This is a genomic window from Mesorhizobium sp. M7A.F.Ce.TU.012.03.2.1, assembly GCF_004006095.1.
Lineage (GTDB): Bacteria > Pseudomonadota > Alphaproteobacteria > Rhizobiales > Rhizobiaceae > Mesorhizobium.
The window spans coordinates 3988547-4041329 of sequence record NZ_CP034779.1; the positions used below are offsets into that span (position 1 = coordinate 3988547).

65 protein-coding genes and 1 tRNA gene (1 of these 66 only partly in view) are annotated in these 52783 nt (G+C 63.3%); 34 read left to right on the forward strand and 32 right to left on the reverse strand.

The window, feature by feature from the left end; all coding sequences use genetic code 11:
• Positions 1–94: 94 nt before the first annotated feature.
• The 3 genes from EJ079_RS19455 to EJ079_RS19465 all read right to left on the reverse strand — a co-directional run bounded on the left by EJ079_RS19455 (position 95) and on the right by EJ079_RS19465 (position 2200).
• On the reverse strand, positions 95–307 hold the full coding sequence (locus tag EJ079_RS19455) for a hypothetical protein (RefSeq protein ID WP_245481702.1): 213 nt from the start codon (positions 305–307) through the stop codon (positions 95–97).
• A gap of 18 nt (positions 308–325) precedes the next feature.
• Positions 326–1441, reverse strand: coding sequence for a bifunctional DNA-binding transcriptional regulator/O6-methylguanine-DNA methyltransferase Ada (gene ada / locus EJ079_RS19460; protein ID WP_127811368.1), 1116 nt, complete (start codon positions 1439–1441; stop codon positions 326–328).
• 66 nt (positions 1442–1507) lie between these two features.
• Positions 1508–2200, reverse strand: a complete 693-nt coding sequence (locus tag EJ079_RS19465) for a helix-turn-helix domain-containing protein (RefSeq protein ID WP_127396730.1) — start codon at positions 2198–2200, stop codon at positions 1508–1510.
• A gap of 176 nt (positions 2201–2376) precedes the next feature.
• Here EJ079_RS19465 and EJ079_RS19470 point away from each other — a divergent pair, with 176 nt between their 5' ends.
• The gene (locus EJ079_RS19470; protein WP_127809835.1) at positions 2377–2703 is read left to right on the forward strand and encodes a DUF1330 domain-containing protein; all 327 of its coding nucleotides are present in this window, start codon (positions 2377–2379) and stop codon (positions 2701–2703) included.
• A 118-nt stretch (positions 2704–2821) separates the two neighbouring features.
• Complete coding sequence (locus tag EJ079_RS19475) at positions 2822–3358, forward strand: hypothetical protein (protein ID WP_174800315.1); 537 nt, start codon at positions 2822–2824, stop codon at positions 3356–3358.
• 60 nt (positions 3359–3418) lie between these two features.
• Here EJ079_RS19475 and EJ079_RS19480 read toward each other — a convergent pair whose 3' ends face one another.
• Positions 3419–3868: an ester cyclase gene (locus EJ079_RS19480; protein WP_127396995.1), complete on the reverse strand. Its 450-nt coding sequence runs from the start codon at positions 3866–3868 to the stop codon at positions 3419–3421.
• A gap of 248 nt (positions 3869–4116) precedes the next feature.
• Here EJ079_RS19480 and EJ079_RS19485 point away from each other — a divergent pair, with 248 nt between their 5' ends.
• Positions 4117–6234: an EAL domain-containing protein gene (locus tag EJ079_RS19485; RefSeq protein WP_127809836.1), complete on the forward strand. Its 2118-nt coding sequence runs from the start codon at positions 4117–4119 to the stop codon at positions 6232–6234.
• A gap of 54 nt (positions 6235–6288) precedes the next feature.
• On the opposite strand, the gene EJ079_RS19490 is transcribed toward EJ079_RS19485, so the two are convergent.
• The gene (locus EJ079_RS19490) at positions 6289–6483 is read right to left on the reverse strand and encodes a hypothetical protein (RefSeq protein ID WP_164748793.1); all 195 of its coding nucleotides are present in this window, start codon (positions 6481–6483) and stop codon (positions 6289–6291) included.
• 368 nt (positions 6484–6851) lie between these two features.
• Between EJ079_RS19490 and EJ079_RS19495 the strand changes: the two genes are divergently transcribed.
• Both EJ079_RS19495 and EJ079_RS19505 read left to right on the forward strand, forming a co-directional pair.
• Positions 6852–7577, forward strand: a complete 726-nt coding sequence (locus EJ079_RS19495; RefSeq protein ID WP_127809837.1) for a 3-keto-5-aminohexanoate cleavage protein — start codon at positions 6852–6854, stop codon at positions 7575–7577.
• Between the two features lie 132 nt (positions 7578–7709).
• On the forward strand, positions 7710–9794 hold the full coding sequence (locus tag EJ079_RS19505; RefSeq protein WP_164873817.1) for a tetratricopeptide repeat protein: 2085 nt from the start codon (positions 7710–7712) through the stop codon (positions 9792–9794).
• Between the two features lie 34 nt (positions 9795–9828).
• Here the strand turns inward: EJ079_RS19505 and EJ079_RS19510 are convergent, their stop codons facing one another.
• From EJ079_RS19510 to EJ079_RS19520, 3 genes are all read right to left on the reverse strand, one after another.
• Positions 9829–10926, reverse strand: a complete 1098-nt coding sequence (locus EJ079_RS19510; RefSeq protein WP_127809839.1) for a serine hydrolase domain-containing protein — start codon at positions 10924–10926, stop codon at positions 9829–9831.
• A gap of 84 nt (positions 10927–11010) precedes the next feature.
• Entirely contained in the window at positions 11011–12612 is a 1602-nt protein-coding gene (locus EJ079_RS19515; protein WP_127809840.1) for an ABC transporter substrate-binding protein, read from the reverse strand.
• Positions 12613–12667: 55 nt separating this feature from the next.
• A complete protein-coding gene (locus tag EJ079_RS19520; RefSeq protein ID WP_127809841.1) occupies positions 12668–13801 on the reverse strand; it encodes an FAD-binding oxidoreductase in 1134 nt (377 codons plus the stop codon).
• 135 nt (positions 13802–13936) lie between these two features.
• Between EJ079_RS19520 and EJ079_RS19525 the strand changes: the two genes are divergently transcribed.
• The gene (locus EJ079_RS19525) at positions 13937–14554 is read left to right on the forward strand and encodes an XRE family transcriptional regulator (protein ID WP_127809842.1); all 618 of its coding nucleotides are present in this window, start codon (positions 13937–13939) and stop codon (positions 14552–14554) included.
• A gap of 125 nt (positions 14555–14679) precedes the next feature.
• On the opposite strand, the gene EJ079_RS19530 is transcribed toward EJ079_RS19525, so the two are convergent.
• Positions 14680–15675 carry an ornithine cyclodeaminase family protein gene (locus tag EJ079_RS19530; RefSeq protein WP_127809843.1) on the reverse strand — a complete coding sequence of 332 codons (996 nt, stop codon included), beginning with the start codon at positions 15673–15675 and terminating at the stop codon, positions 14680–14682.
• 126 nt (positions 15676–15801) lie between these two features.
• Between EJ079_RS19530 and EJ079_RS19535 the strand changes: the two genes are divergently transcribed.
• Positions 15802–16263, forward strand: a complete 462-nt coding sequence (locus tag EJ079_RS19535) for an Lrp/AsnC ligand binding domain-containing protein (RefSeq protein WP_023813853.1) — start codon at positions 15802–15804, stop codon at positions 16261–16263.
• On the opposite strand, the gene EJ079_RS19540 is transcribed toward EJ079_RS19535, so the two are convergent.
• Positions 16260–17159, reverse strand: a complete 900-nt coding sequence (locus tag EJ079_RS19540; RefSeq protein WP_127809844.1) for a LysR substrate-binding domain-containing protein — start codon at positions 17157–17159, stop codon at positions 16260–16262. The two genes, EJ079_RS19535 and EJ079_RS19540, sit on opposite strands and share 4 nt — an antisense overlap.
• A gap of 127 nt (positions 17160–17286) precedes the next feature.
• Between EJ079_RS19540 and EJ079_RS19545 the strand changes: the two genes are divergently transcribed.
• Together EJ079_RS19545 and EJ079_RS19550 are read left to right on the forward strand one after the other, a co-directional pair.
• A complete protein-coding gene (locus EJ079_RS19545) occupies positions 17287–17991 on the forward strand; it encodes an SDR family oxidoreductase (protein ID WP_127809845.1) in 705 nt (234 codons plus the stop codon).
• A gap of 49 nt (positions 17992–18040) precedes the next feature.
• The gene (locus tag EJ079_RS19550) at positions 18041–19099 is read left to right on the forward strand and encodes a Gfo/Idh/MocA family oxidoreductase (protein WP_127809846.1); all 1059 of its coding nucleotides are present in this window, start codon (positions 18041–18043) and stop codon (positions 19097–19099) included.
• Positions 19100–19171: 72 nt separating this feature from the next.
• On the opposite strand, the gene EJ079_RS19555 is transcribed toward EJ079_RS19550, so the two are convergent.
• On the reverse strand, positions 19172–19771 hold the full coding sequence (locus tag EJ079_RS19555; RefSeq protein WP_127809847.1) for a DUF922 domain-containing Zn-dependent protease: 600 nt from the start codon (positions 19769–19771) through the stop codon (positions 19172–19174).
• A gap of 121 nt (positions 19772–19892) precedes the next feature.
• On the opposite strand from EJ079_RS19555, the gene EJ079_RS19560 reads away from it, so the two are divergent.
• Positions 19893–20387, forward strand: coding sequence for a hypothetical protein (locus tag EJ079_RS19560; protein ID WP_245481703.1), 495 nt, complete (start codon positions 19893–19895; stop codon positions 20385–20387).
• 51 nt (positions 20388–20438) lie between these two features.
• On the opposite strand, the gene EJ079_RS19565 is transcribed toward EJ079_RS19560, so the two are convergent.
• Positions 20439–21863, reverse strand: coding sequence for a PLP-dependent aminotransferase family protein (locus EJ079_RS19565; protein ID WP_127809848.1), 1425 nt, complete (start codon positions 21861–21863; stop codon positions 20439–20441).
• Between the two features lie 35 nt (positions 21864–21898).
• Here EJ079_RS19565 and EJ079_RS19570 point away from each other — a divergent pair, with 35 nt between their 5' ends.
• The 3 genes from EJ079_RS19570 (at position 21899) to EJ079_RS19580 (ending at position 24689) form a co-directional block, all read left to right on the forward strand.
• Positions 21899–22651: a pyridoxamine 5'-phosphate oxidase family protein gene (locus tag EJ079_RS19570; protein ID WP_164873819.1), complete on the forward strand. Its 753-nt coding sequence runs from the start codon at positions 21899–21901 to the stop codon at positions 22649–22651.
• 243 nt (positions 22652–22894) lie between these two features.
• Positions 22895–23347 carry a GNAT family N-acetyltransferase gene (locus EJ079_RS19575; protein ID WP_127809850.1) on the forward strand — a complete coding sequence of 151 codons (453 nt, stop codon included), beginning with the start codon at positions 22895–22897 and terminating at the stop codon, positions 23345–23347.
• 142 nt (positions 23348–23489) lie between these two features.
• Positions 23490–24689 carry a PLP-dependent aminotransferase family protein gene (locus EJ079_RS19580; RefSeq protein ID WP_174800357.1) on the forward strand — a complete coding sequence of 400 codons (1200 nt, stop codon included), beginning with the start codon at positions 23490–23492 and terminating at the stop codon, positions 24687–24689.
• Here EJ079_RS19580 and EJ079_RS19585 read toward each other — a convergent pair.
• On the reverse strand, positions 24678–24968 hold the full coding sequence (locus tag EJ079_RS19585) for a hypothetical protein (protein ID WP_245481704.1): 291 nt from the start codon (positions 24966–24968) through the stop codon (positions 24678–24680). The two genes, EJ079_RS19580 and EJ079_RS19585, sit on opposite strands and share 12 nt — an antisense overlap.
• 322 nt (positions 24969–25290) lie before the next feature.
• Here EJ079_RS19585 and EJ079_RS19590 point away from each other — a divergent pair, with 322 nt between their 5' ends.
• From EJ079_RS19590 to EJ079_RS19615, 6 genes are all read left to right on the forward strand, one after another.
• Positions 25291–25719: a VOC family protein gene (locus EJ079_RS19590; protein WP_127809852.1), complete on the forward strand. Its 429-nt coding sequence runs from the start codon at positions 25291–25293 to the stop codon at positions 25717–25719.
• A 183-nt stretch (positions 25720–25902) separates the two neighbouring features.
• A complete protein-coding gene (locus EJ079_RS19595) occupies positions 25903–26418 on the forward strand; it encodes a hypothetical protein (RefSeq protein WP_127319408.1) in 516 nt (171 codons plus the stop codon).
• Positions 26419–26520: 102 nt separating this feature from the next.
• The gene (locus tag EJ079_RS19600) at positions 26521–27138 is read left to right on the forward strand and encodes a C39 family peptidase (protein WP_127809853.1); all 618 of its coding nucleotides are present in this window, start codon (positions 26521–26523) and stop codon (positions 27136–27138) included.
• A gap of 26 nt (positions 27139–27164) precedes the next feature.
• Positions 27165–28232 (forward strand): D-alanine--D-alanine ligase family protein, encoded by a 1068-nt coding sequence (locus tag EJ079_RS19605; protein WP_127809854.1) that lies wholly within the window; start codon positions 27165–27167, stop codon positions 28230–28232.
• Between the two features lie 225 nt (positions 28233–28457).
• Positions 28458–30344, forward strand: coding sequence for an AI-2E family transporter (locus tag EJ079_RS19610; RefSeq protein WP_245481705.1), 1887 nt, complete (start codon positions 28458–28460; stop codon positions 30342–30344).
• Positions 30345–30491: 147 nt separating this feature from the next.
• The gene (locus tag EJ079_RS19615; protein WP_127271145.1) at positions 30492–31139 is read left to right on the forward strand and encodes a glutathione S-transferase family protein; all 648 of its coding nucleotides are present in this window, start codon (positions 30492–30494) and stop codon (positions 31137–31139) included.
• 101 nt (positions 31140–31240) lie between these two features.
• Here EJ079_RS19615 and EJ079_RS19620 read toward each other — a convergent pair whose 3' ends face one another.
• The 3 genes from EJ079_RS19620 to EJ079_RS19635 form a co-directional block, all read right to left on the reverse strand.
• On the reverse strand, positions 31241–32242 hold the full coding sequence (locus EJ079_RS19620; protein WP_127809856.1) for an aldo/keto reductase: 1002 nt from the start codon (positions 32240–32242) through the stop codon (positions 31241–31243).
• A 124-nt stretch (positions 32243–32366) separates the two neighbouring features.
• Positions 32367–32561, reverse strand: coding sequence for a hypothetical protein (locus EJ079_RS19625; RefSeq protein ID WP_127382563.1), 195 nt, complete (start codon positions 32559–32561; stop codon positions 32367–32369).
• Between the two features lie 418 nt (positions 32562–32979).
• Positions 32980–33864, reverse strand: coding sequence for a LysR family transcriptional regulator (locus tag EJ079_RS19635; protein WP_127809857.1), 885 nt, complete (start codon positions 33862–33864; stop codon positions 32980–32982).
• A 103-nt stretch (positions 33865–33967) separates the two neighbouring features.
• Here EJ079_RS19635 and EJ079_RS19640 point away from each other — a divergent pair, with 103 nt between their 5' ends.
• Positions 33968–34837: an NmrA/HSCARG family protein gene (locus EJ079_RS19640; protein WP_127809858.1), complete on the forward strand. Its 870-nt coding sequence runs from the start codon at positions 33968–33970 to the stop codon at positions 34835–34837.
• Between the two features lie 103 nt (positions 34838–34940).
• On the opposite strand, the gene EJ079_RS19645 is transcribed toward EJ079_RS19640, so the two are convergent.
• Positions 34941–35258 carry a hypothetical protein gene (locus tag EJ079_RS19645; protein ID WP_127269194.1) on the reverse strand — a complete coding sequence of 106 codons (318 nt, stop codon included), beginning with the start codon at positions 35256–35258 and terminating at the stop codon, positions 34941–34943.
• A 281-nt stretch (positions 35259–35539) separates the two neighbouring features.
• Between EJ079_RS19645 and EJ079_RS19650 the strand changes: the two genes are divergently transcribed.
• A complete protein-coding gene (locus EJ079_RS19650; RefSeq protein WP_127269195.1) occupies positions 35540–35782 on the forward strand; it encodes a hypothetical protein in 243 nt (80 codons plus the stop codon).
• Between the two features lie 96 nt (positions 35783–35878).
• On the opposite strand, the gene EJ079_RS19655 is transcribed toward EJ079_RS19650, so the two are convergent.
• The 5 genes from EJ079_RS19655 to EJ079_RS19675 form a co-directional block, all read right to left on the reverse strand.
• Positions 35879–36085 carry a hypothetical protein gene (locus EJ079_RS19655; protein ID WP_127809859.1) on the reverse strand — a complete coding sequence of 69 codons (207 nt, stop codon included), beginning with the start codon at positions 36083–36085 and terminating at the stop codon, positions 35879–35881.
• Positions 36086–36282: 197 nt separating this feature from the next.
• Positions 36283–36468 (reverse strand): hypothetical protein, encoded by a 186-nt coding sequence (locus tag EJ079_RS19660; RefSeq protein ID WP_127331685.1) that lies wholly within the window; start codon positions 36466–36468, stop codon positions 36283–36285.
• Between the two features lie 318 nt (positions 36469–36786).
• Positions 36787–36860: transfer RNA gene (locus EJ079_RS19665), tRNA-Gln, on the reverse strand.
• A gap of 84 nt (positions 36861–36944) precedes the next feature.
• Positions 36945–37238, reverse strand: a complete 294-nt coding sequence (locus tag EJ079_RS19670; RefSeq protein ID WP_127809860.1) for a hypothetical protein — start codon at positions 37236–37238, stop codon at positions 36945–36947.
• A gap of 381 nt (positions 37239–37619) precedes the next feature.
• On the reverse strand, positions 37620–38102 hold the full coding sequence (locus EJ079_RS19675; RefSeq protein WP_127269199.1) for a pyridoxamine 5'-phosphate oxidase family protein: 483 nt from the start codon (positions 38100–38102) through the stop codon (positions 37620–37622).
• 186 nt (positions 38103–38288) lie between these two features.
• On the opposite strand from EJ079_RS19675, the gene EJ079_RS19680 reads away from it, so the two are divergent.
• Positions 38289–39344 carry a PAS domain S-box protein gene (locus tag EJ079_RS19680; protein ID WP_127809861.1) on the forward strand — a complete coding sequence of 352 codons (1056 nt, stop codon included), beginning with the start codon at positions 38289–38291 and terminating at the stop codon, positions 39342–39344.
• 141 nt (positions 39345–39485) lie between these two features.
• Positions 39486–40034, forward strand: a complete 549-nt coding sequence (locus EJ079_RS19685; RefSeq protein WP_127809862.1) for an MgtC/SapB family protein — start codon at positions 39486–39488, stop codon at positions 40032–40034.
• On the opposite strand, the gene EJ079_RS19690 is transcribed toward EJ079_RS19685, so the two are convergent.
• Positions 40014–40952 (reverse strand): alpha/beta hydrolase, encoded by a 939-nt coding sequence (locus tag EJ079_RS19690; RefSeq protein ID WP_174800316.1) that lies wholly within the window; start codon positions 40950–40952, stop codon positions 40014–40016. The two genes, EJ079_RS19685 and EJ079_RS19690, sit on opposite strands and share 21 nt — an antisense overlap.
• Positions 40953–41097: 145 nt before the next feature.
• Here EJ079_RS19690 and EJ079_RS19695 point away from each other — a divergent pair, with 145 nt between their 5' ends.
• Complete coding sequence (locus tag EJ079_RS19695; RefSeq protein WP_127809863.1) at positions 41098–41406, forward strand: hypothetical protein; 309 nt, start codon at positions 41098–41100, stop codon at positions 41404–41406.
• 90 nt (positions 41407–41496) lie between these two features.
• Entirely contained in the window at positions 41497–41631 is a 135-nt protein-coding gene (locus EJ079_RS34225) for a hypothetical protein (RefSeq protein WP_281035303.1), read from the forward strand.
• A gap of 86 nt (positions 41632–41717) precedes the next feature.
• Here the strand turns inward: EJ079_RS34225 and EJ079_RS19700 are convergent, their stop codons facing one another.
• The 5 genes from EJ079_RS19700 to EJ079_RS19720 all read right to left on the reverse strand — a co-directional run bounded on the left by EJ079_RS19700 (position 41718) and on the right by EJ079_RS19720 (position 43775).
• On the reverse strand, positions 41718–41963 hold the full coding sequence (locus EJ079_RS19700) for a DUF982 domain-containing protein (protein WP_127331690.1): 246 nt from the start codon (positions 41961–41963) through the stop codon (positions 41718–41720).
• Positions 41964–41977: 14 nt separating this feature from the next.
• Positions 41978–42214, reverse strand: a complete 237-nt coding sequence (locus EJ079_RS19705) for a DUF982 domain-containing protein (protein WP_127809864.1) — start codon at positions 42212–42214, stop codon at positions 41978–41980.
• Between the two features lie 94 nt (positions 42215–42308).
• Complete coding sequence (locus EJ079_RS19710; protein WP_127809865.1) at positions 42309–42752, reverse strand: GFA family protein; 444 nt, start codon at positions 42750–42752, stop codon at positions 42309–42311.
• A gap of 171 nt (positions 42753–42923) precedes the next feature.
• On the reverse strand, positions 42924–43103 hold the full coding sequence (locus EJ079_RS19715; protein ID WP_023813816.1) for a DUF3606 domain-containing protein: 180 nt from the start codon (positions 43101–43103) through the stop codon (positions 42924–42926).
• 480 nt (positions 43104–43583) lie between these two features.
• Positions 43584–43775, reverse strand: a complete 192-nt coding sequence (locus EJ079_RS19720) for a hypothetical protein (protein ID WP_127809866.1) — start codon at positions 43773–43775, stop codon at positions 43584–43586.
• Positions 43776–43962: 187 nt separating this feature from the next.
• Between EJ079_RS19720 and EJ079_RS19725 the strand changes: the two genes are divergently transcribed.
• On the forward strand, positions 43963–44391 hold the full coding sequence (locus tag EJ079_RS19725) for a DoxX family protein (protein ID WP_127809867.1): 429 nt from the start codon (positions 43963–43965) through the stop codon (positions 44389–44391).
• Positions 44392–44432: 41 nt separating this feature from the next.
• Here EJ079_RS19725 and EJ079_RS19730 read toward each other — a convergent pair whose 3' ends face one another.
• On the reverse strand, positions 44433–44738 hold the full coding sequence (locus tag EJ079_RS19730; RefSeq protein WP_023813813.1) for a hypothetical protein: 306 nt from the start codon (positions 44736–44738) through the stop codon (positions 44433–44435).
• 73 nt (positions 44739–44811) lie between these two features.
• Positions 44812–45081, reverse strand: a complete 270-nt coding sequence (locus tag EJ079_RS19735; RefSeq protein ID WP_127809868.1) for a hypothetical protein — start codon at positions 45079–45081, stop codon at positions 44812–44814.
• A 495-nt stretch (positions 45082–45576) separates the two neighbouring features.
• Between EJ079_RS19735 and EJ079_RS19745 the strand changes: the two genes are divergently transcribed.
• On the forward strand, positions 45577–45774 hold the full coding sequence (locus EJ079_RS19745) for a hypothetical protein (protein ID WP_127398146.1): 198 nt from the start codon (positions 45577–45579) through the stop codon (positions 45772–45774).
• A 111-nt stretch (positions 45775–45885) separates the two neighbouring features.
• Here EJ079_RS19745 and EJ079_RS19750 read toward each other — a convergent pair whose 3' ends face one another.
• Complete coding sequence (locus EJ079_RS19750; protein WP_127809869.1) at positions 45886–46701, reverse strand: methyltransferase domain-containing protein; 816 nt, start codon at positions 46699–46701, stop codon at positions 45886–45888.
• Between the two features lie 77 nt (positions 46702–46778).
• Here EJ079_RS19750 and EJ079_RS19755 point away from each other — a divergent pair, with 77 nt between their 5' ends.
• The 7 genes from EJ079_RS19755 to EJ079_RS19785 all read left to right on the forward strand — a co-directional run bounded on the left by EJ079_RS19755 (position 46779) and on the right by EJ079_RS19785 (position 52283).
• On the forward strand, positions 46779–47195 hold the full coding sequence (locus EJ079_RS19755) for a hypothetical protein (RefSeq protein WP_127809870.1): 417 nt from the start codon (positions 46779–46781) through the stop codon (positions 47193–47195).
• Positions 47188–47613, forward strand: coding sequence for a hypothetical protein (locus EJ079_RS19760; protein WP_245481706.1), 426 nt, complete (start codon positions 47188–47190; stop codon positions 47611–47613). Before EJ079_RS19755 ends, EJ079_RS19760 begins: the two co-directional genes overlap by 8 nt.
• A complete protein-coding gene (locus EJ079_RS19765) occupies positions 47534–48229 on the forward strand; it encodes a terminase family protein (RefSeq protein WP_245481707.1) in 696 nt (231 codons plus the stop codon). The genes EJ079_RS19760 and EJ079_RS19765 overlap by 80 nt, the downstream gene beginning before the upstream one ends.
• 170 nt (positions 48230–48399) lie before the next feature.
• The gene (locus EJ079_RS19770; RefSeq protein WP_127809872.1) at positions 48400–49131 is read left to right on the forward strand and encodes a hypothetical protein; all 732 of its coding nucleotides are present in this window, start codon (positions 48400–48402) and stop codon (positions 49129–49131) included.
• Entirely contained in the window at positions 49128–49766 is a 639-nt protein-coding gene (locus tag EJ079_RS19775) for a hypothetical protein (RefSeq protein ID WP_127809873.1), read from the forward strand. The genes EJ079_RS19770 and EJ079_RS19775 overlap by 4 nt, the downstream gene beginning before the upstream one ends.
• Positions 49767–50605: 839 nt before the next feature.
• Positions 50606–51361, forward strand: a complete 756-nt coding sequence (locus EJ079_RS19780; protein ID WP_127809874.1) for a terminase family protein — start codon at positions 50606–50608, stop codon at positions 51359–51361.
• Between the two features lie 49 nt (positions 51362–51410).
• Positions 51411–52283, forward strand: coding sequence for a methyltransferase domain-containing protein (locus tag EJ079_RS19785; RefSeq protein ID WP_127809875.1), 873 nt, complete (start codon positions 51411–51413; stop codon positions 52281–52283).
• Between the two features lie 330 nt (positions 52284–52613).
• Here EJ079_RS19785 and EJ079_RS19790 read toward each other — a convergent pair whose 3' ends face one another.
• Positions 52614–52783 carry the end of a nuclear transport factor 2 family protein gene (locus EJ079_RS19790; RefSeq protein ID WP_127809876.1) on the reverse strand. It continues 202 nt past the right edge of the window, so 170 of the gene's 372 nt are visible here — the last part of the coding sequence; the start codon falls outside the window, past its right edge; the stop codon is at positions 52614–52616.

Sequence of the window (52783 nt, forward strand, 5' to 3'; positions counted from 1 at the left end):
AGGACGAGAGCCGGCGCCGGAACTGCCAATCTCCCTCCTTGTCGGGGAGATGTCCGGCAGGACAGAGGGGGGCGCCGTAGAGCGCTGATGGTGCTCATTCGACACGCGTGACCGACACCTCGCCGAGCACGAACACTTCACCGCTCAGCAGGCGCAGCTCGATGTCGCCGGTTGCGGTGTGGTTCCACTCAGCCTTACCCTCATCGACCAGCCCGCCGATGGCGGCCATGACCTGGGACTTCGCGCGGTTGCCGGCGGCGGTGGTGCGAGCTGTCCGATTGGTGACGCTGTCATGAGATCTTGCCATCGCGCGCATGCTTGGCCGTCATCTCCGCGCGGATCGGTAGGCGCTGTCAGATTCGCCGGCCTCACGCTCCAGCAGCGCGCGCTTGCGCTCCGCGCCCCAGGCATAGCCGGACAGGTCGCCGTCTTTCCGGATCACGCGATGGCAGGGAATGGCGACGGCAAGGTTGTTGGCGGCGCAGGCGGCGGCGATGGCACGGGTTGCCTTCGGCGCGCCGATGCGCTGCGCGATGTCGGCATAGGAAACCGTGCGGCCGACGGGGATGTCTTGTAAAGCCTGCCAGACACGCTGCTGGAAGGCGGTGCCGCGCACGTCGAGCGGCAAATCGAGACCGAGCGCCGGAACTTCGACGAAACCGACGACGCGAGCGACCAGCGCCTCGTAGTCGTGATCGCCGCCGATTAGCCGTGCCCTGGGGAAACGGTCCTGCAGGTCGCGCACCAGTGCGTCAGGATCGTCGCCGAGCAGGATCGAGGCGACGCCCTTTTGACTGGACGCGACCAGGATGGTGCCGAGCGAGGTCTCGCCGACGGCGAAGCGGATCTCTTCATCGGCGCCGCCGGCGCGATAGCGCGTCGGCGTCATGCCGAGCATGCCAGTGGATTTCTCGTAAAAACGTCCGCTTGAGTTGAAACCGGCATCGTAAATCGCCGTCGTCACGCTGGCGCCGTCTTCCAGGCCCTGGCGGACCCTGGCGGCGCGGTGCGCGGCGGCATAGTCCTTCAGTGTCAGCCCGGTGGCCGCCTTGAAGATACGATGGAAGTAACCGGTGCTGCGGCCGGCAGCATCAGCCAGTTCAGCCAGCGATGGTTCTTCCTCGCTCTGCTCGATCCTGCGGCAGGCAGCGGCGACCATCGCCGCGTTGCCGGCCTCGAGCGACGGGCCATCCGGGCGGCAGCGCCGGCACGGCCGAAAGCCGGTGGCCTTGGCCTGATCGAGCGTGTCGTGCAACTGCACATTTTTCGGATTGGCGCGCCGAGACGGGCAGGAAGGCCGGCAATAGACGCCGGTCGTCGCCACCGAATACCAGAATGCGCCGTCGGCCGACTTGTCGCGCGCGACGATTCGTGCCCAGCGCGGATCGTCGGCGATTTGCAGCGGCTCGGATTTCAGATTTTTCGCCAAGGTGATGAACATGGCCGGCATTGAAGCCGTCAAAAGCCGGTCTCGCCACCCGTTTCCTGCCAAGCGCCCTCGGCCCTGCTAAGCCGCGCGCTTGGGTTCCACCGCGAACGGGCTGAGGCCGAGCCAGGTCTGCATCTTCCTGCCGATGGCCTGGTCACCAGTCAGGGCAACCCTGGCGCCGGCCTTCTCGACGGTCAGCACTCCCATCCAGATCGCCGTAATCGTGTGCAGGTCGGTCGAGACGTAGAGGTCGACATCGAAGCCCGGATCGTACCAGCACAGATCGACCTCACCGTGCTTCTCGACGATCAGCCACCACGACCGTTTGGACGCCGGGAGATCCGGATACAGGAATTGTATCACCGTGCGCCCTTCAGGCAGCGGCGAGGGGTTTAGATTGCGCCGCATGTCCCACATCAGCAACGACGGATCGAGGTTCTTCAGCGACAGCCGGGACTCGACCCATTTCTGCCCCCAGAAGCCCATTGCCTCGACGACCGGGCGCAAATCCCGGCCGGCTTCCGTCAGCCGATATTCGAAGATTCCTTTTTCGCCCGGCACTTCCTTGCGCTCGACGATCCCGGCGATCTCAAGTTCCTTCAGCCGTTGCGACAGAAGGGTCGGCGACATTTTGGGAACGCCGCGGCGCAGGTCGTTGAAGCGGGTCGAGCCGGCCACCAGTTCACGCATCAGCACCATCGTCCAGCGGGTGCACAGCACCTCGGCGGCCATCGATAGCGGGCAGAATTGTTTGTATCCGTGCTGGCTCATGATTGGTGCCTCTCCCTCAAACCTGACCGAATATTAGGCCTTCCTGGATGAAGCGGCCAGTACGGAAACTGTACTGCCCCGGTACAGATCGCGGACTGGTTGGCGGGTGCCTTGCCATGCGAGCCCTTTGGCCGGTTGCACGGGATACCCCTGTGCACCGCAACCAGGAGACTACCATGACCGCCTACGTTATCGCAGACATCAAGATAAACGACGCGCAGTGGGTGCCGGCCTATGCCGCCTCGGTGCACGACCTCGTCCACAAACATGGCGGCAGATATCTGTCGCGCAGCGGCAATGTGAAGACCCTCGAAGGCAAGCCGCTCGATACCACGCTGATCGCGCTGATGGCGTTCCCGTCGGAAGCGGCGGCGCGCGCCTTCACCACCGACCCTGCCTACGCGCCCTTCGTGTCGGCCCGTCAGGGCGGCAGCGACAGCCGTTTCCAGATGATTGACAACACCGATCTGGCCGGAACGATCCCATATCTGCCGAAGGGATGATCCTTCCCGGTAGTCGCATCGATTTCGGGATATCCAAGCAACAACAGCCACAGCGCTTGCCTGCCGGGCCTCCGTATTTTCGGCGGCCGGCCAGCTTTGCTTTTTCAAGAAGAATGGAATGAAGATGACATCAAACTTTCGCAGCGGACTTCTTATGGCGGGGACCATGCTGGCAATCTGGACTACCCTTGCGCAGGCGCATCAGGAGCCGGCTGAAGCTGCCTCCGGCTCTAACCCGCTGGCCGACAAGGTGCGGGCTGCCAACAGCCGGTTCATCGACGTCAAGACAGCGGTATCAGAGGGCTATTCGCCTATTCCCTGTGCCAGCGGCATCACCGGCGGCGCCATGGGCATTCACTATGTCAACGGCCGGTATCTGAACGACGACAAGATCGACATCGCCCGTCCCGAAGCCGTGATGTACGAGCCGTTGGCCGATGGCGCGCTGAAGCTGGTGGCGGTCGAGTACATCACTTCGAAAGGACCGGCATCGTTGGACGGCCAGTTGTTCAACTTCAACAGCGCCCCCAACCGCTATGGGCTGGGTGAATTCTACGAACTGCATGTCTGGGCCTGGAAAGGCAACCCGACAGGTACGTTCGCCGACATGAACCCGAAAGTGTCATGCGAGCACGCAATGGCGCCGAGCCAGTAGGCAATGAGGCCAGGCGGCATTAACGCCGCCTGGCCCGAACGATCGTTTTGCCTGATCGGCTCAGGCGGCCTTGATCAGACCGAGCTGGGTGAGGGCGGCGACGCCGTCATCGAGGCCGATCTCCTCGACGATCCTGCCGTCGACCACCTTCAGCACCGTGGTGCCGGTGAAGCGCATGGTGCGGCTGGTGGCGGCCGGCAGCGAACCGGCGAGGAAGTCGCCGAAGGCCGGACCGGTATGCGTGCCGCCGCCCTCCCACTGGCCGACGACATAGTCGCCTTCGGCAATCAGGTCGGCGGTGGCCCAGAAGTTGAGGTCCGGGAAGGCGGCGCGGAAGCCGCTCATGAAGGCCTTGATGTCGTCGCGGCCGCGGCGCGGCTCGTGCAGCGAGTATTTCAGCAGCATGTCGGGTGCCGCGATGTCGTCGACGACGGACAGGTCGCAGCTTTCACCCCAGAAGTCGGTGAACCATCTGACGACGACGGCCTTGTTGTCTTCTTGCTTGGTCATTGGGAGGTCCTCTTGTCTGTGCAACGTGATCATCGGCGCCGCCGATGATCCGGGATCATCGGATTGGCGATGACCTGGAGCCATGACTAGGAACATCCGGCCGATGCGAAACTCCGGTTCTTGCCGGCCAATCGAAGAGCAGAGGCGGCAGGTGAGGAGCCAACAAAGCAGCCCGCCATCGCCGCGGTAACTGTTTCTTCTCTGGTTTTGCCGCAGATTGCCCTGCGGTGGAGCAGGCGAAGCAGACGATGGCGCGTCAGGGCAAGAAAAGTCGCAATGGAACGTTCTGGGCCAAGGCCCTGGAGCGCGCCCATCTTGGTGTCTGGGACTGGGATCTTGTAACCGGCGACTGCTTCTATTCCGCGACCTGGGCGCGGATGCTGGGCTACGATGAGAGCGAACTTGCCAACACCAGCGACCTGTGGCTGCAACTGACCCATCCCGACGACCGCGAGCGGGCGCTGGCCAGCGGCGACCGCCACATTGCCGGCCTGACCGACGCCATCGAGACCGAATTGCGGCTGAAGCACAAGCAGGGACACTGGGTGTGGGTGCTCGATCGCGGCGGCGCCGTCGAGCGCGACGCGATGGGAAAGCCGCTCAGGCTGATGGGTGTGCAGACCGACATCTCCAAGCAGAAGGCGGCCGAAGCCGAACTCGAGCAGGTCAATGTGCGCTTCCGCCTGGCGCTTGCCGCCAGCGGTACCGGCATCTGGCACCACGACCTCGCCACCGGCAAAAGCTATTGGGACGAACGCACCAGGGAGATTTTCGGGCTTGTCTCCGACACCGCCGAAGTCGAGCGCGACCACTGGTTCGGCTATCTGCATCCGGATGATAAGGAGGCCGCGTCGCGCGCGCATCTGGTGCCGCTCGAAACGGACAAGGTCACCGCCGTGCAATACCGCATCGTCCGGCGCGACGGAGAGGTCCGGCACATAGAATCCCTGCTGCGTTTCATCGCCGACCCGCAAATCCCGGACCGCCGGCTGGCGGGGCAGATCCTGGGCACGGTGCGCGACATCACCGAAGACAAGCAGCGCGAGCAGGAGCTTGCCTATGCGGCCCGCCATGACGCGCTCACCGGTCTCTTGAACCGCGCCGCGTTCGACCGGCTGCTGGCCGATCACATCGCGGCCCCGCAGTTGCTGCCGCTTTCCGTGTTCTACGTCGATCTCGACTACTTCAAGGCGCTCAACGATTTTGCCGGCCACGCGGCCGGCGACCTGGCACTGAAAAGCGTTGCCCTAGGCATTCTGGGCTGCCTTCCCCCGACGGCGCATGCCGCGCGCCTGGGCGGTGACGAGTTCGCGCTGCTGATGCCCAATTGCGATACGGCGCAGGCCGGGATGCTGGCCGACGCGGTACTTGCCGCGGTTCGCGATGCCGAACTAGGATCGACGGCCACGTCGCGCAAGCTGGCGGCCTCAATCGGCATCGCTTTCGTCGATGACGCCAACACGACGGTGGCCGACGCGCTGGCCTGCGCCGACGACGCCTGCTACGCGGCCAAGGCCGCCGGGCGGAACCGATTTGCCGTCTTCTCCACCGATACGGCATCGGGTTCGGGTGGCCTCAACGCGGCGCGCGTCGTCGCCGATACGGTCGATGCCATGGAAGACGGAAGGCTGAAGCTGTTTGGCCAGGAAATCCATCGGCTGGGCCGTCCCTGGCTGGAAAGCCGCCATGTCGAAGTGTTGGCCAGGCTCGCCGCCCGCAACGGCCGGCTGGTGCCACCCGGCGAGTTCATTCCGGTGGCCGAGCGGTTCGGCATCGCGTCGCGGCTCGACCGCTGGATCATCCGCACCGCGCTGTCGCGGCATGGTGCCGCCTTGCGTTCGGGGGCGTTGACGCTTGGCTTCAATCTGTCGGCGCAGACGCTGAGCGACCCGCAGCTTTGGGACTTCGTGGACAACGTCATAGAAGAAACCGGGGCGCCGCATTCGGGCATCGGCTTCGAGATCACCGAAACCGCCGCCGTCACCAATTTCGACGCGGCCGAACAGTTTGTGCGCAAGGCGCGCGAGCGGCACTGCCGGGTCAGCCTTGATGATTTCGGCGCCGGTATGAGCTCGTTCGAATATCTCCGGCGGTTCCCCGTCGACACGATCAAGATCGACGGTTCCTTCATCGAACACATCACGCAAAGCCGTTTCGACCGCGAGATCGTGCTGGCCATCACCAGCATCGCCCGCAGCCTCGGCTGTGACGTGGTCGGCGAGAAGATCGAACAGCAGGACACGCTGGCCATGTTGAGCGACATGGGCGTCGCCTTCGGCCAGGGATTTTTGCTGCACCGGCCAGAGCCGCTGGAACGAATTGTCGCGCGTGCGACCAAGGGAGCGACGGCCCGCAAGGCATCGTGATCCGGGTGCGGCGAGTTTCAGGCCAGGCCGAACTGACCTGAAACTCGCCGCATTCTATCCGGTTCGGCGCGCCGTCGATTGCGGAAACTCCAGCACTCCAGCCTCGGGTCGCCTGTGCTGCGCCTCCGTCACCGCTTCGATCAACAGATCGAGCGCTTCACAGGCCGCGCGACTCGTCTCGTCGTTGCCTTGCAGATAATGATAGGCGCGTTCGAGGTGGATGCGGGCGGCTGAAAAATCGCTGGTCAATGGTCCCTCCATGATCCCGCCCTAGAAGACCTTGCCGGAGACGAGGGAACGCCGGGTAAATATCCACAAGCGGCTTTTATTCAAATGCCGCCGAATGTTGCGGGGAGGCGCGCGGCGTTGATGCTGCCGATCTCCCCGTGTGGGGGAGATGTCCGGCAGGACAGAGGGGGGCGCTGTCCTGCCGACCTGAACAATCAGATTTTCGATCTGTTTCGCAGCCTGCACGCTTGATGAAATGAAGTTGTAGATCAGAGAGGCTGGAGATCTGTCACGCCCCCCTCTGCCCTGCCGGGCATCTCCCCCACGAGGGGGGAGATTGGCGGCTTCACCGCCGCGTGATTAGACTGTCAATGCGCAAGGTGAGACCGATGATCGTCCAGGCCTGCATCAACGGCGCGCGCGTGCGCGATTTCCACCCGAAGCTGCCGCTGACTGCCGAGGCAATGGCCAACGATGCGGCAGCCTGCGTCGCCGCTGGAGCGGCCGAACTGCACATCCATCCGCGCGGCACTGACGGGCGCGAAAGCCTGGCAGCCGTCGACGCCACCGTGCTGGCGGTGCGCCGGACCTGCCCGGGAACACTGGTCGGCGTGTCGACCGGCGCCTGGATCGAGAACGACGTCGAGCGGACCCGCACGGCGATCGCCGGCTGGCGAGACCTGCCTGACTATGCTTCGGTCAACCTGTCCGAAGCGGATGCGCCCGCCGTGATGGAACTGCTGCGCCAGCGTGGTGTCGGCATCGAGGCGGGGCTTGCCGTTGTCGCCGATGCCGAGCGCTTCGTAGCGCTTCCCGGCCACGACCAGGTGCTGCGCATTCTGATCGAGATCGACATCCCGGACCTGTCCGCTGCACTCGACGAAGCGCCTGGCATCGTCGCCGTGCTCGAGCGCGCCGGGGTACGGCGGCCGATCCTGCTGCATGGCGTTGATGCAACTGTCTGGCCCTTCGTCAAACTTGCGCATCGCAAGCGTTGGTCGACACGGGTCGGTCTGGAAGACGGCAAGACGCTCGCCGATGGCAGGGCAGCCAAGGACAATGCGGAAATCGTCGCGGCGGCCGTTACGATTTTTCGCGGTGCGCCTGCGGTCTGATCGACGCCTCAGTCCTGTCCGCCGACCGGTGCGCGGCAGCGCATCGGTGAGCAGGAATTCCTTCGATCATGCCGGCGACGGGCGCGCGTAGATGCTCGCCGTTGCTCAGGCCGCCCGGGCGGCGATGTCTGGGTGGCGGCAGCAGGTTCGCCGACACGAGGACCGCTTCCTGCATCGGCTGACGAAGAAAGAGCGCGCAACGCTGCTGCGCCTCTTGCGCCTGATCTGGACGGACGAAGGCTGGAGGGCGCCTTTTCAAGTAGACATTTTGGCGATTGCTCAAAAAATCTTATCGATTACAGTCAAACCGTTGAGCAAGATTTTGCGCAACTGCCTTACATAGGGGGCGAGTCGATCGGATCGGTTCTGAAGCTGCTTTGGCTTTCCTGGCGAGAGCTGACCTGCGTTGCCGCCTTGCTGGCACTGGCAGGGTGTGGCGCGGCTGACGTAAACTTTGCCGACTGCGTTGGCCAAGTCGCCGGTAGCGCTCGGCAAATGGAGGCCTGCACATACGTCATCGACGATGCGGCCAGACGCGTTGATGAGCGCAGCACCGCTTACCTCAGGCGCGGCGCTGGCTGGAGTGTGAAGGGCGACGATGGCCGCGCAATCGCCGATATCGATCAGGCAATCCGCCTCGAACCCGCGCAGGTCGACGCCTACTTGAATCGGGGCCTGATCGAGGTCCACAAAGATGATTTCGACCAGGCTATGGCCGATTTCGAGAAGGCGATCGGCATCGATCCAAAACGCGCCGACGCCTACAACGGTCGAGGCTATGCCTGGTTCAGAAAAGGCGACAATGATCGTGCTCTTGCCGACTACACCAAGGCGCTCGATCTCGACCCGAAACGAGTCGAAACCTACAACAACCGGGGTGCCGCATTTGCGGCCAAGGGCGACTTGGATCGCGCTATGGCCGATTTCGATCAGGCCATTGGCCTCGACCCCAAGTTTGCGAGTGCTTACTACAATCGAGCGATGGCATGGATTGCCAAGGGCGACTATGACCATGCCATGGCCGACAGCGACCAGGCGGTCAGCCTCCATCCGAGTGCAGATGCCTACACCAATCGAGGTCTGATTTGGGCGACCAAAGGCGATTACGACCGCGCCATGGCCGACTACGACCAAGCCATGGCTCTCGATCCGAAGTACGCGGGCGCTTACTACAATCGAGGCCTGCTATGGTCGCAAAAGGGCAAGCAGGACCGTGCGATGGCCGACTACACCAAGGCAATAGAAGTTGATCCGAAATATCTCCGTGCTTACGTCAATCGAGGCGTGATTTTGGTGGATAAGGGCCAATACGACCGCGCCATCGTCGATTACGATAAGGCCATCACTCTCGATCCGAAATTAGGCATTGCCTACTACAACAGGGGCCGGGCCTGGTTTGCAAAGCACGACTACGACCGAACCATCGCGGACTATAGCCGGGCAATTACGCTCGGTCCGAAAGACAGCGCTGCTTACGGCAACCGCGGCCTGGCCTGGCATAGGAAGGGCAATGATGATCGCGCCATCGCCGACTACGACAAGGCGATTGGCCTCGATCCCAAAGATGCCAAATTCTATATCGGTCGAGGCGAGATTTGGCATAGGAAGGGCAATTACGACCGCGCCTTGGATGACTATAACCACGTCATCGATCTGGATCCGGCGTCCGAAGATTACGGCAACCGAGCCATGGTATTGTGGGCAAAGGGGGACTATGCCCGCGCCATCGCTGACTATGACAAGGCGACCAGTATCGATCCGAAATATGCCTATGCCTTTCTGGGTCGGGGCATCGTCTATTTGTATTCGGACACGCCTGCCAAGGCGCAGGTGGACTTCGAGCAAGGGGCGGGGCTGGCGCCCGACAACGCCTATTTTGCGATCTGGCTGGACATCGTGGAGCGGCGCAACGGAGCGGCGGGCCATTTGCAGGATGCAATTGGCAAGCTCGACATGACGAAGTGGCCGGCGCCGGTGGTTCGCATGCTGCTCGGCGAGAAGACGCCGGCCGAAACGCTCGCCGCCGCCGATGATCCGGACGCGGCTACGAAAACCGGACAGGTGTGCGAGGCCAATTTCTACACTGCCGAACTCAGCCAACTCCATGCATATAACGATGAAGCTTTGCGGCTTTACCGGCTCGCCGCCAGCGATTGCCCGAAGGATTTCTATGAAAGCATCGCCGCCAACGCCGCGCTTCGCGCTCTGGCGCCATGAGGCGAATGTAGCGGCGCAGAATAGGCCCTACCCTTCATCCAAGAGCTATCCTGATCGCCTTATCGACCACCGGATGGAGGCCACTGGCCTGGAAGGACAGCCGGTTGCCGGAGCCGACATTGCTGGTCATGGCGATGGTCAGGCCGGACAGCGGGTCGTGCAGCATCACGGCGACGTAGCCGGGGATGCTGCCCTGATGGCCGTAGAAGGCGCGGTTGGCGTAGGCGCTCTGGAACATGCCGGCACCGGTTTCGCGCATGCGGGTGCCCGGAAAACTCGCCGGGACGCGATGTTCGAACATTTCGTCGAAGAAGGGCGGCGACAGCAGCTTTCCGGAAAAGAGACCGCGCGTGAAGGCCACCATATCCGACGGCGTCGACACCATGTCGCCGCAGCCATAAGCGGCGCCGAACGGGAAGGAATCGGAGGAATCCTGCAAGTCGTCGGAGTAGGGCAGCACGCCGTCCATGCGCCACATCTCGCCGCCCGAGGCGATATCGGCGGGCGCATTCGCCGCCGGCGGCGGCCGGTGGTAATAGCCGCGCACCATCGATTTCTCCGGAAAGGCCTCGGTTGCCGGCGACCAAGTATTCTCCAGGCCGAGCGGGTGCAGCACCGCGCTTCTGACATAGCCGCCCAGCGACTGGCCGGTGACAGCCTCGATCACCATGCCGGCCAGCACATAGCCGGTGTTGTTGTAGACGGCGGGCCCGCCTGGCGCCTTCTGCTTGTCGGAAACGAAGGCTATGTCGACCAGCTGTTGCGGCGTCCATTGCCGGCTCGGATCCATCGGAATGTAATATTCAAACTCCGGCAGGCCGCTGCGGTGGTTGATCAGCTGGCGCACCGAAATGTCTTTTGCTCCTGGGAGGTCGGGAAACCAGTAGGCGATCGGTGCGCCGAGCTCGAGCTTGCCGTCCTGAGCGAGCTTGACCAATGCGGCGGCGACGAAGGTCTTGGTGCAACTGCCGATCTTGAACAGGCGGTCGGGCGAGACGGCAACGCCATGCTCCCGGTCGGCGAGGCCGGCAGTGATGGCGGTTGGTGCGGCGCCAGTGGAGTATGCGAGTGATGCGCCCACCGCGCCATCGGTGAGATAGGCTTTGAGGAGAGCGTTGAGGTCTTCACGCATGGATTCTGCTTTCGCCGCCAAATTACTGGTTTTATTCATGTCGGTGCGTCCCCCGGCCGGGCCCGAGGGCAGGGTCGCCAAGCTTCACTCCGCCATATCGACAGCGGCAAAGTTCTGCCGGCCGAAGGGGTCGAGCACGTAGTTGAGCACGCTCTTGCGGATCGGGATCGCCACCACCGAATGGGCGATCGGCGCCACCGGCACCTCGACCTTCAGGATCGCTTGCGCCCTGGCGTAGATGTCGGCGCGCTGTTTCGGATCGGCGGCGACGCGACCGTCCTGCAGCAGCTTCTCGAAGGCCGGATCGCACCAGCGCGAGCGGTTGGAGCCGCCCTTCACGCCGTCGCAGGACAGCAGGTAGCTCAGCATGTTGTCGGGGTCGCCATTGTCGCTGCTGCCGCCGAGCAGATAGGCGTCCTGTTCGCCCGCCGCGGTGCGCTTGAGATATTCGCCCCATTCAAAGCTGACGATCTCGGCATTGACGCCGACTTTCGCCCAGTCGGCCTGGATCATCTCGGCCATGCGCTTGGCATTGGGATTGTAGGGCCGCGATACCGGCATCGCCCACAGGCTGATCTTCAGGTCGCTCTCGTGGCCGGCTTCCTTCAGCAGCGCCTTCGCGCCATCCGGGTCATAGTCGATGCCGGCGTCGGTGACGGCCCCGATCTGCGCCGGCGGCACGACGCTGCCGGCGACCGTGCCGGCGCCGGCATAGACGGCGTCGGCGATCGCCTTGCGGTCGACGGCCTTGGCCAGCGCCATGCGCACGCGCACATCGCCGAGCGGCTGGTGTTCGACATTGAAGCCGAGAATGCCGATGTTCTGGCCCTTGAGGTCGAGCACGGTGATGTCGGGGTCGGTGCGCAAATCGGCGACGGCGCTTGGCGGCGGCGGGGCGGCGACCTGGCACTCATTGGCCTTGAGACGCTCGACGCGCGTGGTCGGTTCGGGCGTGACGGCGAACACCAGCGTGTCGATCTTCGGCGCGCCGCGCCAGTAATCCTTGTTGGCGGCGTAGCGGATCTGGCTGTCGGGCACATAGGCCTGCAGCACGAACGGGCCGGTGCCGACGGGCTCGCTATCGATCAGTTCCGGCGTGCCGGCGGCGACCATCTTTTCGGTCTGCTCCAACGACAGGATAGAGAGATAGTCGAGCGCAATGCCGGGCAGGAAGGTGACGTTGGCCGCCGTCAGGGAGAAGCGCACGGTGTGGTCGTCGACCTTGTCGATCTTGTCGATCAGCGAGCCCATGCCCAGTGCGTTGAAGTACTCGTAAGCGCCGCCGCCGAGCTTGTGGTAGGGATTGCTGGCGTCGCGCTGGCGGTTGAAGGTGTACAGCACGTCGTCGGCATTGAACTCGCGCGACGGTGTAAAGTGGTCGTTCGACTGGAATTTCACGCCGTGGCGTAGGTGGAACGTGTAGATCTTGCCGTCGGCTGAGACCTCCCAGCTTTCGGCCAGCGCCGGCCCGACCTCGGTGGTGCCAGGCTTGAACTCGACCAGCCGGTTGAAGATCGTCTTGGCGGCGGCATCCATGGTGGAGTCCGCCGTGCCGATCGCCGGGTTGAAGGTTTCGGGATTGGCTTCCGAGCAATAGACCAGGGTTTTGGCGTAGGCCTGTCCGCCAAGAAGGACGGACGAGGCCAGCAAGGACGAGGTAAGGACTGCGCGCAGAACGGATTTCATCGCAAACGCTCCTGATGACACTTTACGGGTTGAGGGAAGGGCAGGCCGGTGAAGTTCATGGCGTCGCCGCCGGGGTGATGAAACGGTCGGGCGCAAGCGCGGCGGAGGTGATACCGCGTGCCGTGAGATCGTCCGGCAGCGGCTGGCCGCGCAGCAGCGCCGCACCCAGCCGCGCCAGCGTCAGCGACACCTGGAAGCCGTAGCCGCCTTGGCCGCCAAGCCAGAAGAAGCCGGGCAGGCGCGGGTCGAAACCGATGACCGGCGTGCGGTCGGGCGAAAAGGTGCGCAGGCCAGCCCACGGCGTCGACGGACGGCCGATGCGCAGCGACGTCGCCTGTTCGATGCGGTCGACGGCGATGGCGACGTCGATGTCTTCCGGAAAGGCGTCGCAGGGTTCGGAATCGGTCTCGTCGGCCAGCGAGCCGATCAACCTGCCGGCATCGGGCTTGAAGTAGAATTGTTCATGCAAATCGACCACCAGCGGCCAGGCGCTGATGTCCGTGCCGGCGGGTGGATCGAACAGGAAGGCGGTGCGGCGCTTCGGCCGGAAGCCGAGACCGGAGAGACCGGCCAGCCCGGCGACGACATCGACCCAGGCGCCAGCGGCGTCGACGACGATGTCGGCCTGGTAGGCGCCGGCACTGGTGGTGACGCTGAAGCCGTTTGCGACGCGAGAAATCTCCAGCACTTCCTGGCCGGTGCGGATCACGCCGCCGCCGGCCTTGAGCGCGGAGGCTGAAGCCGCAAGCATCTTTCCCGTGTCGACATCGAGCGCGCCGGGTTCATGGACGCCGCCGCAGGTGGTTGCCGTGGCGATGACCGGCACCAGCGCGGTGACTTCCGTGGCCGACAGGCGCCGTACGCTCGGCACCAGCGCCTGCATCTCGGCCGCCATGCGGTCGACGGCTGCACTGTCTTCGACACCGCCGACGTGCAGCGCGCCGCGCCGGTGGGCGGCGAAGCCGCCATCGATGATCGCCTGCCGGCTGGCCAGCGATAGCGCCCGCACCAGCGCATTGCCATAGGTTTCGGAAAACAGCGCCGCGGAGCGGCCGCTGGCGTGGTAGCCGAGATGCAGCTCGCGCTCGAGCACGGTGATCTCGGCCCAGGATTGCACGGCCGCCGCCAGCGAAAGGCCGGCAATGCCGCCGCCGATGACGACGATTTTTTGGAGAGACTTGGACTGCATGCTCTAGGGGTAGAAATAATTTCGTATCCAGTCAATATTTAGCGTATAAGAAAATTATTAGCGTTGTTGATGGCGGCAGGGAGTTGGACTACCAAGGGTGAAGAAGCGGCTCAGTGGCCGCGCCAGGAGCTGACGATGTCGGAGCAACCGAACCTCGGTGATTGTCTGCGCGGCTTGAGAAAGACGCATGGCTGGACCTTGCAGGAGGTCAGCACGCTGACCGGCGTCGCGGTGTCGACGCTGTCCAAAGTCGAGAACGACCAGATGTCGCTGAGCTACGACAAGCTGCTGCAGGTCTGCGAGGGGCTGAGCATCCATGTCACCGAGTTGCTGAGCGGGGACCGCAAGCAGCCGGCCGCGCGCACCCGTCGTTCGGTGACCTCGCAGTCCAACACGCTGCGCCAGCTGACCCGCAACTACGATTACCGCTATCTGGCCACCGATCTGGTGCGCAAGCGCATGGTGCCGATCCACGCCTATGCGCGCGCCCGCACGCCGCAGGAATTCGGGCCGCTGACCAGGCATGCCGGCGAGGAATTTTTGATCGTGCTCAAGGGCGAGATCGAGCTGCACACCGACCAGTACGCGCCGGTGCGGCTGAAACAGGGCGACAGCGTCTATATCGATTCCACCATGGGTCACGCTTACCTGTCGGTGGGCGAGGGCGACGCCGAGATGCTGTGCGTCTGCTCCGGCGACGAGCCTGACATGGAGGGCGCGCTGCTGAGCGTGCTGGAGACGGTGGAGGGGTAGGGGCTGGTCCCAACCCTCCACGTTGGTGCCGCCCCTCATCTGGCTGCCGCCATCTTCTCCCCGTAAACGGGGAGAAGGACGATCCTATCGACGGGCGGCGCTGGCTCCACAATTGAGCGGCTCCGCTACAGCGCAACTACACGTCCCATTCCCCGCCGAACCGCCTCGCGGTAGGCGAGGTCGGCGGCCACCATGTCTTCCATGGCGACGCCCATGGCCTTGTAGACGGTGACCTGATCGGCGCTGACCCGTCCCGGCCGCCGCCCGAGCAGCATGTCGCCGAGCTCGATTCCGGCTTTCGGATCAATGCCCGCCAGTTCGCAAGAGCCGACCGGCGTCGGAGCAAAGGCGTCCCTGGTCTCGACGAACAGGCTGGCCCGGCTGATAAGTTGGACCGGCAATTCGCCGCCGGGCGGGGCGACGCCGACCGATGAGATGTGAGTGCCGGGCCGCACCCAGTCGGCCGAGATCACCGGCGCATAGGAATGCGTTGCCAGGCAGACGACGTCGGACGAGCGCACCGCGGCCTCTATATCGGCGACGGCAACAACGCCGGGATGTTGCGCGGCAAGCGCCTGCGCATCGGCGAATTCCTTCGAGACGACGCGGATCTCGGTGAAGTCGCGCACCAGCGGCAGAAGATGCAGATGCTGGCCGGCCTGCACACCGGCGCCGACCACCGTCGCGACCTTGGCGTCGCGGCGGGCGAGTTCACGCACCGAAAGCACGGCCGAGCCGGAGGTGCGCACGGCGGTGATGTAGGTGCCGTCCATGACGCAGACCGGCATGCCCGTCTGCGGGTCGAACAGATGGATGGTGGCGAGGTGGCTGGGGATGCCTTTGGCGACGTTGCCCTCGAAGACGTTGACGATCTTCACCGTCAGATGCATGCCCGCTATCCATGCCGACATCGCCAGCGAATAGCCGGCCTGCGGAACATCGAGCTGCGGCCGTGCCGGTTTGACCACCTTGCCGCCGGACAAGGCCTTGAAGCCGCCATCGAGCACGTCGAGAAGCTGGCGCAGGTCGATGCAGGTTTTCACCTCGGCCTCGCTCAGGATGAGTACGGGCATGTCACCCTTGGCCTGGGCGCTGCGGGAGGTCGATATCGCTGATGTCATGGGATCCGCTTTCGTTGTCGGTTGCACGACAACGGTATTGCGGTCCGGGAGCGTGATGAAATATACTGTTTTTGCTATTTTGGCGTGATTATCACGTTTGGTCTGCTCAAAAAGTGTGATCCTGAAATGGACGATCTCGACCGTATCGACCGCTCGCTGCTGCGTTTGTTGCAGGAGGACGGCCGCCGCACGACGCTCGATCTGGCGCGCCGGGTCGGCCTGTCGCCGACCGGGGCGACGCAGCGCGTCAAGCGGCTGTTCGCCGAAGGCTTCATCCGCGCCGTGCGCGCGGTGCTCGATCCGGCCCGGATCGGGCAGGCGCAGCTCGTCTTCATCGAGGTGCGGCTCGACCACACGGCGCCGCATGTGTTCGACCGCTTCGCCGAGGCGGTTCTGCGGGCGCCTGAGATCATCGAATGCCACATGGTGGTCGGCGGCTTCGACTATCTGGTCAAGGCGCGCATCGCCGACATGGCGATGTTCCAGGATTTCCTGCAGCGCGTCATCCTGCCGCTGCCCGGGGTGCGGGAGACACACACCTACGCTTCGATCGCCAATGTGAAGCCCGACGCCTTGCTGCCGATCTAGACTGGCAGCCCGTCTCCGGCATCGAGCAACCATTGCCGCACGGCTTGCGTAGGCTCGGGGTGGCGCTGTTTTCTCGGCATCACGACATAAAAATCCTGCGTGCCGCGCATTTCGCCGCTGACGGGCTGAACCAGGCGGCCCGTGGCGAGATCAGCGGCTACGAGGAAGCGGCTGGCCAGCGCAATGCCCTGGCCGGCGACGGCCGCGTCGATGGCGAGGCCCGTCTGGTTGAAGCGCATCCGTTTCAATTCGGTCGTCATCTTCAGGCCGACCGCTTTCTCCATGAATTCCGGCCACAGATTGTGGGCATCGTGCAGCAGCACATGGTGCTGGATTTCGGAGGCTGCGATTTCAGCAACACCTTCCGGCAGCAAGGCCGGGCTGCAGACGGCGACGATCTGCTGGGGAAACAGCAGGTCGACGATCAGCCCAGCGCCGAAGGGCGGGCGGCCTTGCCTGACCGCGATGTCGACGCCATCGGCCTGAAAGCTCGACAGGCTCTCGCTGGCCAGAACGCGCAGATCGACCAGCGGATTGTGCGCGACGAAGTCGTGCAGCCTCGGGATCAGCCATTTAGTGGCGAAGCTCGGCGTCACGCTGATCGTCAGCCGTGCCGGTTCGGGGCGCAACAGCAGCGTCGCCTCCGAGATCAGGTCGAAGGCGCGGCGGATGTTGGGCACATAGGCGCGGCCCTCATCGGTAAGCGCCAGGCCGCGCGGCAGCCGCTCGAACAGCTTTGTGCCGAGATCGGCTTCCAGCCCGCGAATGTGCTGGGCGACCGCCCCTTGGGTTACGTTCAGCTCTTCGGCCGCGATGCGGAAGTTGAGATGACGCGCCGAGGCTTCGAAGGCGCGCAGCGCATTCAATGGCGGCAGGCTGAGGAAGGCTTCGGGCATACAGGAGTTTTTCTACAGGTTGATTTCAGGCATTCTGGTTCGAACCAGCGGGGAAAACCAGCTATATCAACGCTCAGCTCCCGAAAACACCGCTTGCGGTGCCCGCAAACCCTGAGAGGAAAATCCGATGAGTGTAGAAAAAGTAGCTGTGGTGGTGGCCGGCGGCAGCGGCATGGGTGCGGCGGCGGCCAAGCGGCTGGCGGCGGACGGCTTCAAGGTCGCCATTCTTTCGTCGTCCGGAAAAGGCGAGGCGCTGGCTGGGGAATTGGGCGGGCTGGGCGTCACCGGCTCCAACCAATCCAATGAAGATCTGCAGCGTCTCGTCGACCTGACGCTCGAACGTTTTGGCCGCATCGACGTGCTGGTCAACAGCGGCGGCCACGGGCCGCGCGCGCCGATCCTCGAAATCACCGACGAGCAATGGCACACCGGCATGGATGTCTATCTGCTGAACGTCATCCGTCCGGTGCGCATCGTGGCGCCGCAGATGGTCAAGCAGAAGGGCGGCGCCATCATCAACATCTCGACCGCCTGGGTGGTAGAGCCGAGCCCGATGTTTCCGACGTCCGCTGTGTTCCGCGCCGGGCTTGCCGCCTACACCAAGATCTTCACCAATACCTATGCCGCTGACAATGTGCGCATGAACAACGTGCTGCCCGGCTGGATCGACAGCCTGCCGGCCACAGAAGAACGCCGCGACAGTGTGCCGATGCAGCGCTATGGCACCTCGGAAGAGATCGCCGCGACCATCGCCTTCCTGGCGTCCGAAGGCGCCGGCTACATCACCGGCCAGAACATCCGGGTCGACGGCGGCATCATACGCGCTATTTGAGGGCGTCGGCCGGGAGGGGATCCCGGCATCTCACCCCAAGGAGCAAAGAATGCGGCTTTTGATACTCGGCACCGGCTGGATGGCGCAGGAACATGCGCGGCGCTTCACCGCCATCGACGGCGTCGACATTGTCGGCGCGGTCGATGTCGATCCGGCACGGGTCGTCGAGTTCGCCGACAGTTTTGACATTCCCAACCGCTTTACCGCGCTGGAGGAGGCGCTGACATGGGGTGAGTTCGACGCGGTGGCCAATGTCACGCCGGACCGCATCCACCACCCGACCACCATGGCGCTGATAGCCGCCGGCAAGCCGGTGCTGTGCGAGAAGCCACTAGCCGAAAACTATGGCAAGGCGACCGAGATGGCCGACGCCGCCGAGGCCGCCGGCATCGTCAACATGGTGAACCTCACCTATCGCAATGTGGCGGCGCTGCAGAAGGCCCGCCAGATGGTGCAGGCGGGCGAGATCGGCACCGTCAGGCATGTCGAGGCGTCCTACCTGCAAAGCTGGCTGGTGTCGAAATTCTGGGGCGACTGGCGCACCGATCCGAAATGGCTGTGGCGCCTGTCACGCGGCCACGGCTCCAATGGCGTGCTTGGCGATGTCGGCATCCACATCCTCGATTTCGCCAGCTATGGCGCAGCCGTCGACATCGACCATGTCTTCTGCCGGCTGCGCGCCTTCGACAAGGCGCCCGGCAACCGCATCGGCGACTACGGGCTAGACGCCAATGACAGCTTCGCCATGACGCTGGACTTTTCCAACGGCGCCTTCGGCGTGGTGCATGCCAGCCGCTGGGCAACGGGCCATCTCAACGAACTGCGCCTGCGCATCTATGGCGAGAAGGGCGGCATCGAGGTGGTGCATAATCTCGACGGCTCGGCGCTCAAGGCCTGCATCGGCGAAAACGTCGAGAACGCCATATGGGAAGAGCTCGACGCCGGCACGGTGCCGACCAACTACCAGCGTTTCACTGACGCGGTGCGATCCGGCGTGCAGACCGAACCGTCCTTCCGCCATGCCGCCGAATTGCAGAAGGTGCTGGATCTGGCCGTCGTCTCGGACGAGAAGCGGGCGGAGCTGAGGGCGAGCGCTGAAACGCGGTGAGCTGGGCGAAGCGGCCGGCGCCAGCGGTCGAAGATAGCACTGCCGTCAACTTCGGACTGCGGTCCGCTCCAGTCAGGGGCCGGTCACGAGCGAAAAAACCAGTTTCTGTAAATTGCCGCCATCGCCGAATTCGACGCGGTCGAAATCGCGGCTTGCCAGCACCCGCGCCTTCGAGATCGCGTCGAGCCGCTTCACCACCTCGGCCCTTGTCTTGCTGCATTTGGGATCGTCGGCGACGGTCAGGCCGTTCGTCGCGGCTTGGATGTCGTGGACCATCTGGACCATGCTGGCGCCATGCACCTTCTCATGGGCGGCGACGCCGGCGATGAAAGTTTCCCAGTTCTTCTGGACGGCGGGCGGCAGGGAGCCGGAGGGTTTTGGCAAGGTGTAGGTGACGATCAGCTTCGGCCGCCCGGCCGTCAGCACGCAGTCCTTGCCACTGGGCTTGTAGTCCCTTAACCCCCAGGTCAGCTTGAAATTGGTGTAGGCGATGGCGCGGGCAATGCCGAGCTTTGGCCCTTTCTCGCCGATCGAGCGGTAGAGTTCGGCGCCGGACCGGCCCGAGATCGCGTAGGGCTCGATTTTCTCGACCGGCTTCCACTCGGCACGAGCGGTGAGCGGCGAGGCAAGCAGGGCGGCAAAGGACAGACACAGGCGAACGCAGGCTCTCAATCCAACTCTCCACGAAACAGGACCGGCTGCCGCAACGGGCAATGCCATCGGATCGCTTTTCCTATATGCTGCCGACGGGCGCTGCAAATGCCCTGGAGGCAGTCAATTGGGGGAGTCATGCATGAGAATTGCACATCTCATCGTCGCTGGTGCCTTGGCCGTCGTGCAGGCCGCGCAGCCGGCGTTTGCCGCGTCGTGCGGTGGCTGGAGCGCCAAGATGGAGGAAGACGAGGGCGGCAGCGTGCTGACGGCTTCGGTCTGCGGCGGGCCGAAAGGCGATGCGCATATGATGCTCACCTGTTTCGACACGCCAGTGCTGAGCTACGATCTCGGTGCCGCCGGCCAGCAGCTGGAACCTGGCATCAGCGGTTCGTTCGCGTTCAAGGCCGACGGCAAGACGGTAACGAAGACACTGCAGCTGGAGGCCATGTACAACTACTTCGTGGTCAATCTGGCGAAAGCCGATCCGCTGCTCGACCTGCTGCGCGGCAAAGGCGATGTGTCGGTCAGTTCAGCCAAATATGGCGAGATCAGCTTTCCGCTGAAGGGCTCCAGCGCGGCCATCGGCAAGGTGCTGGCGCAGTGCGGCAAGGCCGGGCCAGCGGATGGGGATTGACGGGGCTCTACAGTTCGATGCCGGCGCACCAATGAGGCGGTTCTCGTTGGCTCACCGGGCTTGCTGCCGAACCACCCCACCCAGTCGCACCGTCGCGGCCATCAACTCCTCGTCCGAAAACCCCGAAAAACCCAGCACCAGACCTTGCCGAGGCGCCCCGCCGATGAACATTGAGGACAAGGCCCTGGCGCCGACACCCGCCGCCTTCGCCGCCTCGACGATCGCGGTGTCCGGCCCGGCGTCCTTCAGCGTCGCCATCAAATGCAACCCCTGTTCGGGCACGGTTACTTCGAGGGCATCGCCGCAATGCGCCTCGAGGCCGGCGACCAGGACGTCGCGCGCGGCCTGGACGCGGCGGCGCACGCGCCGGAGATGCGCGGCGAAATGGCCTTCGTTCAACAGGTCGGTCAGCGCGCCTTCGGCCAGCGTCGAGGGGAAGCGGTCGGAGCGCGCCCTGACCGCCATCACGGCATCGAGCAGCGCTTCGGGCACCACGACATAGCCGATGCGCAGGCCGGGGAAGAGGATTTTCGAGAAGGTGCCGAGATAGGCGACACGGTCTGAACCGTCCATGCCCTGCAGCGAGGTCAGCGGCGGGCCGGCATAGCGGAACTCGCTGTCGTAGTCGTCCTCGATGATCCAGGCATCGATGCGCCGAGCCCAGTCGAGCAAAGCGAGACGGCGGCGCATCGTCATCGTCACGCCGAGCGGATATTGATGCGAGGGCGTGACATAGGCCGCGCGCGCCTTGGAGCACAGGCTTTCGCCGATCTCGGGATCGAGCCCTTCCGCGTCGACCGGTACCCCAAAAACCCTGGCGCCGCTGCCGGCCAGCACGGCCTGCGCCATGGGATAGCAGGGGTTTTCGATCCAGACGGCATCGCCGGGGCTGAGCGCGGCGCGCACCAGAAGATCCAGCCCCTGCTGCGTGCCCGAAGTCAGCACGATCTGGCCGGCATCGCAGCGCACGCCGCGTGCGGTCCTGAGATAGGTGGCAATTGCCGTGCGCAGCGGCAGGCCGCCGCGCGGATCGCCATAGCGGAAATGCTCCGGCCCGGGGCGAGCGAGGTGGCGCGACAGAAGGATGCGAAACAAATTAAGCGTGCGCGGATCGGACACCGCCACGCCAAGGCCGCAAGGCAGCGAGGTGGCGGCATCGATCTCGGGTGGCCGTGGCTTGACCAGTGTTGTCGGCAGATGCGGCACGTCAGGCGCGACGAAGGTTCCGGCACCGATCCTGGCGACGGCGAAGCCTTCCGAGACCAGCATTTCAAAACAGGCAACCGCCGCCGAACGCGATAGGCCGAAGCGCTGTGCGAGATCCCGGGTGGTCGGCAATTTGGCCCCGGCGGCCAGCGCGCCGGTCTCGATCAGCCGCCTGAGCGCCGCATAAAGCTCGCGGCTGCGCGGGCCGTCGCCCGGGAGGACCGGGATCAGCGCCGACCAATCCGGCAAATTGGTCTGTTTTTTCTTCATCGGATTGGTTCTTTTATCAACCAATGTCATGGCGCATGGTTGGCAGACAACAACCAAGGATGCAAGCCGTGAACGACACGCCAGCCAGCTTTCCGACCACCAGCCGCAACCGCGTCAAGCGCCTGCACGAGCGCGGCAGCTACGACCATGCGGCAGTCTTCGCGGTGCTGGATGCCGGGCTGCTGTGCCATGTCGCCTATACGTTCGACGGCCAGCCCTATTGCACGCCGACCATCCACTGGCGCGAGGACGACATGCTCTACTGGCACGGCTCGTCGGCCAGCCGCATGCTGCGCAATCTGCGCGACGGCACGCCGGCGTGTCTGACGGTGTCGCATCTCGACGGGCTGGTGCTGGCGCGCTCGGGCTTCAACCATTCCGCCAATTACCGCTCGGCGATGTGTTTCGGCACGGCGCGGATCATCGATGAGCCTGATGAGAAACTGAAGGCGCTGGCCGGCGTCGTCGACCGCTTCTACCCCGGCCGGAGCGAGACTCTGCGGCCGATCTCGGTGCAGGAGGCCAAGGCGACGACGGTGATCGGCATGCGCATCGAAGAGGCATCAGCCAAAGTGCGCGCCAAGGGGGTCGCCGACGACGAGGAGGATTACGGGCATCCGGTGTGGGCCGGCGTCATCCCGGTGCGGATGGTGGTCGGCGCCGCCGAGCCGTGTCCGAGGCTGCTGCCCGGTGTGGAGCGGCCGCAGAATCTGGCTAGATATGCCGAGGGTGCGAGACTTGATGACGCGATGACGCAGGCGCAGCTGGCGTATGAGGGCGGGGTGTGATTCGCGCCCTTTCCCTTCTCCCCTCGTGGGTCCGAAGGACGGGGCGAGACCAGTGGTTCGCCCCAGGGCGGTGGCCTCGCGAAGCGGGGTCGGATGAGGGGTGTTTCAGGGAACGCCAACGCCTCACTCCGCTGGAACACCCCTCATCCGTCTCGGCGCTGACGCGCCGATCCACCTTCCCCCACAAGGGGGGAAGGGAGAGGGCACCTTGCCGCTGCCGCCGCCTCGCGATATCTCGACACCATGATCACCTTCCGCCGTGCGCAGGCCTCCGACCTGCCTGATATCGTCGCGATGCTGGCCGACGATCCGCTTGGCGCCGGCCGCGAGGACGCTGCCTTGCCGCTGGCGCAAGGCTATGTCGATGCTTTCAACGCCATCGACGCCGATCCCAATCAACTGCTGGCGGTGGCTGTCGAGGGCGGCGAGGTGATCGGCACCCTGCAGATTTCTTTCCTTGCCGGGCTCTCGCACAAGGGCGCGTGGCGCGGGCAGATCGAGGCGGTTCGGGTTGCCGGCCACCGGCGCTCGGGGGGCGTCGGCAGGCTGATGATCGAATGGGCGATCGATGCGTGCCGGGTGCGCGGCTGCGGCCTCGTCCAGTTGACCACCGACAGGTCGCGCGCGGACGCGCACCGCTTCTATGAGAGCCTCGGCTTCACCGGCAGCCATCTCGGCTATAAGAGAACCTTGTAGTTTCCCGCCCCCGTCCCGCCCGGCCAGCGGCTGGCGCATAGCGGACGGCTTTCAGGCCCTATTCAAAGCGCCGGCAAAGACTGATATAGGTCAGCCAAGTTGACCTATATTGCAGCGTCTGGGGAGGCGTGTCGTGACCCTTATGAATCTGTTGGCTTCGCGCTCGTCGCGCATGAAAGCGTCCGAAATCCGCGAGCTCCTGAAGCTGCTCGACCAGCCGGACATCATTTCGTTCGCCGGTGGTATTCCCGATCCGGCGCTGTTCCCGGCCGAGGCGATCCGTGACGCCTATGCTTCGGTGCTGGGCGGCGCGGAGGCGGGTGCGGTGCTGCAGTACCAGGTCTCGGAAGGCTACCTGCCGTTGCGGCGCTGGCTCGCCGGGCAGATGGGCAAGCTCGGCGTCGCCTGTGACGAGGCCAATATCTTCATCACCTCCGGCTCGCAGCAGGCGCTGGACTATCTCGGCAAACTGTTCCTGTCGCCGGGCGATACCGCGCTGGTGACGTGGCCGACTTATCTCGGCGCGCTGCAGGCTTTCAACGCCTATGAGCCTCGCTACGACCGGCTGACCCCGGCCGGCGGCAACATGACGCCCGATGCCTATCGCGCGGCAGCGGCAGCAAATGGCGGCAAGGCCAAATTCGCCTATCTGGTGCCGGATTTCGCCAACCCGACCGGCAACACGCTGAACCGTGAGCAGCGCGAAGCGGTGCTCGACCTTGCCGGCGAACTCGACATCGCCGTCATCGAGGATGCCGCCTATCGCGCGCTGCGCTATGACGGCGACGGCGTGCCGCCGATCCTGGCGCTCGACTGCATCAGGTCCGGCGGCATCGACAAGGCGCGCACGCTCTATTGCGGCTCGTTCTCGAAGATACTGTCGCCGGGCATGCGCGTCGGCTGGGTTTGCGCCCCGCGCCACATCGTCGAGAAACTGGTGCTGATGAAGCAGGCCTCGGACCTGCACAGCCCGTCGATCAACCAGGTGGTGATGCATCGTGTCGCCGAAGCCGTCTTCGACGGCCAGGTGGAAAAACTTATCGGCGCCTATCGCGAGCGCCGCGACGGGCTGCTCTCGGCACTGGAATCCAATATGCCGGAAGGCGTGACCTGGAGCCGCCCGGAAGGCGGCATGTTCGTCTGGGTAACGTTGCCGGAAGGGGCCGACGCCACCGAGCTTCTGGCGCGGTCGGTGAAAGAAGGGCGGGTGGCCTTCGTGCCGGGCAGCGCCTTTTATGCCGACGGCACCGGGCGCAACACGCTGCGGCTGTCCTTCACGCTCGCCGACCGGCGCGCGGTGAGCGAAGGCATTCCAAGGCTAGCCGCCATCCTAAAGGGATAGGCCGGCTCCGGAGGCCGGCTTTTCCTCCGCCATCACAGTCACCAGCCGCTCAAGCTTTGAAAGCCTGGTGCGAGCAAGCTTGCGGACCGGCTTTTCGAAACCTGCTTCGCCGTTTTCGACGACGAAGACCAACGTCATGAAATCGAGCATGAACTCATCGATGGCTGCCGCGACCTCGCGCGACCTGCCCTTGAACCGGCGCAGCAGAGCGGTTGCTTCCTCGATATCGTCGACACCGGCGCTATCGACCAGCGCTTCGAGCCTCTGAAAACAGTCCAATCGCAATTCCTCCCACCGGGGCACCCAACCCGGTTGTGAGCGGAAAGTTCCAAACTGTGAGTGCTCTCGCGAAGAAATCGCCTCCACCGCTTCCGCGGTTTCGACGGGCCATCGGCAATTTTTTGTTCGGGTGGAACCTCCGCGGCCACCGAAGGTTCTTACCAGGTCTGATCCCCCCTCAGACCCCTGAAGGCTAGACATGCTTTCCAAAGGCCCGCCGGCTCCCCTCCCGGCGGGCTTTTTGTTTGCTGGATAGAACAAGTATCCGCATTGACGACGCCCTGTCCGAACCTAAATTCGAACCTCACGAGGAGGCATCTTTATGGAAACCCAGGAATTGCATCGCGGCCGGCTCATCGACCACATCCAACTGGTGGTCAGGGATCTCCCGGCCAGCCGGCGTTTCTACGAGGCGGTCTTGCAGGCGATCGATGTTCCGATCGGTGGGATCGGCGACGATTTTTTCTGGGCCGACGAGCTGTTTGTCTCCACTGCCGACAGCCGGGCCGCACAGGGAAAACTCACCGGTCGCCATCACCTGGCTTTCCAGGCAAGGGACCACGCCATGGTCGACGCCTTCTACAAGGCCGGACTGGCGGCTGGCGGCACGGACAATGGCGCGCCGGGCGAACGGCCCTATCATCCCGGCTATTACGCCGCCTTCCTGCTCGATCCCGACGGCAACAACATCGAGGCCGTCCATCACGGTCCGCATAGTCGCAGCGCCGCTTCGGTGAAGATCACCTTCTAAGCTGCCGATATTCAGCCGGCCGGATCGCGGGCGCATGCGATGCCTGAGAGAAGTTGCCTTGCGTTGCCAGATTGGTGGCCCCGATGCTAACCGTGCAAATGGCGGGCGGGAATCGGTATGGAAGCAACGCGCGCTGCAAATCCTCAATAAAACTCCCCTTACCCCCTTGGAGATACATTTTTTATGCAAAACCCAACAAGGGCGATCTGTGCCGCCACGCTTTTATTTGCGATCGGGGCCGTGGGCCTCACAAGTATATCACCTTTTGCTTATGTTTCATCGGCGCAGGCGCAGGAGGAATATCTTCCGACCCAGAAGGATTTTGTCGGCAAATGGAAACTCAACGGCGGAGCCATCCGGCCGCCGCGCGATATGAAGGATGCGCCGACGCCGGAACAAGAAGCGGCCGCCAACGAGTTCCAGCAGACAGTGACCGCGTTTTACGGCGCGTTCGACTATCTGGAGATCACGGCGGACGGCCGCTACAATTTTCATCAGCCGGGTGATCCGACGTCGGGGCCTTGCGTCTGGTGCGGAACCTGGTCCTTCAGCAACAGTTCGGCGTGGCTCAAGCTGGAGACGGCGCCAAGGCTGGATATCTACGCCAAGGACGGCGACATGCAGATGACCTACACTGTCGAACCCGACGAAAAATCGAAATATGCTTGGCTGGTTTTCGGCTGGACGAAGGCCGAGTAGGCGGCGGCGCACGGCTCGCCACACCTAAACGGGCCTAAGCGGCTTTTCATCCATCTCGTATCCTCGTATACGAGATGGAGCCAGCCGCCCGAGGAAGTCCGCATGAGCCCATTGCCTGAAACCGTGCCGTTTTTCAGCCAGTGGGAGACGCCCGACCTGACGCTGGACGTGCTCGCCGACGGCGCGGATGTTGCGCTCAGGCGCGATCCGCTGTGGCGGCGATCCGGGGCGGAGACCCTCGATGAGTATGCGGCCTGGGCGGCCAACATCTGCGGCATGGCGTGCCTGAAGATGATCCTCGCCAGCCGCGGCGAGATCGTGCCGACGATCGAGCTTGCCAGGCGCTGCACCTTATATGGCGGCTATGTCGTCAACGGGGGATCGATCAAGGGGCTGATCTACGCGCCCTTCGTCAGCTTCGTGAAAGAGGTTTTTGGACTCCGGGCCGAGGTGGTGACCAATGTCGCGACGGCCGAGATTCCGGCGATCATGCAGCGGACGCGCTTCTTCATCGCGTCGGTCAGCAGTTCGATCCGCTGGCCCGAGCGCGAGCCGCCCTCGAAGGGCGGTCACCTGGTGCTGGTCACCGCGGCGTCCGACGAGGGTTTCCGCTTCCACAACCCGTCAGGCCATGACCCCGCCACACAGGCAGACGCAGTGTTGGCGCCGGCCGATTTCGACCGCTTCTTCGCCAATCGCGGCATTGCCGTCGCCATTTGATTTTTTTTGACAGTCGAGGGATTTCGATGACCGGTAAGACAAGAGTGGCCATCCTCTATGGCGGGCGTTCGGCCGAGCATGACGTGTCGCGCCTTTCGGCCGCCAATGTGCTGAAGGCGATCGACCGGACGCGCTACGACATCGTGCCGATCGCCATTACCAAAAGCGGCAGATGGCTGCTGCAACAACTTGATGACGCGGCAGGGGCGCCGGCATCCGAAGATGGTGCCGAGGTCGCGCTGCTGCCCGGCGGCAAGGGCCGGCTGGTCGCCGTCTCGCGGGATGGTACGCAGCCTGACCTGCCCCCCATCGACGTCGTGTTCCCGGTGCTGCACGGGCCGTTCGGCGAGGACGGCTCGGTGCAGGGCTATGCCGAGGTCGCCGATGTAGCCTATGTCGGCTGCGGCATCCTCGCGTCGGCCGCGGCCATGGACAAGGATGTCGCCAAGCGGCTGATGCGCGAGGCGGGATTGGCGGTTGCCCGCTCCGTCACCGTGCATCGAAACGGCAAGCATTCCTTCCAGGAGATTGCCGGGGCGCTCGGCCTGCCGTTCTTCGCCAAGCCGGCGCGCCAGGGCTCGTCCTTCGGGGTCAGCAAGGTGAATGACAGGGATGGCTTCGAGCAGGCCATCGACACGGCTTTCCGCTACGACGGCAAAGTGTTGATCGAGGAGTTCGTCGAGGGCCGCGAGATCGAGTTCTCGGTGCTGGAGCGCGCCGACGGGTCGCTGACGGTGTCGCTGCCCGGCGAGATCATTCCGGCCGGCAAGCACGGCTTCTACACCTATGAGGCAAAATATCTCGATGCCGACGGCGCGCTGGTCAAGGTGCCCGCCGATGTCCCGACCGATGTGGCCGAGAAGGCCAGGGATATGGCGCGGCAGGCGTTCCAGGCGCTTGGCTGCGAAGCCATGGCGCGCGTCGATTTCTTCCTGCGCGCCGATGGCAGCCTGCTCGTCAACGAGGTCAACACCATTCCCGGCTTCACCGACATCTCGATGTATGCCAAGGCGCTGGCGGCGTCAGGCATCGGCTACAGCCAGACCATCGACGTGCTGATCGAGCATGCGCTGGCCAGGCATGCGGCGCGCTGATCCGATCGGTCGAGAGCGGCCGACGCGGGCCGGATCATTGCCCGTTGAGCGAGGCGTATTTCATCGTTGGCTAAAGTTGCACGTCCGCTCTATATGCCCGATCATGGCATTTGGCAGGGGAGGCATCACGTGGCCAATCGTCGAAACGGCACGGCGTCTCCGGCTGATGGGCTAGGGGACGCCCTTTCAGCGGCCGCGCCCCATCCGCGAACCTCTTTGCCCAATATGGCGGCCATCGTCACGACGGTGGCCGCACTGTATTTCGGGCGCGAGGTTTTCCTGCCGATCGCGATCGCGCTGCTGCTGACCTTCGCACTGGCGCCGCTTGTCTCAGCTCTTAAAAAGATAGGCATTCCCCGGATTGCCGCCGTCATTGCCAGCGTGCTCGGCGCTTTCGCGGCCCTTGGCCTGTTCTCCTTCATCGTCGCTACGCAGGTCAGCGAACTGGCGCAGAACATCCCAGTCTACCAGACCAACATCCTGACCAAGATCCGCTCGCTCAAGGAAACCGGGGTCGGGGGCGGGATCCTTGCCAGACTGAGCAAGGTGGTCGAGCGGGTCGGCCAGGAGATCGACCGGCAGGACCCCTCGCTGCCGGCTGCCACCCCGGAAAAGCCGCCGCGCGAGCCGGTGCCGGTCGAGATCGTCGCGCGCGAAAGGCCGCTCCAGGTCCTGCAGAACATCGTCGGTCCGCTGATCAGCCCGCTTGGGTCGGCCGGACTGATCATCGTCGTCGTCATCTTCATGCTGCTCGAGCGGGAGGATCTGCGCGACCGCTTCATCCGGCTTGTCGGCTACGGCGACCTCCACCGCACCACCGAGGCGCTTCAGGATGCCGCCAAGCGGGTGGGCCGCTATCTCTTGATGCAATTGGTCGTCAACATCGTCTACGCCGTACCGATCGCGATCGGGCTCTGGGCCCTCGGTATTCCCAATGCGCTGCTGTGGGGGCTGCTGGCGCTGGCGCTGCGTTTCGTTCCCTATATCGGCCCGATCATAGGCATGCTTTTGCCGCTGTTCCTGGCGCTGGCCGTTGCGCCGGGCTGGTCGCTCGTGCTGTGGACCGCCGGCCTGTTCGTGGTGATGGAGCTGATCACCGGCAATATCATCGAACCCTGGCTCTACGGTTCGCGGACAGGACTGTCGCCGCTGGCGATCATCGTCGCGGCGATTTTCTGGACGTGGCTCTGGGGGCCGCTCGGGCTGATCCTGTCGACACCGCTCACCGTCTGCCTGGTGGTGCTGGGCAGACACGTGCCGCAGTTTGAATTCCTCGACGTGCTGTTCGGCAACGAGCCCGTGCTCGAACCCCATGCGCGCCTGTACCAGCGGCTGCTGGCCGGCGATCCGGAAGAAGCCACCGACCATGCCGAGGAGATGCTGGAGGAGAAATATCTGGTCGAATTCTACGACAAGGTTGCCATTCCGGCGCTTTTGCTGGGCGAACAAGACCGTGTGCGCGGCGTCATGGGCGATTTGCAAAGGCGGCAGGTGGCGGCCAGTGCCCTGATGCTGGTCGCCAATCTCGACGACAGCGCGCAGGAGGAGGCAGGCGAGGAGGAGTCGCACGTGGCCGCAGAGGCGAGCGACGATGGCGATCCAAGCGGGGAGGACGAGACCGAACTGCCCGATGGCACGGATATCTCCGTGCTTTGCGCCGGCGGGCGTGGCGAGCTCGACGACGCCGCCGCCGCTATGCTGGCGCAGGTGCTGGAGGTGCAGGGCGCGACGGTATCGAAAGCCGGCTTTGCCGATATGGAGCCCGCCAGCATTCGCCGCCTTGAGCTCGAAACCGTCGACACCGTCGTGGTCGGATTCCTGAACCGGGATTCCGTCAAGCACGCCCGCTTCCTGGTTCGCCGGCTGAAGCGCGCCAAGGCCGCACTTCGGGTGGGAATCGTGTTCTGGTCGGAGGCCGCTGCTGAGGACAAGGAGACGGCCGACAAACTGGCCCGTGACTTGAACGCGGATTTCGTGGCGCATGGCATGGTCGACGCCGTGCTGGGCGCGCTCTCAAACGAGCCGCCGGTCGCTCTCAAGCTCGTCGCCAAACGGCGCATGCGGCGACAGCGGGCCGCGTCCAAGAAGGTCACGGCGGCAGCGGCGGATTAGGCCCTGCCTTTGCCTTCTTCGGCAATGTCGGGGTCGACAAGCCAGGCACGAACTGCGGAAAATAGTTCACACCGATGTCGATTTCCGGGAGGCCCATTCGTCTTCACGATAGGGAGCCGAAGAATTCGCCCAATCAGGAACGATGCGATGACAATCACCATCACGGCATTTGAGCGATCGCCCGATCGCGGCAAGGGACTGGCGCGCGATACGCGCGTTCGCTGGGCGCTCGAAGAGGTAGGGCTGCCTTATGAGGTTCGGTTTGTTTCCTTCGCGCAGATGAAGGCGCCGGACCATCTGGCCCTCCATCCCTTCGGCCAGATCCCCACCTACGAGGAGGGTTCTCTCTCACTGTTCGAGACCGGCTCGATCATCCTTCACCTTGCCGAGCAGCACGCGGGCCTGCTGCCCGGCGATCGCGATGCCCGCGCGCGTGCGATCACGTGGATGTTTGCCGCACTTAACACAGTCGAGCCGCCGATCCTCGAATTAACGACGGCAAAGATATTCGAAGCTGACAAGCCCTGGAGCGAGGAGCGTTTGCCATTGGTGAAGGATCGTGTTCGCGCCTGTCTCGACAGGCTCTCGGCTCGTCTGGACGCCGCCGAGTGGCTCGACGATGCATTCAGCGCGGGCGATCTGTTGATGGTATCGGTGCTGCTGCGACTAAGAATGTCGGGCATTTTGGACGAATATCAAAACCTTGCTGCATATGTAGCGCGCGGTGAAGCTCGGCCTGCTTACATCAGGGCTTTCGCTGCGCAATTTGCGATCAACGCTCCACCGGCCAGCTGAAACATTGGCTGATAAAGCCGAGCCGACGGCAGATTTGACATCAGCAGCAGCCGAAGAGTTGAGCGAGGGCATTGCCCCTCAGAGCGAGACGGGCGGTGCCCCTACCGGTCGACCATCGCCATGCCCCGCTCGGTGTAGCGCGGGCCGGAGATTTTTCCCGGCGCGAGCGCTTCGTCGAGCGCGGCCATCTCGGCGGCATCGAGTTTGATGGCGGCGGCGGCGACGTTCTCTTCCAGGTATTTTCTGCGCTTGGTGCCGGGGATCGGCACGATGTCGATGCCAAAGCCGTCGCCCTTCGCCAGCAGCCAGGCCAACGCGACCTGGCCGGGCTTGACACCGCGCGCAGCAGCGATGTCGCTCACCTTGGCGGCCGCCTCGACATTGGCGTCGTAGTTTTCGCCCTGGTAGCGCGGGTCGTTGCGGCGATAATCGCCGTCGGGATAGTCTTCCGCGCGCTTGACCTGGCCGGTGAGAAAACCTCGGCCGAGCGGCGAGAACGGCACCAGGCCGATGCCGAGTTCGCCAAGCAGCGGGATGATCTCCGGCTCCAGATTGCGCTCCCACAGCGAATACTCGCTCTGCACCGCCGACACCGGATACACGGCATGCGCCCGGCGGATGTTGGCCGCGCCGGCCTCCGACAGGCCGAAGAAGCGCACCTTGCCTTGCGCGACGAGTTCGCCGACGGCGCCCACGACATCCTCCATCGGCACCGCCGGGTCGACGCGGTGCTGGTAGAGCAGGTCGATACGGTCGGTTCCGAGGCGGCCGAGCGAGGCTTCCACGACCTCACGAATATGCTCGGGCCGGCTGTCGGTTCCAGCCTGCTTGCCGTTTTCGATGCGGAAGCCGAATTTGGTGGCGATCGTCACCTGGCCGCGCTTGCCCTTTAACGCCCGACCGAGCAAGGCTTCGTTGGCGTAGGGACCATAGACCTCCGCGGTGTCGAGGAAGGTGCAGCCGAGTTCGATGGCACGGTGCAGCGTGGCGATGGATTCGGCCTCGTCGGCCGGGCCGTAGGACTGGCTCATGCCCATGCAGCCGAGGCCGATGGCCGAGACCTGCAGCCCCTGGCTGCCGAGCTTGCGTGTTTTCAGGGTCATGGCAGGCGTTCTCCGGGAAGCAGGAATTATAGCAGCCGATCGCTCAATTCCCACAGGGTGTTCGGCCGCATGCCGATGGCTTGAAGACGACGCGGCCGCCCCATGGCTGCTCCATGCGGCGGCGCTATTCTTCCACGGCCAGGATCACTCCGGCAATCGCGGCGCCGACAAAAGCGCCCACGGATGCGCCGACAAGGGGATCGGCCATGATATGGTTGCCGACCACTTCGCCGACACCGCCTCCAGCCAATGTGCCGGCAATTATACCGATGAAAAGGCGGAGAAGTGGATCTGTAGTCAGGCGATTCAGCATCATCATGGCCTTTGCAGCTCGCTCACATGTTGGAGGCGACATCGCGGGTGGACGGAGGCTTGGGCCTATGAGCGGCACGCTGATTTGACGCCTGCGGCGCAACGCTGGGCGTGGCTTTGGCATTCCCAGCGGTGTTGGACGCTTGCGCCTTGCGGCGCCTGAGCCAGTTGGATGACGGTTCGGCAAGGAGACTGCGCAGAGCCTTCACCACGTCCTCCTGAGTGCGGCGAGGCCAAAACCTCCATGCACCCAGTTTGTTCCACACCGAAAACAATCGTTCGCGAAACGGCGCCTGCCGGTGCGATCGGCCTGTTTGCCGGGTTCTGTCGACGAGTGGATCGGAGGTTGCGGCATGTTCTGCCAAGCAGGCTGGCAGGTGACGTGACGCTGCCAGGGTCCCAGTGCGCTGAAAGCGGGTTCGGCATCACCTGCCGATATAGGCGGCCAGTTCGTCCGGCGTCCCGTTCGGGAAGGCCTGTTTCAGAAAGTCCAGGAAAGCCGACACGCGCGGGCTGAGCAGCCGCCGAGACGGGTAGAGCGTCCAAAGAGCGATCTCCGGGCCGTCAATGTCTCCCCAATTCACCAGTGTGCCGTCAGCCAAATCGTGGGCCACCAACGAAATGGGAAGACGTGCTGCCCCGACCCCCGCTCGCACCGCATCGCGCACCATAATGAGCGTTCCCAAAGCGAGGACCGGCTCGATTTTTATCGTCGACCGGCCAGCCTCTGTCTTCACGTGCCATGTTTGCCGTTCGCCTGTCCCGCGCGCAACGCCAGGGGCCGGACCACCGGTGCGAGGAAGGTGAGGGCTCGCCACGACGACCAGCCGGTCGCGGAGAAACGCCCGTCCGACCAGGCTTTCATCGGGATCCGGGTTGACCCGGATCACCAGGTCGTAGCCTTCCTCGATCATGTCCACAGCCCGGTCCTCCGTCGTGACCTCCAGCCTCACCTCCGGAAATTTGAGGGTAAATCCCGCAGCGATCCTCCCCATCGCGGTCTGAGAAAAAAGCAGGGGCGCGCTGATACGCAATCTGCCCTTGGGTTTGCGACCGCCCGAGGCGATCTCCGCAGCCGTCTCGTCCAGTTCGGCAAGCAATACTCCCGTCCGCTCGAAGAGCGCCCGTCCTTCTTCGGTCAGCTTCAGGTTGCGCGCGCCCCGTTCAAACAGGCGCAGGTCAAGGCTGCTCTCCAAGTCTCCAACCCGCCGCGACAAGGTTGCCTTGGGCCGGCCGGTGGCCCTTGCCGCTTTGCCGAAACCGCCATGGCGGGCAACGAGGTTGAAATCGGTGAGGGCCAGAAGATCCATGAGTGTTCCACCAGTGAGACGGCGCGTCTAAAATTTCGGCCTGTTTGACTGTTTGTGAGCCACACATATTGGGCCTGTCAAGCAACCCAACAGGAGAAATTCCATGACCATTCTCGTTACCGGCGCCACAGGCAATGTTGGCCGCCAAGTCGTCGAACACCTCGTCAAGCGCGGCGCCGACGTCCGTGCTCTCGTCCGCGATCCGTCGAAAGCCAGCTTTCCGGCAGGCGTATCGGTCGCGCAAGGCGACTTTCTCGATGTCGATTCACTGCGCAAAGCCATGTCCGGTGTTTCCACCCTGTTCCTCTTGAACGCCGTGGTGCCGGACGAATTCACCCAGGCTTTGGTCGCGCTGAACGTCGCCCGATCGGCGGGCATCGAGCGGATCGTCTATCTCTCGGTGATCCATGCGGACGTCTATGTGAACGTGCCGCATTTCGCCGGCAAATTCGGCGTCGAGCGAATGATCGAGCAGATGGGCTTCCAGGCCACGATCCTGCGCCCGGCCTATTTCATCCAGAACGACCTGATGATCGAAGACGTCATCACCGGCTACGGCACCTACACAATGCCGGTCGGCGCCAAGGGGCTCGCCATGGTCGACGTGCGTGATATCGCCGAGATCGCCGCTCTCGAGCTGCTGCGCCGCGAACGGTCCGCGGAGCCGCTTGCGCTCGAGCGGATCAACCTCGTCGGTCCGCAGACACTGACCGGGACGGATATCGCCGCTATCTGGTCCGACGTGCTTGCCCGCCCGATCAGCTACGGCGGCGACAACACCGAAGATTTCGAGCAGAATCTCAAGCAGTTCCTGCCTGCCTGGATGGCGTACGACATGCGCTTGATGGGCGAACGGTTCCTGACCGACGGCATGCTGCCCGAGGCCGGCGACGTCGAGCGCCTGACCACGCTTCTGGGCCGCCCGCTGCGTCCCTATCGCGACTTCGCCTCACAAATCGCCGGCTCCGCCTGAGGAACTGCTCTGGTCATCACCAAGGTACGGAAACAGCAGGGCGGCCTTTTGAGGAGGCCGCTCTGGCTGGCACGGGACAAATGCGCGTTCAGCCTGAACCGCCCTACTGCAGGGTGGCCTCACCAGGTCTGTCGAGTTGGGCGTTGACGCGCTCACCATCGTCGCCACCGAGGCCATCCACGAACAGACCAGCTACGCCGTCGAAATTGGTGAGCCCGTCGAATTCAATTGCCGCGCCAATCAGCTGGGCTGCCTGGAAGACAAGGTATTCGACGTCCTCGAGGGCGACGTTTTCGGCCAGATTCCTGACCCTTACATGCTCCGCCACCGCCGTGATGCTGACGATGCCGGTCTTCCTGAAGGCGACCTGGACTGCTGAACGGACGTCATCGCGCAGTCGCGCCGAGTAATCATACCGCATCGAAACCTCCCAAAGGGAATGGTTTTCTGTTCAGGTTGCACAATGCGGCAGGGGCTTGGGCTTGGCAAGTCACTAATTAAATTATACCCAAACAAATCAAATAGTTAGCATAGTTGTGCAACTGTGTGTGTTACGCCGAATACGCATCACGCTCTTCATGAGCATGACAAGCGGTTCACCCATCGCGAGGTCTTGACGCGCTAGGAGCGGTTTCCTAACTATGAGTTGAGTAAGTTGAATACTCATTCTACGTATTCATGGTGCGGAGCGAGGGAAGCGCGATGACTGAACTGGAACGCCCGGAACGGTTGCAGATCATGCTGACGTCAGACGAACTGGCGGCGCTGGAAAACTGGCGCTTTGACAAGCGCATGCCGAGCCGTTCGGCCGCCGTGAGGGAATTGCTGCGGCGCGGTCTTGCCTCGGATGGCTTCCTGACGGCGGAGCAAGGGACGAAGTCGCAAGACTTCGGCATCTTGCCAACCGCCGGCGGCAACGGCATTTCCGACGGCGGCAAGGAGTAGGGCGGTTCACCACGCGTGAGCCGCCCTGGCCCCGCAGGCCGGTCGGCAGTTGCCGCGACGCGGCGCCGGCTGGCGTACCGGGACGAGACTCTCGGTTCAGAGGATGTTGGTCGTCACTTCCACGACGATCGCGGCACCTTCCAGGCTGCCATTGGTGACGTGCACGACGCGCGATACCCGCAGATCCTGCGTGGTTCCGTCGATCGACAGCGCGACACTTTCGCCGATCCGTGGAACCGCCTGAAAAATGGCGTCCGTGGCCTCCGGCCGGTTGTCGATCGATATGCGGCAGTTGACGGTCATGAGATGTCTCCTGTGTCGGCCCGGTGGTCAACGCGGTGTCCGCGAAATGGTTTCAGGAGGCCGGATGCAACTTAATGGCGCCCGGATTCGTAAAGCAGTAATTGCTCCATCGTTCATCGTAACGGAGCAACAGCTCGCTGGGGAGGGCGTTGGGGCTGCCCCGGCGAGCTTGATCCGATTTGCCCAGGGGCGTGGCGTCACCGAGGCATGGAGACGAGTTTCGGAGCCCGCAATTCGCCGGCCATCCTTGCCGCCTGGAAGATTGTCATCAAAACCAGGATGGGCTCACCCTCGGTCGGGTTGATGGTCAGGACGACGCGGCCGAGCTCGTCGCTCATGCCGCAAGACCAATCCTTGACGGCTATCACTTTTCTCGCGGCCATATGCCTTCTCCTGAACCGGAGGTCCCCTGCGGGCTACGCGGTCTGGAGTTGGTCGACAGAACCTTCGCCTGACATTGCAACCAGCCGAAATGCGGCAAATGCGGTCAATATTATGAAAACCGCCGTGACGTTCAGGGACATCGTCGATGCAAGGACGCCCCCGTCAAAGCAACTCAGTTCCATGGCGCTGCACCTCTTGAAGCCACTGACGGTCCGGATGATGATCCTGCTTGGGGCGAAATACAAGCGTTCGCTAATACGCTGATGCCGGCTGGCCAGCCCTGCGCGCAGCTTTTGAGCAGCCGAACGCTTGGTTGCTGGTTCCCGCTCAAGGGCTCGAACCTCGATTCACGCCTTCAAAGGGCGCTGTCCTACCATTAGACGAAGCGGGAAAATGCACGTTGCGCCCCACCCCTAGCCGGTTCGCGCGCCGGGATCAACGCACTGCGGCGGCAAAGCCGATTGGAAGCGCGGTGTCAGTCCGGAAAGTTGGTGACGGGTTCCTCGCAGCGGTAGACCGGGCAGCTGCCGTCACGGGTCGGGACATAGGCCGACATCGGCACCTCCGGCCAGTCGCATTCATTGCCGAACTGCCTGACATAGCGGTCATAGGTGTTGGGGCCGGTGGTCAGCACCACGGCATGGCGGCTTTGGAGCAGTTGCCGGAGTTGGTCGCAACTCATCGTGCGGGTGTCGGGCCTGGCTTCGGCGAGGCCGGCCGCCGCCAGCAGGATCGCTGCCGTCATCAAGGCAATTCGGCGCATTGGCATGGCTGTTCCCTCGAATGGATATATCGGCCGAAACTCGCATCCCGGCGGGTGGTTCCGCTACCGCCGGCTGGCCGTCTGTGGCGGCGCAACCAAATGGTCCGTCGTGCATTGCTGGGGATGGATGGCAGGAAGCCCTACGAAACCCCGCAATGGCGGCCCGGAAACGGGGATCGCGAGGCCATGTGCTGTTCTTTCTGCGGCGGGCGCGACCACAGCTATGAGGACTGTCCGCAAAGGGATACTGACGCCGATCCAGTGCCGAATGCCCCTGACCCTCCCAAGCCAGACTGATCCGCGCCGGTATGCCGCCAGCAATATGTCAAATGCGACCCGCCGGCATTCGTACATCTGACTGATGTCGTGATTTTCAACGCCGTCCGGCTACATCCTGACCTTACCGGTGTCACCGATTTCCGGGCGGCTGTCGCTGACCGTTGCGGCCAGCATCTTCACATAGCTGACCACGGTGCCGGGGCTGTCCCAATACTGGGCGTCTTTCGGCGTCACCTTAAGCACGCGGATCGAAGGATCATCGGCACTGTCCCACCAGGCCTTGGCCGGGGTCGACCACAACTCCCTGATCTTGGCGCGGTCGTTCGAAACCGCCGCCAGACCGCTGACGGAAACATATTTCTGGCCGCCTGAATCGGCGAAGGCGAGACCGACATTGGGCTCGGCTTCGATCTCGTCATCCTTGTGACTGTCGACATCGGTGAGGAAGTAGACGGCGTTTTCGTCGCGCACCACATGCGCCGCCATCGGTCGCGAGCGGATGTCATCGCCTTCGCGAGTGGCGAGCATACAGAAGCCGATCCTGTCCATCAGTTTCCAGACCCGGTCGAGATCGCTGTTGCCGTCGCTCATTGTGTGCCTCCTTATTGAGCCGTCCACGGGGGGTGTCGGGTGCAACTCGCGCAGGCGCGCAAGGTTCCGGACATGAACTGCCCGGACTGTTCCTGGGAGGAATGTTGGAGGCGATTGCAACCAAAATGCACCGCGGCGCATTGGTGGCCATGCGCGCAATCCGCGCAGAGGGAGAAGGGGTCGACCGTGATAGATTTGGCGGGCCGTGATGCCTTGATCGCCATCACCGCCGATGCGCGGTTGGCAGCGATTGTCGATTCGTCCTTCGACGCCATCGTCAGCAAGGATCTGAACAGCATCATCACCAGTTGGAACGCGGCGGCGCAACGCATGTTCGGCTACACCGCCGAAGAGGCCGTCGGCCGCTCCGTGCTCATGCTCATCCCCGATCATCTCAAGGATGAAGAGACCGACATCATCAGCCGGGTTCGCAGGGGCGAGCTGCTGGCCAGCTACGAGACGATCCGCCGGCGCAAGGATGGCGGCCTCATCGCCGTGTCGCTGACCATTTCGCCGATCAGGAACGTGTCCGGCGAGATCATCGGCGCCTCGAAGATCGCCCGCGACATCACCGCCAGCAAGGAGAGCGAGCGCCGGATCAGGCTTTTGCTCCGCGAGGTGAACCATCGCGTCAAGAACCAGTTCGCGGTGATCCTCTCGATGATCAGGGAGACCAGCAAACGCTCGACCGATCCGCGTGAATTCGAGGAGTTGATCCGCTCCCGCATCATGGCGCTGTCGCGGTCGCACGATCTGCTGGTGAACTCGGAATGGGCCGGCGCCAGCCTCTTCGACCTCGCCCAGGAGCAGCTCAAGCCGTTCGGCCACGAGGCGCGGGTATCGCTCTCCGGGCCGCTTTTGACCCTGCAGCCGAACGCCGTGCAGAATCTCGGCATGGCATTTCATGAACTCGGCACCAACTCATCAAAATATGGCGCGCTGGCGAGCGAGGCCGGGCGGCTCGAGATCACCTGGCGGATCGTCGAAGGCGTTTCGGACAAGCGGGAAATTCATCTGGTCTGGGACGAGACGATGCCGGTGCGCGAGGGAGAGCGGCGGGACGAAAGCACGCGCAAGGGTTTCGGCACCGTCGTCCTGCAACGGGTCGCGCCGCAATCGCTGAACGGCTTGGCGGTGCTGGATCGCAGCCCGGGCCATCTCAAATGGTCCCTGACGGCGCCCCTGGACTCGATCATCGTTCCGCAGCTCGGCGCCGACCTGCCCGAAACCGAGCCTTCCTGAGCCCTTGAGGGTTGGTTCCATCAACCTCCCTTTGGCAGATGCGTATTCAAAAGCGGCCGCATCCTTGCCGCACCTGGCCGTGGATTCAGGAACCGCGACCCGGTGGCCGCGTTGTGGCGTCAAGCTTTTGGAGGGGACATCATGGAACAACTCGTCGAGGAATTCGGCCATTCCACCTACACCTCGTTTCCGGTCATCGCGGCGCGGCTGTTGCTGGCCACCCTCTATGGCGCGGTCATCGGTTTCGAACGCGAATGGCGCAACCGCCCGGCCGGACTTCGCACGCATATTCTCGTCTGCGTCGCCGCCGCCACCTTCGGCATCCTGACGGTCGAGATCGTGCACGCGCCGATGTTCGCCGGGGAATCGGTCAAGGTCGATCCGATCCGGGTGGTCGAGGCGGTGACCGCCGGCGTCGCTTTCCTCGCCGCCGGCTCGATCATGTTTTCGCGCGGCGAGGTGCATGGGCTGACGACCGGCGCCGGCATGTGGCTGGCGGGCGCGATCGGCGTCGCCTGCGGACTGGGTCTTTGGCAAGTGGCCGGGTTCGGCACGCTGATCGTGCTGGTCGTTGCCGGCTTTCTGCGCCGGTTCGAAAGCGGACCCGGCCTTGCCGCCGGTGATGAAGGCAGTCAGGCAAAGGCGGAAAAGGAGGGGGCCTCGGCCCGATCAAAGGGAGGGCGAAGGTAATCCCGTTCGCCGAGAGATGCCGTGACTGGTTTCACCGAAGAAGCCGGCCAGCAGATCGGCCGTCCGCGCCGGATTCTCCTCGGGAAAGAAGTGTCCACCTGGCATCGCCTGGCCACGCACATCGTCGGCCCAGCCCTGCCACAGCGCCAGCGGCCCGCCTTCGCCGGCATACCATTGCGCCAACGCGCCCTGACCGCTCCATAGCGCCAGCAGCGGGCAGCGGATGCGCCGGCCGGCTGCCTTGTCGGCATGATCGTGCTCGCGGTCGAGCGTGGCTGCCGCCCGATATTCCTCGCAGATGGCATGGGCGTGGGCAGGCGCGCGCAAGGCCTCGACATAGGCCCGACGCACTTCGGCTGGAAACGCCGATGGCGGCGAGCCCCAGCCGTTGAGCGCATTGTCGACGACCGCCTCGGCGGCGCCGGACAGGATCTTTTCCGGCAACGGCTCGGGCTGCGCCAGCAGCGACCATGGCCAATAACCCAGCGCCAGCCTGGCGTCGGCCCGGTCCCAGGCATCGGCGGTCGGCACGATGTCGAGAACGGCGAGCTTGTCGATGCTGCCCCGATGATCGAGCGCCATGCGGTAGGCGACACGCCCGCCGCGATCATGGCCGGCGACCATGAATCTGCTGAAACCCAGCTTCTCCATCAGCCTCATCATATCGGCGGCCATGGTGCGCTTGGCATAGGGGGCGTGGTCGGGAGTGGATGCCGGACAGGAACTGCGGCCATAGCCGCGTAGGTCGGCGCAGACGACGCTGAACCGGCTGGCCAGAGCGGGGGCGATGTCGCGCCACATCAGATACGTCTGCGGAAAGCCGTGCAGCAGCAGCAGCGGCGGCCCGCCGCCGGCGCGCAGGCAGAATATGCCGGCATCGCCGGTGTCGATTTCCGCGCCTTGAAAACCTTCGAACATGATCGCCTCCGGCACCCGCAACGGCCGGCAAACGGGTTTGGTTGCAATACCGCAGGGCGAGGCGGCCAACCTTTTTCATCGACAGGCGTTGTCCCTTTGAAAGGAAGGTCGCCGCGGGCGACCGTGAAGAAAGAAGGAGGCAGTGATGAGAATTCTTGCCATCATGCCACTAGGCCTCATGCTGGCGCTGGCAATGCCGGCCGCGGCCCAGCAGCAGAACGACAGCCAGGCGCCGCAGGCCGACAAATGCAGGGCTCAGACCGAGCAAGGGGCAAAACAGCAGCCTGAACAGCAGGCCGATGACGGCAATTTGACCGCGAAGCTCAACGACTGCGGCGGCGTGCTGAAACCGCCCCCGACGGGCGACCAGGGCATGGCGGCGCCGGCGCCGAACGAAGGCAAGACGCCGGTGATCAAGCCGGGTGAAGTGCCGCCCCAGCCGCCGAAGCAATAACCTCCGCTCGCTGGTATTATCGCGCAAGCTAATGGAACCTCGTTATCTTGGGGGCGTTTCTCTCACGACTTGGAATTCGGAGAGATTATCGTGAGAGATATTGCGACCACAGCCACGTTGCTTGCCTCGATTGCCATCGTGATTGCCTTGATTCTGCTGGCGCCGAAGAGTTTTGGCTTCGAAACCTCACACCCGATCGTACAGGGCGAGCTTCCGGCGGAATAATCGGATCGAGTATTGCGGGTGATCCGGACGATTTGCGTGAAGCAGGCGAGGCACGATGTCCCGCCTGCTTCTTTTCATTGAAACCGCTATCGCACCAAGACGCCGGAGTGGCTGCAGAGCGCTGCGAACGCTTCCTGTGCCTCGGCAGCACCTGCATTGTTATCCAGGGCTGCTTCGACCTTCTCGCGCGCCGCCTGGTAGAACGGGCCGCGTTTGGCCTGCGGCCAGTCGATCAGGATTTCGCTGGCATCCTTGAGCGTTGCGACATCGCGGATCGTGTCCGACCCATGCGGCTTGATCCGCATCGGTGTGGGCAAAATGAGCTCGGACATGTCCTGTTTTCCATCTACTGGAGGAGTTTTGCTTCGCGCGCGGCGTCGATCATCGCCCGCATCGCTTTTTCCGCCGGCGTCCAGCCATCCAGCGCATCGCGGCAACTGCGCAACGCCGCCCGGTAGCGCCGTCCCTGGCCAGCCGGCCAGTCGGCGAGGCATTCCAGCCCTTCCCAGGCGCTGCGGATGATGCGCTCGCGCTCAGGCGCGAATTTCAGCCTGATGGGGCGGGGAAACATCTTGTCGTTCAACGGTCGTCTCCATGATTGCCGCAAGTGTCGCTGGCGACATGCGTGAGAGCGCTCGGTAACGTCGCCGGCAGGACAGGGTTCCCTTGCCAAGAGATCAAATCTCAGCGTCGATGTCCGACAGCGATCTCGGCGTCGGCGCTTCGGCGTTGTGCTGCGCTGGGCGGTCATGCTCGAACTGTTCGGTGCCGGGCAGAGCGTGCAGCCAGGTCTCGCGCCTGGAGGTCCACAATTCATATTCGGGCACGAGATCGGTCGGCGCGATGTCGAGGCTGCCGATCGCCACCTCGGCCTCGTTGTCGTCGACCCAGGCGACGCGGCCGCCGCATGTCGGGCAAAAGCTCCGCGTGCCATAGGAGCTGACGAGGCCGGTGGTCTCGAAGGCTTCGCGCGGCCAGATGGCAAAGGCCGAGTAGACCGAACCGCCGGCCTTGCGGCAGTCCTTGCAATGGCACAGGCCGACGCGCAGCGGCGCGCCGTGAACCTCGAACTGCACGCCGCCGCACAGGCAACTCCCGGTCCTGCGTATGGTGTCGGACATGGCGACCTCCCTCAATACGTGGCGCTGCGGGCCGGGTGGGACAGATGCTCGTCTGCCGTTTCGTTGGCCAGGATGAGAAACCGGGAAAAAGACATCCTGTTCACCGTACCACCAGGCCCGGTTGACACGGCCCGCAGCATCTTCAACGCCGCCCAGGCGAAATGGTTTCGGCTAGCCGCGGGCCGCCATATGGGCGTCGAGCTTCTTGCGCGAGGGGCCGTAGCGCTTGATGATGGTCTGTGCCTCGCTTGGCGGGATGCCGTATTTGCGGGCAAAGGCGGCAACCTCGTAGGGCTCTTCACTCGAGACCTGCTTGCGGTCCTGTTTCGTCTTCGACTTGTCGTCAGCCATCTCAGGCCTCGCTTTCTGTTGTCGGGGACGCGCAGCCTTCGGCGCCCGCGATCAACACGACATAACACAGATTGGCGCCGCCGGTTCCACCAGACGACACGGCCTGGGCTGCGATAGGCGTGTATCAGGCCGAGGCCCGCATGGGGTCGGCGGCGGCAGCGTGGTCGCCGTCACATTCGGAGCATGCCGCGCTGAGGCCGGGGCAGCCGCGCCGGTGCGTGCCGGCGGGGCAGCAATGGCCGTTGGAACTCGCCCAGCGCGGGCATTCGAAGACCTGGCCAGCGCCGCCGCAGCCGCTGCACTCCAGCGGCGCCGACCGCACGCCATGAGATATCGCCCCAAACCTGACGCTTGTACGCAAATTTCAGCCCACCCAAAATCCCTGCACCGCCGGTGCATTAGCCCCGACTAACGATAGCACTTCCGTGATTACCAACAAGTTTCAATCGCGGCGGCGCCGGAAAGCCGTTCGGGCCGTCGTCAGGCCGGCTTCAGCCGCATCGCGGCGAGATACATGAGCGCCGAGGCGGCCTGCCCGCGGTTCCAGCCGGCGGCCTCGACCTTGCGGAGCAGGGCGTCGAGATGCGGAGCCAGCATATCCCTGCATTCCTGTTCGTAGGCCGTGCTCGTCGCCGCATGCCGCGGTGCGCCGATGGTCAATGCCTTGGCCATGTCCGATTCCCCCTTGGAGCGAGCAATAATATGCCGTCAGCCGGCAAACCGAAAAGCGCTCTTGCTGTACGGTGTGACGCTTCGAAAGCCCTCTGCGATCCTGTCGAGAAAAATTGGCCTGATGTGTCGGACCTGGCGCCGGTCGCGCGTCCTAGGAGCGATCAACCTGCAAAGCTGGAGAACGAGCATGTCGTCGCAAATCACTCAATCACCGTGGCAGACCGCGGCCCTTGTCGTCGCCCGGCTGATCTTCGCCGGCGTCTTCCTGATGGCCGTGACCTTCAAGTTCATGGGCATGGACGCCACCGCCGGCTATATCGCCGCCGCCGGCTTTCCATTTCCGCTGTTCCTGGCCTGGTGCGCGGCGATCCTGGAAGTCGCGCTGGTGCTGTGCTTCCTGACCGGCGCGTTCTTCTCGCAGGCAGCCGTGGTCGCCGCCGCCTATGTGCTGTTCCTCGGCTTCGCCTTTCACGGACCCAGCCACTGGGCCGACAACCAGGCCGAGTTCGGCTTCTTCGTCGACCATTTTTCGTTCCTGGCCGGACTGCTGTTTGCGGCCGTACATGGACCGGGCAAGGTGCTTTCGCTCAATTCGGGATGGCCGGGCAGGGCTTGAGGCGTGGGCAGCGGGCCGCCGCGGACGCCCGCCGGCCCCGCTCACAGCTGGTCGTTGTAGGGTTCCTTTATCTTGCCGACCATGCGGGCCAGCTTCGAAAAAGACGGCATCTCCGCCTCCGGCTGGCACTGGTTGGCGAGTTCCAGCAGCCGGATCGGAAAGTTGACGGCGTCGCGGCTTGACGCGGACATGCCTTCGGACCGCTCCTGGTTGGTCTCGCCGGCCTCGGTCTTGCGCAAGGCCAGGTCGATCTCCTCCGCCGTCAGCACCCCCTTTTGAACCAGGAGGCGGTTGATCGAGGCGACGGCCATCAGCAGGCCTTCGAGTTGCAGGTTGGCGACATTCATGGCGATTGCTCCCGTGGCTGGGGTTGAAACGCGCGAGCGGCATTTCCGCTCCAGAAAGGCTGCGGGCGAATGCCTATTCCTGCGTCAGCCGTTCGCCATATTCGCGCCACAGCGCCTTGACCTCCAGGTTGCCGAGGCTGCCGATCGAAACATCCCCACAGTTGATGGCGACGGCGCCGATGTCGTATTGGGGGTAGGCGTTGGCGACGAAACGGATGGCTTCGCCCAGCGAACGCACGCGGATGACTGGATCGGCCTGACCCTGGCCGGTGCTGCGCACGCCGGAAACCGTGGCTTGTGCATGCCGCATCCTGAACACGGATGCCATGGCTGGTCTGTCCATCGTCCTCTCCCACAAGGCCGTGCGACGGGAATCATTCCATGAGCTTCGACGAATGATTTCACACCTGCCGGCTTATGACCAGCCGCCGGCAAAAGCAGGGTTTTATGCGCTTTGCCAGCGTCGGTCAGGCCGGAGTTTCGGCCGAAGTAGGAATTTTTTCTCAGAAAACGGTTGACGGGGTGAGTGCAGCTATGCTACATTTTTGCTCATGGTGCTGAGTTGCGCCACCGACCCGCCGCCGAGGCGGGTTTTTTGTTTCTGGGCTAGACAGGTCGGCRGGACAGCGCCCCCCTCTGTCCTGCCGGACATCTCCCCCACGCGGGGGGAGATTGGCAGTTTCAGCGCCCCGCCGGCCTTTGCAACGTTGGTGTTTGGCGAACCCGGCGTGATACCCGATCTTCCCACCCGTGGGGGAGATGTCCGGCAGGACAGAGGGGGGCGCCAAGGAATGCCATCCTTCGCCCGATGACTCATTTCGCAATCCAAGAGACACCCATGCCCCGCTACGCCACGATCATCACCGACGATGACGGCCAGGAAATCGTCAGCGTCATTGGCCAGTTCGAGGGCGCGGCACCGCAGCCACGCCTGGGGCGTGTCGAGCAGGTCGCGCCGGTCGTAAAGATCGGCATGGTGTGGGATGCGGTCGCCGGGTTCGACCGATTTAGGAATTTTTTCTCAGAAAGCGGTTGACGGGGTGAGTGCAGCTATGCTACATTTTTGCCCATGGTGCTGAGTTGCGCCAACGACCCGCCCCTGAGGCGGGTTTTTTGTTTCTGCCCTTCGTTACGATCACGGCTCCGGTCAGGCAAGCTTCGAGATGATGACGGCCAGTGACGCCAATCTGCCTTCGCTCAGGCTGCGGATGTAGTTCTTGCGTCGCTGCACGAATTCGGTGCCGAGCACGATTTCATTGGCCTGCTGTTGCGCAGGCGAAGGAATGATGCCGGAACTGGCCCTTTGCATCGCCAGTTCGACATGTTCGCCGGTCTCGTCGATGATTTCGTCAATATGGAAGCCCGCGTCGGCGAACAGGGTCTTCAGGGTATCCCGGTCAACAAGGTGGCTGGTTTCCGGCGCAACCGCCCAGGGCAAGGGGTAATTCGGCTCGCCGGCTGCCAGCACGGCTTCGGTCCAGATCAGTTTGCCGCCCGGCTTCAGAACGCGAAAAGCCTGCCCGATGACGGCGGCCTTGTCGGCGATGTTCATGCCGACATAGAAGCAGATTGCGGCGTCGAATGTGTTGTCGGCAAAGGGCAGTTTCGCCGCGTCGGCTTCGTGGAAGCGAACCTTGTCGCCAAGGCCGCTGAGCGTGGTCAGTCGGCCGGATGCCTCGACAAAGGCTGGTGTGAGGTCGACGCCGTCGACCTGGCAGCCATAGGTGGCGGCCAGGAAGCGCGCCGGGCCGCCAATGCCGCTGCCGATATCGAGGATCCGGTCAGTGGGCGAGGGGGCAAGACGAGCTCCATGGTCTCGCGTGGCGATGAGCTCGCGGCCGTGAAGCTGGTCGAACGGATAGAGCTGCGCGGCACTGATTTTATCGGATTTCGCATCGGGAATCGCGGCCAATATGCGCTCGACGATGCCGTCGCTGCCGTAATGCGTGGTGACGTTGCTCATGGCTGTCCTCCCTCGAACAGCCAGCTTCCCATCAATGGGTTGTCTCCGCAACGCGCGCTGATTCAGGAGTGTGATTCATGACCCGCTACGCCACCATCATCACCGATGCTGACGGCCAGGAAATCGTCAGCGCCATCGGCGAATTCGAAGGCACCGCACCGCAGCCCCGCCTGGGGCGTATCGAGCAGGTCGCACCCGGCGTAAAGATCGGCATGGTGCGGGATGCGGCCGGCGGCTTTTGTTTTCCGCAGGCCGGCATCGCCGGGCACCTTGTCGGTCTGGTCATGGCGCGTCTCAAGGCGCGGGCCGGCGCGGCAAGGCCCGCCCCGGCGGCGAAGCCTGCCGACGCGGCAAAGCCAAAGCGCGTCCAGGGCGCCAAGAAGCGGACCAGGAAGAAGTCCGCTCGTTCAAAGAAACCGGCCAGCCGGGCCGGATCGATGCCGAAGGCCGGCATTCCCGCTGCCAACGCCGTGGGCGGTGACGTCCATGACTGAAAAGACAGCCGCCAGGCCAACGCGCCGCAAGCCGGCGAGACGCAGGTCCGCTGCCAAACCGGCCGCGACGCAGAAGCCGCGCCGCAAGCGCGCCAAGAAAACACTGGGCGACGATTTCCTGGCCGCCGTGCGGGCCGATTTCCGCACACATGGCGCCGGCGTCATTGCCGAGGTGCGGGCCGACAAGCCGGACCAGTATCTGAAGATCGTGCTGTCGGTGCTGCCCAAGGATTTCGATGCCACGATCAACCAAATGGACGGCCTGAGCGATGACGAAATCCGCATCCGCATCCGCGCCCTCGAGGCCGTCGTCAAGCCGTTCCTCGAAGAGCCCGGCGATGTCCGTGAAGACGGAATATCTGGCGCTGATGGCCGAACTGGACAGACGGCGCCGGACCAATCAACTGGCGGCCTATAGACCGTATCAACGCCAGGCCGAGTTTCACGCAGCGGGCTCCCAGAACCGCGAGCGCCTGTTCATGGCCGGCAACCAGCTCGGCAAGACCAGGGCAGGGGGCGCCGAATGGGCCATGCATCTCACCGGCCGCTATCCCCAGTGGTGGCAAGGCAAGGTGTTTGACTCGGCCGTCAGGCTGTGGGCGGCCGGCGTCACCGGCGAAGGCACGCGCGACAATCCGCAGCGCGTGCTGGTCGGCCCGCCGCAGCAGCAGGCGGCCTGGGGCACCGGCATGATCCCGGCCGACGCCATCGTGCAGACCTTCATGGGCCGCGGCGCACCGGGCGCGCTCGACAGCGTCGTGGTGCGCTGGGGCGGCGGCGGCGACGTGCAGGCCGATGAGTCGGTGCTGTCGTTCAAGAGTTTCGAGAAGGGCCGCGAGAAATGGCAGGGCGAGACTTTACACGGCGTCTGGTTCGACGAGGAACCGCCGCTCGACATCTATTCCGAAGGGCTGACCCGCACCAATGCGACGGGCGGGATTACGATCGTCACGTTCACGCCACTGCTGGGGATGTCGGATGTGGTGCTGTTGTTTCTGTCGGCGGGGGAGGTGGAGAAGATGGGGAAGGGGTGAGCATGTACGGACCTTCCCGCCACGGACGCACACAGTCAGCTTCCCAAGCTGACTGTGTGCTGTCAATCGGAGCATGTTCACTAAGTTTTGCGAATTCCTGAGGTATTTGGCATACTGGCTCAATTGCCTTGCCATTTATTTCAAGGTAATGACCATCGTGTGGGGGAGTGATGAGCAGCAATTGGTGTGTCGAATCTATGCGGCTGTCGGTATTTTGTCCCGACGCGCCGACCGGCACCGAGGCTGATTGGAAGATTCTTACCGGACAGGACGAGGCGGAATTCCGGCAGAACGTCCCCGGAGGGAAGGTCTATGCCGGAAACTTCGGGCTTGGCCGCATAACGTTGGGCTTTGGTCCCGGGCGCGTCGATGTTGTCATCGGCAAAGCGCCTTCGTCCTCTCCAGATGAAGCGACACTTCCAACTTTCGCGGCTTGGCAATCTGCTGTCGACGAATTTGAGCCTCTCAGTACAAATTATCTCGCAGGATTTTCTAAGCCAGTAACCCGCGTAGCGTTTGGTGCGGTAATTCTGAGTATTGAAGATGATGAGCCGAGTGTTAACTCTTTTCTTCAGAATTTCATTTCATCTGTAAAAATCCGCAAAGATACCGAAGATTTCCTCTATAGAGTTAATTTGCCAACGGTAAGCCGCATCGACGGATCGCCACTAAACCGCATCACCACCTTTGGATCCATGAAAATGCAAAGTGGGGCTTTAAAAATGGATGGGAGTGAGGCTTCGTTGGTGCTCCATCAGCAATTGTTCGCGGCTCGTCTCGAACTGGACCACAGCACCAGCGCTACAAATGCCAAGCCCTTTCCACCCAGCCTATTGATCCCCATATGGAAAGAGTTGGTGGGATTGGCGCGTGAAAACGTTGACGTCGGTGAAAAGTTATGAGTGCGATCGCTCTTGTGGACGAACTACCAGGCACCAATCCGCGCTATTTTTCGCTGGACAACGAAAGCCGCTCTCGAAACACGGGGAGAACAGTGTTCTCGTCGCGTGCATTTCCAGCTTCGCCTCTGATGGGCCTGCTTGGATTCGACGAAGGTAAGCGCTGCATTTTTCCCCAGACGGGTTCTACCACCGGATTGTCGCTCCCCATGGCAACTACTGTATGGGAAGGCTTGATGCCCGAGGATATCCTAGCCTGCTCCGTCATGATCAGGGATACTACTCCCTGGGCGAAGCCGTCAGATAGCCAATTCGTCTTTTTACCAATTCTGGGTCCGTGGGACGTTCCTCGTCGAGTTGAATTCCCGCTCAAGTCTGCGCCTGCAAAATTGATCGAGCTCGCCTCGAAGCTTTGGCAGGCCATACCTTACGGGGTGAGGCAACCTATGGTCTGGGCTGAAGAGGGGGAGATAGCTTTCGAATGGAAATGGGGGGAGCGTCACGCGATCCTGAGCATCGAGGAGGACGGGACTATTGGCTATGCAATGGATCGTGGCGGGCAGTTTTTGCCAGGGTCAGAAATAGCCAAATTGGGCGCCTTGCCGGGCGACTTGCTGGAATATTTGGCCGACAAGTAGAACGGAAGGAATGCCCGAAGGAGCTTGTCAGGCAGAGTCCTTTCTCGTCCGGAATTGTCAAAAATCGTGAGCCTATTATTTACGCTCTGATTGATCCTGATCAGGTGCGGCGTGGCACTATTCAAGCGATCTCGAAGGGAAAGCTAAAGAAGTCGGAATTGAGTGTTTGTCGCGGGAGGGAAACGACAGCAAAGGACGCTCGGGATAATATCGTGGTCGGGCAGTTGGCTAGAGACATCAGCAGGATCGACGAAGGGTATGCTTGGGCATCAGCCTGTGAAATACGCCGGATTAAATTGGCAGACTTGCAAGTCGGAGCCTTTTGCGTGATCGACGATGGACTGAAGCATTTCCAATCGCACGCAGTACTCGGCTTTTCGCCCGTGCCTGAAGGGTACGATTCAAACAAACTGGCCAACCAGCGCGAAGCTGCGCGCGGCAACCTTCTCAAGTTGTTTCAAGACCGAGGCATTTGCAGCTGGAATGATTGGTCATTCGGATAGTCGATTTGTCATCTTCTCTCTTGAGGCGCCCGTCATGTCGATCTTATCGACGACAGCGCGACTGACCGGATCTCTGCGCTTCCAACAGGGAGCTGGGCATCAACAAAGGCTTCGCTTGGCGGCCGCCGGCAACACCGCTGACCAAAGTGTATATCCACGGTACTTCAGTTGTCTTAGAGCCTTTTGTGTACCCATTGTGATAAACTGCAATTTTCAAAAAAAGAAGCTGTTATTGAAGAATTCGCCAAGAGATTTTCTATTCCCTTGAATAGGAAAATCATCTTTCATGCATTGAAGTTTCTTTCTCCGCGCTTCGTATCCCGAACGGATAATGCCATGACCCGACACGTCACCTTCATGACCATCGATCATGCCGCGCATTATTCGCCCGACGAGCGCGCGGCGATCGTTGCCGCCTATCCGGAGCATGAGCGCGAGGCCCGCGCCCGCGGCATTCCGGTGCTGGGTTCGGGCCGGATTTTTCCGGTGGCCGAGGCACTGATCGTCTGCGAGCCGTTCCGGCTGCCACGCTACTGGCCAAGGCTCGGCGCGCTCGATTTCGGCTGGGACCATCCTTCGGCCGCGGTCGAGCTGGCCTGGGATACGGAGGCCGATGTCGTCTATGTCACCAAGGCCGCGCGGGCCTCGCAGCAGACGCCGGCGATGCAGACGCTGACCTTGAAACCATGGGGCGAATGGCTGCCCTTCGCCTGGCCGCGCGACGGCCGCCGAGAGACGCTGGAAGGGGCAGGCGTGGCGCTCGCCCGGCAGTATTCGGCGCATGGGCTGAACATGCTGAGCCGCCACGCGCAATTTTCGGACGGTTCGGTCTCGGTCGAGGCCGGGCTGATGGAAATGCTCGACCGCATGCAATCCGGCCGCTTCAAGGTGTTTGCGACGCTGGCCGACTGGTTCGAGGAGTTTCGGCTTTTTCATCGCAAGGATGGCCAGGTGGTCAAGCTGCGGGATGATCTGATGGCCGCGACGCGTTATGGGGTGATGATGCTGCGGGAGGCGGTGGTGGATCCGGCGGATTTCAAGGCGGCGAGAAGGCCGGCTGGGCAGAGTGATCCGCTGGGGGCGTTTCGGTGACGCGAAGGGCGTCGACCCTGCGCCTGTAGTCCGTAACGCCGGAATTACGGTGCGGGACTTTCTGGGCGGCATGTCGGCACAAATATGCCAATCTCAGGTCGATCCATTGGAGGCAATGATGCCCAACCACGAGATGAGCCAGGCAAGTTTCCCGGAGATGTACGAGCGGTGGCTCGCAGGCCCTCTCTTCCGGCCGTGGGCCGAAATGATTCTCGAAGAGGTGGCGTTGTCTTCAGGCGATCGTGTCCTCGACATCGCTTGCGGAACAGGAATAGTGGCCCGCGTTGCAAGGGAGCGGCTCGGTGACGCCGGATACGTCGTCGGCATCGACGTCAGTTCGGATATGCTTGCCGTTGCGCGCGCCGTGGCGCCGGGCATCGACTGGCGTCAAGGCAATGCCAGCGCCCTGCCTCTCCATGACGGAGAGCAGTTCGACGTTGTCGTCTGCCAGCAGGGACTGCAGTTCTTTCCCGACAAGCCCGCGGCGGCAGCGCAGATGCGGCGGGCGCTGGCGAAGGGCGGCAGGCTGGCGGTAGCCACATGGCGATCCGACGATGAAATCCCGTTCTTTCGGGAGTTGCGCCGCGTGGCGGAGCGCCATCTGGGCGCCATCAAGGATCCGCGGTACAGCTTTGGTGACGCGGTCCCCATCGAGGCGCTGCTCCGGGACGCCGGCTTCCACGAAGTCCGGGTAACGACCATATCGCGCACGATACGCTTCCAGGACGGCGCACCCTTCCTGCGATTGAACACGATGGCCTTCGTCGGCATGAGCGCTGTCGGCAGGGAAATTGGCGATCAGGAGCGCAAGCGCGTCGTGGAGGCCATCGTGAGCGAAAGTGCGCCCCCGCTGCGCCCCTACGCCGATGGATCGGGACTGGCTTTCGAGCTCAGCACCAATTTGGCGACAGCTGAAGGCTAACGTGTTCCATCGCTGCTCTGCTCTTTCGATCTTCGCGATCGCGACTTGCATCGTGGAGACTGAGACATGGAAAATATAGTGCACTGTCACCGTAATTTCTTTTCGGTGAAGCGAAGCGCCCTTCACTTCGTCATCCTCGGGCTTGACCCGAGGATCCATGCCGCGACATCAGCCGGGGAACGCGGCACGTCAGAATTCTGCGCCGTAGCAGCGCTCCAAGGTCACGGCATGGATCCTATGGTCTGCGCCGCGTCGCTCCGCTCCTTGCTCCGCCATAGGATGACGAAGAGGCATCGATCGCACCACCGCATTTCGAATTGAAGCCGTGTCTTACTCCACGATCTTCCAATAAGAATCCTTGCGGATCACCTTGCCGTCGCGGAACGTGTAGAAATCACAGCCTTGGACTTCCTTTTTGACGCCATCGCGGGTGGTGCCGGTGAGAGTCCATTTCGACATGCCGGTGTCGGCAGCCTCGTCCGCAAAGTGCTCACCATTGC

Coding starts and splice junctions, on each gene's coding strand:
- EJ079_RS19455 (WP_245481702.1), bottom strand. CDS start 307: ATGGCAAGATCTCATGACAGCGTCACCAATCGGACAGCTCGCACCACC.
- ada (WP_127811368.1), bottom strand. CDS start 1,441: ATGTTCATCACCTTGGCGAAAAATCTGAAATCCGAGCCGCTGCAAATC.
- EJ079_RS19465 (WP_127396730.1), bottom strand. CDS start 2,200: ATGAGCCAGCACGGATACAAACAATTCTGCCCGCTATCGATGGCCGCC.
- EJ079_RS19470 (WP_127809835.1), top strand. CDS start 2,377: ATGACCGCCTACGTTATCGCAGACATCAAGATAAACGACGCGCAGTGG.
- EJ079_RS19475 (WP_174800315.1), top strand. CDS start 2,822: ATGAAGATGACATCAAACTTTCGCAGCGGACTTCTTATGGCGGGGACC.
- EJ079_RS19480 (WP_127396995.1), bottom strand. CDS start 3,868: ATGACCAAGCAAGAAGACAACAAGGCCGTCGTCGTCAGATGGTTCACC.
- EJ079_RS19485 (WP_127809836.1), top strand. CDS start 4,117: ATGGCGCGTCAGGGCAAGAAAAGTCGCAATGGAACGTTCTGGGCCAAG.
- EJ079_RS19495 (WP_127809837.1), top strand. CDS start 6,852: ATGATCGTCCAGGCCTGCATCAACGGCGCGCGCGTGCGCGATTTCCAC.
- EJ079_RS19510 (WP_127809839.1), bottom strand. CDS start 10,926: ATGCGTGAAGACCTCAACGCTCTCCTCAAAGCCTATCTCACCGATGGC.
- EJ079_RS19515 (WP_127809840.1), bottom strand. CDS start 12,612: ATGAAATCCGTTCTGCGCGCAGTCCTTACCTCGTCCTTGCTGGCCTCG.
- EJ079_RS19520 (WP_127809841.1), bottom strand. CDS start 13,801: ATGCAGTCCAAGTCTCTCCAAAAAATCGTCGTCATCGGCGGCGGCATT.
- EJ079_RS19525 (WP_127809842.1), top strand. CDS start 13,937: ATGTCGGAGCAACCGAACCTCGGTGATTGTCTGCGCGGCTTGAGAAAG.
- EJ079_RS19530 (WP_127809843.1), bottom strand. CDS start 15,675: ATGACATCAGCGATATCGACCTCCCGCAGCGCCCAGGCCAAGGGTGAC.
- EJ079_RS19535 (WP_023813853.1), top strand. CDS start 15,802: ATGGACGATCTCGACCGTATCGACCGCTCGCTGCTGCGTTTGTTGCAG.
- EJ079_RS19540 (WP_127809844.1), bottom strand. CDS start 17,159: ATGCCCGAAGCCTTCCTCAGCCTGCCGCCATTGAATGCGCTGCGCGCC.
- EJ079_RS19545 (WP_127809845.1), top strand. CDS start 17,287: ATGAGTGTAGAAAAAGTAGCTGTGGTGGTGGCCGGCGGCAGCGGCATG.
- EJ079_RS19550 (WP_127809846.1), top strand. CDS start 18,041: ATGCGGCTTTTGATACTCGGCACCGGCTGGATGGCGCAGGAACATGCG.
- EJ079_RS19560 (WP_245481703.1), top strand. CDS start 19,893: ATGAGAATTGCACATCTCATCGTCGCTGGTGCCTTGGCCGTCGTGCAG.
- EJ079_RS19565 (WP_127809848.1), bottom strand. CDS start 21,863: ATGAAGAAAAAACAGACCAATTTGCCGGATTGGTCGGCGCTGATCCCG.
- EJ079_RS19570 (WP_164873819.1), top strand. CDS start 21,899: ATGGTTGGCAGACAACAACCAAGGATGCAAGCCGTGAACGACACGCCA.
- EJ079_RS19575 (WP_127809850.1), top strand. CDS start 22,895: ATGATCACCTTCCGCCGTGCGCAGGCCTCCGACCTGCCTGATATCGTC.
- EJ079_RS19580 (WP_174800357.1), top strand. CDS start 23,490: ATGAATCTGTTGGCTTCGCGCTCGTCGCGCATGAAAGCGTCCGAAATC.
- EJ079_RS19590 (WP_127809852.1), top strand. CDS start 25,291: ATGGAAACCCAGGAATTGCATCGCGGCCGGCTCATCGACCACATCCAA.
- EJ079_RS19595 (WP_127319408.1), top strand. CDS start 25,903: ATGCAAAACCCAACAAGGGCGATCTGTGCCGCCACGCTTTTATTTGCG.
- EJ079_RS19600 (WP_127809853.1), top strand. CDS start 26,521: ATGAGCCCATTGCCTGAAACCGTGCCGTTTTTCAGCCAGTGGGAGACG.
- EJ079_RS19605 (WP_127809854.1), top strand. CDS start 27,165: ATGACCGGTAAGACAAGAGTGGCCATCCTCTATGGCGGGCGTTCGGCC.
- EJ079_RS19610 (WP_245481705.1), top strand. CDS start 28,458: ATGGCGGCCATCGTCACGACGGTGGCCGCACTGTATTTCGGGCGCGAG.
- EJ079_RS19615 (WP_127271145.1), top strand. CDS start 30,492: ATGACAATCACCATCACGGCATTTGAGCGATCGCCCGATCGCGGCAAG.
- EJ079_RS19620 (WP_127809856.1), bottom strand. CDS start 32,242: ATGACCCTGAAAACACGCAAGCTCGGCAGCCAGGGGCTGCAGGTCTCG.
- EJ079_RS19625 (WP_127382563.1), bottom strand. CDS start 32,561: ATGATGATGCTGAATCGCCTGACTACAGATCCACTTCTCCGCCTTTTC.
- EJ079_RS19635 (WP_127809857.1), bottom strand. CDS start 33,864: ATGGATCTTCTGGCCCTCACCGATTTCAACCTCGTTGCCCGCCATGGC.
- EJ079_RS19640 (WP_127809858.1), top strand. CDS start 33,968: ATGACCATTCTCGTTACCGGCGCCACAGGCAATGTTGGCCGCCAAGTC.
- EJ079_RS19645 (WP_127269194.1), bottom strand. CDS start 35,258: ATGCGGTATGATTACTCGGCGCGACTGCGCGATGACGTCCGTTCAGCA.
- EJ079_RS19650 (WP_127269195.1), top strand. CDS start 35,540: ATGACTGAACTGGAACGCCCGGAACGGTTGCAGATCATGCTGACGTCA.
- EJ079_RS19655 (WP_127809859.1), bottom strand. CDS start 36,085: ATGACCGTCAACTGCCGCATATCGATCGACAACCGGCCGGAGGCCACG.
- EJ079_RS19660 (WP_127331685.1), bottom strand. CDS start 36,468: ATGGCCGCGAGAAAAGTGATAGCCGTCAAGGATTGGTCTTGCGGCATG.
- EJ079_RS19670 (WP_127809860.1), bottom strand. CDS start 37,238: ATGCCAATGCGCCGAATTGCCTTGATGACGGCAGCGATCCTGCTGGCG.
- EJ079_RS19675 (WP_127269199.1), bottom strand. CDS start 38,102: ATGAGCGACGGCAACAGCGATCTCGACCGGGTCTGGAAACTGATGGAC.
- EJ079_RS19685 (WP_127809862.1), top strand. CDS start 39,486: ATGGAACAACTCGTCGAGGAATTCGGCCATTCCACCTACACCTCGTTT.
- EJ079_RS19690 (WP_174800316.1), bottom strand. CDS start 40,952: ATGTTCGAAGGTTTTCAAGGCGCGGAAATCGACACCGGCGATGCCGGC.
- EJ079_RS19695 (WP_127809863.1), top strand. CDS start 41,098: ATGAGAATTCTTGCCATCATGCCACTAGGCCTCATGCTGGCGCTGGCA.
- EJ079_RS19700 (WP_127331690.1), bottom strand. CDS start 41,963: ATGTCCGAGCTCATTTTGCCCACACCGATGCGGATCAAGCCGCATGGG.
- EJ079_RS19710 (WP_127809865.1), bottom strand. CDS start 42,752: ATGTCCGACACCATACGCAGGACCGGGAGTTGCCTGTGCGGCGGCGTG.
- EJ079_RS19715 (WP_023813816.1), bottom strand. CDS start 43,103: ATGGCTGACGACAAGTCGAAGACGAAACAGGACCGCAAGCAGGTCTCG.
- EJ079_RS19720 (WP_127809866.1), bottom strand. CDS start 43,775: ATGGCCAAGGCATTGACCATCGGCGCACCGCGGCATGCGGCGACGAGC.
- EJ079_RS19725 (WP_127809867.1), top strand. CDS start 43,963: ATGTCGTCGCAAATCACTCAATCACCGTGGCAGACCGCGGCCCTTGTC.
- EJ079_RS19730 (WP_023813813.1), bottom strand. CDS start 44,738: ATGAATGTCGCCAACCTGCAACTCGAAGGCCTGCTGATGGCCGTCGCC.
- EJ079_RS19735 (WP_127809868.1), bottom strand. CDS start 45,081: ATGGACAGACCAGCCATGGCATCCGTGTTCAGGATGCGGCATGCACAA.
- EJ079_RS19745 (WP_127398146.1), top strand. CDS start 45,577: ATGCCCCGCTACGCCACGATCATCACCGACGATGACGGCCAGGAAATC.
- EJ079_RS19750 (WP_127809869.1), bottom strand. CDS start 46,701: ATGAGCAACGTCACCACGCATTACGGCAGCGACGGCATCGTCGAGCGC.
- EJ079_RS19755 (WP_127809870.1), top strand. CDS start 46,779: ATGACCCGCTACGCCACCATCATCACCGATGCTGACGGCCAGGAAATC.
- EJ079_RS19760 (WP_245481706.1), top strand. CDS start 47,188: ATGACTGAAAAGACAGCCGCCAGGCCAACGCGCCGCAAGCCGGCGAGA.
- EJ079_RS19765 (WP_245481707.1), top strand. CDS start 47,534: ATGTCCGTGAAGACGGAATATCTGGCGCTGATGGCCGAACTGGACAGA.
- EJ079_RS19770 (WP_127809872.1), top strand. CDS start 48,400: ATGAGCAGCAATTGGTGTGTCGAATCTATGCGGCTGTCGGTATTTTGT.
- EJ079_RS19775 (WP_127809873.1), top strand. CDS start 49,128: ATGAGTGCGATCGCTCTTGTGGACGAACTACCAGGCACCAATCCGCGC.
- EJ079_RS19780 (WP_127809874.1), top strand. CDS start 50,606: ATGACCCGACACGTCACCTTCATGACCATCGATCATGCCGCGCATTAT.